Source organism: Candidatus Moraniibacteriota bacterium, assembly GCA_016699385.1.
Classification (GTDB): domain Bacteria; phylum Patescibacteriota; class Minisyncoccia; order Moranbacterales; family UBA1568.
In genome coordinates this window covers 1-57,671 of record CP064974.1, presented here as the reverse complement: position 1 = coordinate 57,671, position 57,671 = coordinate 1, and the positions used below count along the sequence as shown (strand labels likewise).

Sequence of the window (57,671 nt, the reverse complement as noted above, 5' to 3'; positions counted from 1 at the left end):
GAATCTTGAGTTCCGATGAAGCATTGTTGAGTACGATGTCATAGGCACCTGTCTGATTCCAATCACCCGTAAGCGCGCTCAACGCGAGTGTGAGAGAAGAGCCTTCCCCACCACCATCCCCTCCAGAAATGCCATTTCCATTACTGATACTCGCTACATAATTCCCCGTCGTGTTCGTCGTAAGTGCGATAAGATCATTGAGACTCGTTGCTCCCGTTCCTCCATTTGCAACCGGCAGCGTTCCAGAGACACTCGTCCCAAGCGCCACCTTCCCCCAGCTCGGTGCCACGCCTACCCCACCGGAAAGGAGGACATTTCCCGTAGCAATGTCAGCAAGTTTGGCAAGTGTGGTAGCACCGCTTGCGTAGAGAATATCACCAATGGCATACGAACCGATATTTGTTCCTCCTCTTGAGACCGCGAGTTGGTTTTCTCCGGAAATGGTAGAGGTGCCAGACCAATAGGCGACTTGCCCACTCGTTGCACTTCCCGTCACGCCGCCAACACCAGAGACAGAGGCGCACTGCCAGACACTCGTTCCATCATTCCAAGAGAGGACTTCATTGTCAGCACAGCCTTGGATGAGGGAGAGTTCATTGGAGCTCGTGCCTTGGAATTCGAGGCCGGAGTTGGAGGAAGTGCTTCCGGTGCCATCGGCAGAGGTGAGGAGGTTGACGGAGAGGCTAATAGATCCGGCGCCGTTTGTCACTGTGACACCGTTCCCTTCGGAAAGCGCCGCAAGTGTTGGCGCACCGGTGCCATCACCAATGAGCAATTGTCCATTTGTCATCACTCCCAAGACACCAATCGCACTCGTGCCATTCCCATAGAGAATGCCCCCACTTGCGAGTGCCGTTGTTCCAGTCCCTCCAAGCGCCACTCCAAGCGAACTCGCCACACTCCAAGTACCACTATTAATAGTAGGGACACCAGTGGAGGCAGAAGTATTGAGTCCGGTACCGCCATAGGTGGCGCCAATTGCGGTGCCGTTCCAGGTACCGCTTGCTATAGTGCCGGTCGCTGTGATGCCAGTGAGATTGCCCGTTGTAATAATAGTACCCGTTGCGTCTGGCAAGGTATAGGTGCGAACAGCGGAAAGATCAGCGCTGGTCAGTTGACCCCTCCCATCAACATCGTAGAAATACAAGCTGGTTCCTTGGATGCCGCTTGAGGTGAAAGCATCTCCGCTCGTCACATCTCCGATAGCGGTGATATCTCCGATACCTCCCGATCCGGCTGAAGTCCAAGAAAGTACTCCTGATCCATCGGTAATTAAGACCTGCCCACTTGTCCCGTCATCGTTTGGAAGTGTATAGGTGATGTCTTGTGTTTGGGTGCCGGGCTGGAAAGTCGTAGTGTAGTCGGTCGCGCCCTGTTCGGAGTAGAGAATGAAAGAGCCGTCGGTACCGTTTGCGCCGAGTTGGAGGGTGTTGATGTTGACGGAGGAGGCGAGGTCGAGGGTGGTGGCAGTGATGGAGAGGTTGGAAGAAGGAGCGAGCCAGGTCAGTGCACCACCAGAGTTATCCCAGAAGAGAATGCGATCGGCTCCGGGATTGGAGAGTGTGGTACCGGTGCCTCCTCGGGTAAGGGAGAGATATTGTTCGGCAGCAATAGAGTTCGTGCTATCCCAATATGTTGCGTAGCCGCTTGTTCCAGTTCCACTCACTCCGCCAGCACCGGAGACGCTCGACCAAGAAAGTGTGCCACTTCCATCGGTGAGAAGTACCTGCCCACTTGTCCCATCATCATTCGGAAGTGTATAGGTGATGTCTTGTGTTTGGGTGCCGGGCTGGAAAGTCGTAGTGTAGTCGGTCGCGCCCTGTTCGGAGTAAAGAATGAAAGAACCGTCGGTACCGTTTGCGCCGAGTTGGAGGGTGTTGATGTTGACGGAGGAGGCGAGGTCGAGGGTGGTGGCAGTGATGGAGAGGTTGGAAGAAGGAGCGAGCCAGGTCAGTGCACCACCAGAGTTATCCCAGAAGAGAACGCGATCGGCTCCGGGATTGGAGAGTGTGGTACCGGTGCCTCCTCGGGTAAGGGAGAGATATTGTTCGGCAGCAATAGAGTTCGTGCTATCCCAATATGTTGCGTAGCCGCTTGTTCCAGTTCCACTCACTCCGCCAGCACCGGAGACGCTCGACCAAGAAAGTGTGCCACTTCCATCGGTGAGAAGTACCTGCCCACTTGTCCCATCATCGTTTGGAAGTGTATAGGTGATGTTTTGTGTTTGGGTGCCGGGCTGGAAAGTCGTGGTGTAGTCGGTCGCGCCCTGTTCGGAGTAAAGAATGAAAGAACCGTCGGTGCCGTTTGCGCCGAGTTGGAGGGTGTTGATGTTGACGGAGGAGGCGAGGTCGAGGGTGGTGGCAGTGATGGAGAGGTTGGAGGAGAGGGCGAGCCAAGTGCTTGCTCCGGCAGAGTCGTCCCAGAAGAGGATGTTGTCGGCATTGGGGTCAGAGAGAGAGGCGCCGGTGCCGCCATCGGCAAGTGATACATCTGTCCCGCCCACTCGATAGACATAGGCGCCACCGATAGTGACGGCGGTCGGGATATCTGTTGCGAGTGAAGGGACACCCGAACCATTGGTGACAAGTATGGAGCTATTCGCTGTTGCCAGAGACGCGAGTGTATTGGCAGAAGTTGTATAGAGGAGCGTGTTGGTCCCGCCGAAAGTTGCAACACCCGTTCCTCCATGTGCCACCGCAAGCGAAGTTGCGTCGACACTCCACGTGCCGGAGGAAATATATGGTACGCCTGTTGAGCTCGCAGTATTGATACCTGTCCCACCATAAGTTGCGCCAATAGCTGTCGCATTCCAAATGGCATTGGTAAATGTCTGTGCCCCATTGATCGTCGCTATCGTCCCCGAAAGATCCGGGAAGGTAAATGTTCGATCAGCACTTGGATCAGCAAGAGTGATGAATGTCTCGAAAGTATCTGCTGTCGCTCCTTCGAAGATAAGTCCATTTGTTCCGAAAATAGCATTGTTCGCCGAAAGCGCCGGGTCACCCGCAAGCGCCGTAGAATAGTCGAGTGCGAGAGAGAGTGATGCGCCCGCTGATCCGCCTGATCCGCCCGTGAGACCCGTGAGTGTCGAGGTGCTCGCATTGGCGACATAGTTTCCCGTGGTATGCGTCCCAAGCGCCACCTTCCCCCAGCTCGGTGCCACGCCTACCCCACCGGAAAGGAGGACATTTCCCGTAGCAATGTCAGCAAGTTTGGCAAGTGTGGTAGCACCGCTTGCGTAGAGAATATCACCAATGGCATACGAACCGATATTTGTTCCTCCTCTTGAGACCGCGAGTTGGTTTTCTCCGGAAATGGTAGAGGTGCCAGACCAATAGGCGACTTGCCCACTCGTTGCACTTCCCGTCACGCCGCCAACACCAGAGACAGAGGCGCACTGCCAGACACTCGTTCCATCATTCCAAGAGAGGACTTCATTGTCAGCACAGCCTTGGATGAGGGAGAGTTCATTGGAGCTCGTGCCTTGGAATTCGAGGCCGGAGTTGGAGGAAGTGCTTCCGGTGCCATCGGCAGAGGTGAGGAGGTTGACGGAGAGGGTTGGAGTAGCGCCTTCGCTTCCGGCAGATCCAGAGATACCATCTCCGGCAGTGATGGCAGCGACGTAGTTGCCCGTAGTATGCGTCCCAAGAGTGATGAGATTATTCAAACTCGTCGCACCCGTACCGCCATGCGAGACCGCCAGTGCCGTTGTATCGACACTCCACGTACCACCTGTGATATAGGGCACGCCGGTCGAGCCACTCGTATTGATACCGGTACCGCCATAGGTGGCGCCAATCGCGGTGCCATTCCAGACACCACCTGCAATCGTACCAAAAGTTGCGTTACCGCTAAATGTCCAGGCGCCGGTCACGGTCTCATCCTGACCAAGGCGAGCGATTCCGGAATTCGCATAATCGATTGCCACCGTTGCTTCACTCCCGAGCTGAGTGATACTGAAGTCATTGGCATCAAATGTGAGCGTATCAATACCTGTATACGCTGTTGCTCCTTCATTCACGTTGATAATTGATGTTGTAGCACCGAGATCGCTGGAGCATGTCCATACTGAACTCCCACTATCCCACTTGAGTATTTCCCCATCCGAACAACCACCAAGCAACCGGAGTCCAGATGCAACGAGCTCGAGTCCGGAATTCGACTGTGTCGTCGATGTCGTGCCCGTCGTCGTCACATCGAGCGCAAGTGACACCGACCCCGATCCATTCGTCACCGAGAGACCATTCCCAACGGACAATGTTGCCAAAGAGAAATCACTTCCATTTCCGATGAGGAGCTGTCCATTCAAAGGGGTAGACGTGAGTCCGGTACCTCCCTGTGAAACGCCAAGCGAAGAGGCAACGCTCCACGTACCAGAAGCAATCACCGGAATACCCGTCGAGCTCGAGGTGTCGAGTCCGGTCCCACCACGAGATGTCGCTAGGTATGCTTCCGACCCAAGCGTACTTGCTCCCGTCCAGTAGGAAACAAAGCCATTCGTTCCTGTTCCGGTTATGCCACTGCCCGATCCTGCTCCGAGCGATGCAAAGGTCGTACCATCATCCGAGAACTGCCATTCCCCTGCCGACCCGCTATAGCGAAGTGTGGGCGCATTGGTCGCGTTCGAGACCGTCAGGTCGAAATTGTTCGACCCTACAGCTGTTCCAGACCCAATATTAAACGTGAGTGAATCCGTACCGGTATCCGTGTTTTGCGCGTGACTGTCACCCTGAAGATTTGAGACATCGCCGAGAAGTCCGGAGACATCCCCAAGAAGCCCGGATACATCGTTTAGTACGCCCGTAAAATCTTTGTTGTTTGCGAGGAGTAATTTACTTCCGCTCGTCCCAGTCGGGAGCTGCTTTATATCTATCTTCCCGCTCGTGCCATAGGTCACGATATCACCGGCATTCGTGCCAATCGTTTTCCCTCGCAAAAATTGTGAATTAATCGCATTCGTAAATGTGCCAAACTTTTTCCGTGGCACCATTTCCGAATCCGTCCCAACGCGGACCCCGAGGAAATACTCCCCACCCTCAAAGGTGAGCGTCCCCGGAAATGGCGTCGTCACACCGAGGTAGGCATTCATGATGCCGTTCTTCACGGTCACTTGCTGTGTTTCCTCCCACACGCGAAGCGTAGCATCCGTGTCCGACGGGTAGGGATCGCTCGTCGCACGATCGGCGCGATAAATGCTAAACCGGACTTCATATTCGCCATTCGGCACTGGCGACCCTTTGCCGTCAAGCAATATTGCCGAAGCACTCACTTGCTTTTCATTCCCAAGTGTTGGCGTTGTTCCCGGAATCGCCTGCGCAAAAACAGCCGGAGAAGCTACTCCCCAGATACAAACCCCTGCCAGTATACCTACCGAAAGAAGTGCGATGAAATGCTTTTCTGTCTGTATCACATTGCGAAGCATTGTGAGCAGACTCACTTTTTTGTTTTGATTGAAGAAATGCATTCGGGATCGAAGTAATCCGAGAGGATGAAAGCGTATCCTCCTCGTCACTTCAGTCGAGAGCATCGAAATTAAGAAAATACACCCATGTGTCTAGTCATAATAGTACTACAAAATCCACAAAAAAACAAAGCTCTTTCGAACTCTGTCAAGTACATCAATATGCCCGATTATTCAACAAAATACAAAGCTGCACTTCCAAATTTCACATAAAAATTCAAGACACCTTCTCAATCCTCAAATATCTCGGCATTTGAAACTCACTCTCCTGCAAGCACTCTCACAAGATTCGTCATTTTTCATTTGAGATCCACCCTTCGTTCAAGCCGTTATTTCTTCACTGCCCAACCGAAGACCTCTTGCAAAGCATTGGTGATAAGCTCAAAGAGTGACACCACTCGCGTCCCTGTATACACCGCATGCGGATCACTCGTAATTTCGTTGCCATAACGATCACGAACCGTCACGGTGTAGAGATACGTCGAGGAAAGATCGAGATTCGAAAGAACGGCACTATGTGACATTCCAAATCCATCTTCGTCAAGAGACTTTTCGCTCCCTCCTGCAGTTTTGCTATATTTCAGTGTCGATTTTGCCGCTTTGCTCGTTCTCCACGTAATGAGCGCTCGCCCCTCGTTTTGATTCTTACTCCCCAGTGTCTCACCTCGAATATCATCGACAGCAAGCTCGGTCAACTCATCACCCTGCGAGAGCAGTCCGACATCGCCGCCCAAGACGATTTGCCCGACGCGATAGTTTTCACTTGAGAGAACGCCGACACCACCCAAATCATTCTCACCAAGCACTTCGGCTGGTGGAGATGATTTCGTTTCCGCACTTTGTGCCGCACTCGTCGATTGTTCCTGCGCTTTTTCACGTTCGAGTGCCGCGAGCTTTGCCTCTTCCGACCGATTCACAAACCATGCATTTAACCAGACGCCCACAGAACCCACGAGCACCGCAACAGCGAAAAGCTTTGCCATGCCGATTGCGACACGATGAAATATTCCCTTTGATTTCGAGGGAATATCCCGATTATCATTCCACCGCTCGTCTTTCCGGCGCCACGGCGCCTTCAACTTCTCAATCATGTTTGCATTATAGCAAAACCCTTGCAAAAAACAGAAAACGCGCTATGGTGCGAGTACTTGGAAGAAGTTCGAACGGCTCCCCACCTAAAAGATCCTTTGAAAATTTAGCTTCCTTGCACGAAATGAAAAGATTTTTTCCGTCATTCCCATCCATCTAGCAGGAAGAATCCAGGTACCATTCGCTAAAGATAGCCCATCTACGAACGAGTTCACCCTCTGAAAGCTCATGAAACCTAAATGCCTATCTTTGCGAATATGCTGTGTTAGAGGTTTTAACTTGTACTGAGAAAAAATTCATTCCACGCAAGGTAAGGATCTCAAACTTCCAGTTTGTCATTATTTTCTAACATTCAGATTGCGACATTACTTGGTAATTTTTAAACCCCTATGTCCGAAGAATATCTTGTCAAGAATTCAAAGCATTTCTACGCCGTCATCATGGCTGGCGGAAGTGGCACCCGCCTCTGGCCACTTTCGAGGAAGTCTCTGCCGAAGCAGTTCCACAACTTTGTTTCCGAAAGCGGATCAACGCTCCTCGAAGACACGTGGGAACGAGTGCGCCACACCATTCCAAACGTGCAGAATATCTTTGTGGGAACAAGTGACCGCTACCGTAATAAAATTCTCAGTCTCCTCCCGGATATTGATTCTGACCACCTCATCATCGAGCCAGCCCCTCGCGGCACTGCCGCCGCCATCGCTCTCGCGGCACAAGAAATATTCCATCGCGACCCAGAAGCTATCCTCGCGACCATTGCTTCCGACCACGTAATCGCCAATAGCGAAGCGTTTTCATCGGCACTCCTTTCTGCCTTCGAAACAGCGTCAACATTTCCAGACAAAATAGTGACACTCGGTATTAATCCGACCACTCCCGACACCGGTTTTGGGTATATAAAAATGGGTGATGATCTCGGCACGATTCGAGATCATCGTGTTTTCTCGATTGAAGCTTTCAAAGAAAAACCCGATAGAGAAACCGCCGAAGAATATCTCAAGAATTGGGAGTATCTCTGGAATGCCGGCTACTTTATCTTTTCTGTGCAAACGCTCCTCAATCGAGTGAAATCCCTTACGCCCACACTGTTCGAAACCCTCGAACATATGGAAAAAGAACGAGAAAATCCGAAGGCACGACAAGCGCTCTTCGAAAGCCTCCCGAATGACCCGATAGAACCCGCCATTATCGAGAAACTCCCCCCAGAAGAACGCGCCGTCATCCCCGCGCCACTCGAGTGGAGCGATGTTGGCAATTGGTCAGCGATATTCGACCTCCTCGAGAAACAACACGAGGTTTCTATCATCGCGCGCGGCAATCATGTCGATGTCGGAAGCAAGAAATGCCTCATCCTTTCCGACAAAAAACTCATCGCCACTATCGGTCTGGAAAACATCGTCGTCGTCGAAACCAATGACTGCATCCTCGTTGCAAGCAAGGATAAAGTTTCCGATATCAAAGCACTCTTGGAAAAAATAAAACAAGAAAAGGGCGAGGAATATCTCTAGCGCTTGTTAAGAAACTTGCTGCGCGCAGGACAAAATCTATGTCATTCCGAGCGGAGTCAAAGAATCTCAACTTTCCGGAAGCGCTGCACATCTGTATAAACCAAAATCTACCTCGCTTCTCGACTTGGCGGGATTGTTTCGTTTGGGACACGACGAAAGTGACACCTCATTTCTCGCAAGGTGAATTAAAGAATCACTTATCTTTGTATATTTTCTTCGCCTTTGCTGGCGAGTTTCGAGAAGATATTTCTGAATTCCTCATCGGAAAAATAATCGATGCGAATCATGCCTCCGGCATTGGTTTTTGCGATACGCACTTTTGTGCCAAATATTTCTGACAAAGCACTCTCGCGAGCTTCGATTTCCGGGTCTTTCGATGCGGATTTTCTTGGCGGTCGAGTCGAGACGTTTCGCGACTTCATTTCCGCCTCGCGCACCGTGAGACCCTGTTGGACAATCAAATCGAAAAGCGCTCGCTGCTTCTCAGGATTATCGATAGAGAGAAGCGCCTTAGCGTGTCCTTCGGAAATTGTTTCATCGGCAACCGCACGTTGTATATCAATGGGCAATTGCAAGAGTCGCATCGTATTGGCTATAGCGCTCCGACTTCGCCCCATCTTCTTCGCTATCGCTTCCTGAGAGAGCTGAAATTCCTTCGAAAGTCGTTCATACGCGCGAGATTCCTCAATGGGATTGAGATCATGCCGCTGAATATTCTCGATAATAGCAAGCTCGAATTTTTCCTGATCTTCCGCTTCACGTATCATGACAGGCACTTCCGTAAGTCCGACGATTTTCGCTGCCTGCAGTCGACGCTCCCCCGCAATAAGCTCAAAATTACTCCCGACACGCGTCACAATGAGTGGTTGAAGGATACCATGCTCCTTGATTGACTGCGCGAGCTCCATGAGCTTTTCTTCGCTAAATTGGATGCGTGGCTGATGCGGATTTGGTACCACATTCCCTATCGGTACCGAAAGCGCCGCACCTTCCCCTGTAGACACTGCTGGAGCAGTCACTGCAACAGAATCTTTCGTGAGTGGTGGCGCTGTCTCCTGCATAGTCTTCACGGGAATATCAAACACTGGCGAAGAAATCTCCCGAGGTTCACGAGGCGCATCTGAAGATCTTGATTGAACGGATGAGTCGGACTCACCTTCTTTCTTTATGGAAACAGGAGGCGCTGTGGGCATTTTCTGAAGAGGTGCCATTTTCACGCCAAAAGGACTCGTCTTCTGAGTAGAAGCTGAGGATGAAAAAGATTGAGCATTCTCCGGAGGAGTCGCATCTTGCTTTTTCTGGTTCTGAGGAATCAACGAAGACAACCCTCTTCCAAGACCATGTGGCTGCGGCATACACGCATCACAAAAATATATGCCCCCATTGTATCACACTTCTGAATTTCCACATTCTCCATCCACCTACATCCCTCCCCCTTGCACCTGCCAGTTGAAACTCGCACACGCCGTATCCCGACACCCGCACTTCCAACTCCCTCCCTGCACACTGCAGGTCATCCCGACCAGGTAGGTGGGTGAGCCCGTCCCGGAAGTGGAGACATTGGCATCCGTGATCGTCGCGGAGACGGAGCCTTGGCACCACTCGCCATTGAGCGCTCCCGTGCAGGTGCCGGTGTATTGTCGCCAGGCGCTTCCTATTGCATCGTACCAGTAGCCTTTGGTGTAGACGATTCTCGCGGTGTCTCCCGTTACTCCGGTCGTGAGCGTGATGGTATGCGTGTCGGCGCTGGTGCACAGTGCATTCATCAGATTCGTACTCGTTTGAAACGCATCGAAAGGCGCGCCGTAACTGTTGTAAGCGGCATCGGAGAAGTTCGCGGTCGTCACGGTGTTGCAGGCGACCGTACCGCCTCCTCCCGAAGTAAGCGCCGTATTCATATCGGTTTGGATTTCTGATTGCGTGAGCGCCTTGTTGTAGATGCGGACATCGTCTATCGTACCGTCAAAGGAGTTGGAGCCTTCGGGATTTGCTCCGATTGAAATGTTGGCGGTGTTTTGATCGATGGTGCCGGTTTTGGCTTGGCTTCCGACTTCGAGTCCGTCTTTGTAGAGTGTCATCGTGCTTCCGTCATAGACCGCGGCGACATGAGTCCAGACATTTGTTTGGAGAGTGCCGCTCGTTGCAACGAGGGTTGTGGTTGTGCCACCGGTTTTGAGGCGGAAGCGGAGGAGACTATTGGAATCGGAGAGCATCCAGGTATGACCCTGTTCGGTACTGTCGGTTGCTTTGGAGAGGATGCGGACATCGTCCGTCTTCCAGTCGTCCGCCCGTACCCAGGCGCTTAGGGTGATGGCGCTTCCGGGAATGTTCCAGTTTCCAATACCGACAGAGCTGCTCGTTCCGTTAAAGTCGAGAGCGTTTCCGTATTTGCCGCTCGTCGACCAGGTGGTATTGGAGAGAGTACCGGTGTGGTTGTGACCGGAGATGTCTTGGGTGGTGGTGCCGGTGCCTTCGGCAAAGTTGTAGCCCGCCTGGAGATACTGGGAGACGGGAGGTGTCTCGGGGGTCGTGGCGGAAGAAATATTCGAGTAGGGGGAAGTGTTGTTGGCGGCATCGGTTGCGAGGACTCGGTAGCGGTAGGTCGTCGTTCCCGTAAGACCGGCGTCGGAGTAGGAGTTGGTCGTTGGAGTGGCGATTTGGGTGAAGGTGGTGCAGGAAGTTCCGGAGCAGCGTTCGACGGTGTAATTGGTGACGGCGACATTGTCTGTGCTTGCCGTCCAGGCGAGGTTGATGCTGGAGGATGAGACGACGGAGGTTTGGAGATTGCTCGGAGCTGTGGGCGCTTGCGTATCAGGAGCTTGGGTCGTCGCACCGACCACATTGGACCAGCCGGAGAGATTCCCGGCGGCATCGGTCGCGCGGACGTGATAGTTGTAAAAGGTGTTTGGCGTGAGGCCGGAGTCGACGAAGGGAGAGGTGGTCGGAGTGCCGACTTGGGTGAAGGTGGAACAGCCTGTTCCTTGGCAGCGTTCGACGACGTAATTGGAAATACCTGACGTGGTTTGTCCTGCGACTGTCGGATCGGTCGAGGCGGTCCAGGAGACGGTGATGCTGGAGGATGAAGGAGCAGTAGCGGCGAGGTTGGTGGGAGAAGTGGGAGACGTGGTGTCGGGGGTACTAGAGCCGGAGGTGTACTCGTAGGCGCCGATGTCCCAGGTGCCGTCGGCACCGCGGGTGCTGCCCAATAAATCCGCGTTGTAGGGTGAACCCAGAGAATAACCCGCCGCCGTGGTACCGGACAATCGCAAATCGCCACCCGGATAATTAACAAACGGATTGCTAGTAGCTAGGATATTATTGCTAGAAGTATTCGCGGAACAACCACTGGTCTTGGTATCATACCAGAGATTATTGCGACAGACATTGCCTGTGCCACCGTTTAAGTGGATGCTCGAATTATAACCAACCTTAATTCCTGCAATAGTATTGTCGTATGCAACGGAATTATTAGTAATCGGCCCAGGACCAACCGTATCTCCAATCATCACAACAGCGTCTGTATTGAGATAAGTGTCTTGCCCTGTCTTGTAGAAGACATTACCATAGATTTGCCACGCATCCATTGAGTTGGCATTTCCATCCCAAGCAGCAATTTCACCAGTACAAGCATAGCCCTCTTGCGGATTGTGACATGAATCCTCAAAAATATTCCATCGAACAATCGCATCCTTGCAATGCACTTGCCCCCTTATTGCTTCCTTGGACCAACCTTTGTAAAAATAGCTTTTCTCAACAAGAAGCCCTTCGCCGCCAGCGCACTGCAACTCCAGCGTGTTCTGAATAAGTACCCGAGAGATCGACCAATTTTGGCAGGCTAGCGCACCGCCCCCAAACCCGCCTAGATAAAAAGATCTCGACCCGGTGTATGTGGCATAAGTAGTCCCCGTATTGCCGACGTGCAAATAGCTGAACGACAGATTATCCGCCGAGCATTCACCTGATGGGGAATGTCCTCCATCGAGCCGAGACGCCCGAACTTCAGTCGCTCTAATGCCATAAGCCCCGGCGTCCTTCCAGTTACTTTCATTTCGCGTGGCGCCGTCGATGACATAATAAGGACGAGTGAAATACAGACCGCCAAATACCGCCTGCCCGTCGCAATAGTCCGCACTGTATCCCGTCCCCGTCCCGTGATCGCTCGCAATGCATTTCTTGATTGTAATCGGTGTCGTACCGCTCGCGTCGTCGTCGAAGGTGTAGCTGCCGTAACTCCCATCCGCGATATAGTAGGTTGCCCCGCGCACCAGAGTCGACGGAAGCGAATCACAGGCATTCGTCCAGTCGGTACAGGTTGAGGATGTGCCTCCGTCACGGATATAATAATTGACTCCGCCCGACTGCGTGGTGGCACCGACCACATTGGACCAGCCGGAGAGATTCCCGGCGGCATCGGTCGCGCGGACGTGATAGTTGTAAAAGGTGTTTGGCGTGAGGCCGGAGTCGACGAAGGGAGAGGTGGTCGGAGTGCCGACTTGGGTGAAGGTGGAACAACCGGAGCCTTGGCAGCGCTCGACGATGTAATTGGAAATACCTGAGGTGGTCTGTCCCGCGACTATCGGATCGGTCGAGGCGGTCCAGGAGACGGTGATGCTCGATTGGCTCGTGGCGTTTGCGGCGAGGCCGGTGGGAGAAGTGGGGGAAGTGGTGTCGGGGGTACTAGAGCCGGAGGTGTACTCGTAGGCGCCGATGTCCCAGGTGCCGTCGGCACCGCGGGTATTTCCGTTTCCGTCAATTGAGTCAAAGCCTTCGCCAAGCGCCGTTCCAGCATTAATGGGAGATGCGCCAGAAATCGAAGATTTAAGATTAAAATTAAAACCAGTTACATTGACGAAAGGATTGTCGCTTCCTTGCAGCCACGTCCCGGGCGAAGAGGGGCAGAGGGAATAGGGTGTAGAATTGCACCATGAGGTATAAGCTGTTCCATTGGTAACGATACCGATATTTTGACCGGCTTCCCGCGATTTATACCATAGATTATTCGCGACGACATTGCCGCTTCCGTTCCCCAGTTTGACGAGATTTTGTCCTCCTTGAATGTTGTAAAACACATTGTTGTACACTTTCCACCCACTAACACCGTCCGACGGACCGCTCCAATAACTTCCCAATACGACCGCATTGGTGCGCATGATGTTGTTGTACGTGCCACTATCTCCGAAAACATTTCCATAGACTGACCAATTATCATTCGATCCGTTGGTTACACGAGTCCACATATCTGCCGTCGCGCCGTCGCCACCGTGTTGGCAAGCGGTTGGAGGATAGATGAGATTGTCGATGAATTTATTGTGTCGAAGAATCCACCCGCTCGCTTCATTGTTTGAAATGCTTTCTTTTGCCCAACTCGGACCAAGATGGGTATGTTCAATAGTCCAATTATTTACATTAACAGTCCGAATACTGATTTCCACGTTATGTATATGGCTTCGGGAAATGGTCCAGTTGTGCATGCTTCCATACACGGCATATATACCACTTCCTGGCGTACTCCCGGTACATATTTCTCCGTTCGGACCGCCGATATCCACATAGCGTATTATTATGTTCGGAGCATTTGCGCCATCACCTGTGTTTGCGTAAATTTCGGACGTCTTAAAGCCATAGGCTAGCGTCTCTTGCCAATTGTCTTCATTTCGTTTTGCACCATCAAACACATAGTAGGGGCGCTTAAAAGTCAGACCACCAAATACCGCCTGCCCATCGCAATACCCCGCGCCGTACCCAGTCTCCGTCCCATGATCGCTCGCAGTGCATTTCTTAATCGTGATCGGCGTTGTGCCGCTGGCGTTGTCGTCGAAGGTGTAGCTGCCGTAACTCCCATCCGCGATATAGTAGGTATCGCCGCGGGTCAGATCGGCTCGGCAATGTCGCATACGCGTTCGTCCAATCGCTCCCGTTCCCAGAAGCACCCTGGCGCACATATTTGTTTGCCGCTTCGGCGCTTGAAGAAATACCGATGAACAAAAAAAGGGCAGTGACCGAAAAGAAGACTGATCGGAGCATTCTCTTCTTGACCGATATTTTGAGGGGTAGCATAGGATGACGGCTAGAAAATTATTTTTTACAAATGAACGCTTGAATGGATTGAATGAGGTATCTATGCTTCTCGTTCCATCTATCGCCCTACCGCCCGAGAGTATAGAGATTCATTACTTCCGTTGCCGAGAGGACACGATTGTAGAGGCGGACATCGTCGAGTTTCCCATCAAAAGCACGCGCAATGGGCCATCCTGCATCAACTCCAATATGGAAACCCGATCCGGAATCGTCTCTCCGACTTCCGATGCCATTGTCGCCGGATGACTGAGTGACATTTTGTCCGTTCTTGTATATGACGACGCTCGTCGCTGCGGATGATCCGGTCCATGTCACCGCGATATGATTCCAGATACCGAAATCTGAACTCGTCAGAGAATTATCAAGGGACTGCATTGCAAGATCTGTCGCTCCATCATAATCAACACCAAATACGACAAAATTATATATTCCGTCCACTCTCACGAGAAATCCTTCCAAAGGCGTGCAACAATCGGAACCTTTGTTGATAACATTTCCCTGGCTATTCTGGCCAAACGAATCCAAATTCATCCAAAATGAAATCGTGAGAGCGCTCAAATTGGCAAGCGACGACCCCGACCCGGCATACACATAATCCCCATCCCCATCAAAACTCATCCCCTGGCCCAATTTCCCCTTCACCGGTACCGCTCCCGTTATCGTCCCATTGTTCCCGAAGCTACTCCTGTCTATTGCGGTACTCCCCTGAATATCCGGACCATCAAACGTCCAGTGCCCAACCAAGGAGGTGTCGACGGGTTGGGCGGGGCTCGTGGTATTGTAGAGCTTCTTTACTTCGTCAGCAGAGAGAGCGTAGCCATAGACGCGGATATCATCGAGCTTGCCATCAAAAGGAACTCCGGCGTCGGATTCGGCTCCGATACGGAAGGCATTGGCATTCGAGAGGTCTCCTATACTACTGGTAGAGGTTTCTGTGCTTCCATTGAGTCCTCCGTCGATATAGACAGAGGCACCACGACTATCATCCCAGACGGCAGTGAAGTGATGCCAACCGGTTGATGTGAATGTTGTGGTAGAGTCTGCTTCGTAGGTATAGGTACCATCAGAAATTTCGAAGTTGACCGTATCGGTAGAGGCATCTATCCAGACGACATAGCCGGCATTGGTAGCTTGGTCGGTTTTCTTGGCGACGATGGTGTGGTCGGCGGTGAAAGTGTCTCGATTGAACCAGCCTGTGAGGGAGAAGTCGGCTCCATTGGCAAAGTCGAGGACACCGCTTGCGGGATCGGCGACGGAGAGGTATTGTCCGCTTCCGGAGAAGTCGAGGGCAGAGGGACCGATGTTTCCGGTCACCCAACCGGGAGAGCCAGTCATGGCGAGGGTGTTTGCATTTCCACTACTGTCGGTCGCATTGGTGCCGGAGCCGTCATCGAGTTTCCAGTAGCCGCGGAGGGATTGGGAGAGGGGGTCTTCGACAGGAGCATTTACTGTTGCGGTGCCAGCCGTGTAGAGCTGGTAGACTTCGGAAGCGGAGAGGACGCGGTTGTAGACACGGACATCGTCGATGGAGCCAGGGAAGCGAGATGCACTCGACAAGTCATAGTCAACGCCAATGGATATTGTATCAGGAGCTGAGGTGAATGCATCAGTCCGTGAATCATTGAGTATACCATCTACATAGAGCTTCTGACTGCCATTTGTTACTGTGAAGACTCCGTGATGCCATGTATCATCAATAACGGAGGAGCGGGAGTACACAAGATTACTTGAATTATCAATTGTACAAGCGAGGAGTTCATTGGCGTACCCTCGTATTTCGCAACGGTCATAATAAAACTTTGCGATAATCGTATCATAATCATCCACATGCACGTCCCCCGTCTTGAACCAAAAGGCAAAAGAGTAGGAAGTGAGTGTCGTGTTGTAGGGAGTCTCTATCTGATCGCTCGTCCCATTAAACTTGAGCGCCTGCCCCTGCTTGCCAGGGACGACACTTGCCTCTGATAGAGAGCCAACGGCATTGCCATGTTGTGCGCCGGCAGTCGAGTCCTTAATTTCCGTCGTCGTATCGCTCCACACGATATGATTCTGATCGAAAGTCCAGTGTGCCACGAGCCCGCTCGTGAGAGCATTGTCACTGGTCCCTGGCGAACTGACCGTCACGCCCGCCTTCGACTGATACCAAAAATATCCTCCTGTCCCCGCGAGGAGGAAGAGGGAAATGATAATCCATTGAAACAAATACGCGCGTTTCGTTTTCCGATGCATGAGGGCATTATACCATGCTCGAATTCGCATCCAATGGTCCCGAATTCTTGAACGAAAATATGAGAAGTGACTCGTAAAACAACCGGTGAAAAAAATGAGAGAGAAGTGGTATACTGTAGATATTGATACTCGTACCGCAAGCGCCACAGACCCTGCCTACCTTGTGGGGATGACGGGCTCTGTGCAGGGTGGCGGGTGTAAGTGCGGGTGTCGGGATACGGCGTGTGCGAGTTTCAACTGGCAGGTGCAAGGGGGAGGGGTGTAGGGATAGAAAAAATGATTTTACAAAAAAATAACCACGCGTATGGTGGGCATTTTCTTTGTGAGAGTCGTTGGCAAAAACGACTCTCACTCCCGATTCACAACGCCAAGCGCATTCATGACAAGCGTTTGTGAAGCGCCACCCGAGGCAGTGAGGGAAACCGTGAGAGGAGCTGTCGGTATTCCCGAAACGCGAGCAAAGACAGTCTCACTCAAGCCACTTACCGAAACAGACGAAGGTATAGCAACTCGCCGATCGAGCGATATATTCCGAGTCGCAAATGAAGCACCTTGAAAAAGCACGAGGGAACTATTACTAAGAGCCACCCCCCACGGAAGACTCCCCTTCCCTGCAAGTGAATATCCCTGCGCATTTCGAAGTGAGCCAGCAAGACGATCGGCCGTCTCGGCAACAGCATCCTGCGACAAAAATCGACTATAGAAAGCCGGTGCAAATCCAGCGATCACAAAGAAAATTGCCACAACAAGAAGAAGCTCAATAACAGTAAATCCTCGAGAAATCATGGAAGAGCAGGAATAAAAAATGGGAATTACAAACTCTATACCTCTGCTTATCTCTGTAGCGACCCTGTCAGCGAATAAATCGGGGTGATAATAGACAGTGCGATGAAAAGCACGATGCCAGCAATCGCAAAAAGAAGCGTTGGCTCGAGGAGTGTCGAAAATCGTTTCGCAACGGTGTCCACCTCTTCATCAAAAAATCGGCTCAAGAAGAAGAAACTTTCATCGAGCTTCCCCGTTCTCTCACCAACCGCGACCATCTTGGTTGCGAGCGGCGGCACATGCCGGAATCCTGAACGCTCAAGGAGGACAGAAAGTTCTGTACCGGTTGAGACGCCTTCTTTGAGTTCCCGAGTATAGCGCTGAAAGACGCGGTTTGTAAGACTCTGTTCCTCAACGCCAAGAGCATGCACAAGCGGAAGCCCGCTTCGCATCATAATGCCAAGTCCGCGGAAGAGTCGCCCGAGGGAAACTGCCGAGAGGAATGTTCCGATTATTGGAAGTGAAAGAAGAAACATATGCCACCTTGCCTCGACCAGTCGGGTATGCACTGCGAAACGAAGCATAGCAAAAAAACCAATACATGATGTGATAATGAGAAATCCATGCGCCTTCATGAGTGCCGCAAACCACAAGAGCGCACGCGTTGACCACGGAAGTGTCACGTCGAGCGAATCAAAGAGATCGATGAGCTTCGGCAAGATGAATATACTAATGAAACTCCCCATAATTGCCGCAACCACAAGGATAAGCGCCGGATAGAGTAATATACCCTGAATCTTTTTGTGCAAGGCATCTTCTTTTGAAAGTTGTTTCGCAAGAAATTCCAGATTTTCCGAGAGTGTGCCCGACTCTTCACTCACTTCAACAACACTCACGAAAAACGGGTCGAAATCCTTCTGATGAATCCGAAGCGCTTCCGCAAGTTTCTTGCCACGCTCAACATCAGTACATACTGATTGGAGCACTCGCTGAAATATCGGGAGCTTCGTCTCCATTTCGAGCACGCGAAGCGCTTCCGGAAGAGATATCCCGCTCTTCAACATCATAGAAAGATGCTTCGCAAACATCGCCCGATCAGACAGTCGAATGTGAGAGGAAAACATAGGAAAAAATTCAAAATCCAGACCTGAAATGAGAAAACGATTTCAGAAATTTGAGATTTGAAACTTTTTTAAGAGTCAGTTGAAAAGGCATCAAAAAAACCATACATCTCGCACTGTTTTTCGTATATGTCATTCTCTGGCAACCCGAATCACTTCATCGAGTGTTGTTATTCCCTGTCGAACTTTCTCAATGCCATCTTCAATCATCGTGCGCATGCCACTTCGTTTTGCAATAGCTTGAATCTCACTTGCTGTTGCTCGCTCCATGATAGCATGGCGAAGCTCTTCATCCATCGAAAGTACTTCGAAAATACCAACACGACCCATATATCCGCTTCCGTGACAAAGCGGACATCCCTTACCTCGATAGACACGGGTCGTCCCCTTTTGAATTGATGACTTCTTTGGAAAAGTTTTCTGCACAAGCTCCTCGCTCAATTCCTTCCGAAGCAATTCCAAAGAAATCTCCTCACTCACACGACATGGCTCATGAATCTTTCGCACTAATCGTTGTGCGACGATAACCGATACCGTCGAAGCAATCAGAAATGGTTCAACCCCAAGATCAAGAAGGCGAGGAATCGTAGTAGCAGCATCATTGGCATGCAGTGTCGAAAGTACGAGATGTCCCGTCATGGCGAGATTAATCGCAATACCGGAAGTTTCCTCATCGCGAATTTCACCAACGAGAATAATATTCGGATCTTGGCGCAATATACTGCGAAGTCCCGTCGCAAAGGTGAGGTTGGCACGCTGATTCACCTGAATCTGATTGATGCCTGCCATATCATATTCGACTGGATCTTCAATCGTCATGATATTAATATTCGGTTTGTTAAGAATCTTCAGTATCGCATAGAGCGTCGTGGTCTTCCCGCTCCCCGTAGGACCTGTCGAAAGAATCATGCCATGGGGCTTCCGATACGCAATCGCCATTTTCTCAAGATCTTGCGAAGCAAACCCAAGTGTCGAGAGAGAAAACTGTCGCACATGCTCAGCAAGGAGTCGCAAGACAATCTTCTCACCATCCGTCGTTGGCACAACGGAGAGACGCATGTCCACTGGTTTTTCATTCCCTTCGATTGATGCGCGGATTTTCCCATCCTGAGGTACTTGATGCTCATCCGTGCGCAGTCTCGAAAGCACCTTGAGCCGAGCTACCACCTGCTCATGTATTTTCCGCGAGAATGAGAGAATATCGTAGAGAATGCCGTCAATGCGAAAACGAACGATTGCCGCTTCCTCGCGGGGTTCAATGTGGATATCAGATGACTTATTCTGATATCCATAAAGAAAAAGTGCATCCACAATGCGAATGATTGGTGCATCTGATGTTTCTTCACCTTTCTCTGCACGTCGCTCAGCCATCTCGACATGCGATGCCATCATCTCGTCAAATGTTTTGCCAATATCTTTGGTATAGAGACTGAGTCCCAAGTCGATATCAGATGCCGTTGCGAGAAATACCCGAAGTGGCATACCTGTCTTCTTGACAAGGAAATCGCATACTTGGAGATTGGTCGGGTCCTCCATTGCAACTGCAAGTCCACGTTCATCACATGAAATCGCAATGACTCGCTGAGCACGAGCCACCACAAGGGGGATCATTCGAAGCACATAATCGGAAATTGAAATATCTGAAATACGAACAACAGACACTCCGAGGATATCCCCGATAATTTCCGCCGCCTCTCGCTCACTCATATGTCCCTCGGAAACCAAGAGCGGGAGGAGTGGTGTCTTATTTTTCGCTGCAGATTTTTGTGCGCCGCTCAATACTTCATCTGAAACCAAATGCATTTCTGCAATCAGATGAATAAGGGCAGCTTCATCAATAATCATAGAAGACCAAAGAATGCGCGAGAATCCCTCACGCAGAGTTACTCCAATGTTTACCGAGCATGCTCAGCGGCAGAAGTGAGCGCTTCTTCGACGCTTTCTACCATCTGATGAATAGAAACATTGGACTTGACAATGTACTTAAAGACACCAAGTGCCTGAGCGCGATCGATATCTTCCTGCTGACCGAGATTTGACAGGATAATAACCGGCACATCGCGCAGATTCTTTTCTTCTTTGATTTTCTTCAACACTTCAAACCCATCCATTTCCGGCATGACAAGGTCGAGAATAATCAAATTGGGACTATGTTGTTTCAAAAGCTCCAGAGTTTCCTTTCCATTTGCCGCCGTTACCACGCCAAATCCTTCTTTCTCGAGTTTCGTCCGATACAAGTTTGCGTAGAATTGGTCATCTTCTGCCACCAAGAGAAGTGCCGTCCTCTTCGCATCTCCTGCCATACCATTTCCTTGTGGTGCGACTCCTGTCATATCTTCCGTCATACGCGTACGTGTTAAAAAGTTATTTCTTCCCTGGATCCTTCTCCAAGACTTTTGCTGACAATCGGCTTAGGGGGAGTTCGATGAAAAACGTTGTTCCTTTCCCTTCGACGCTTTCGAAAGAAACTTTTCCGCCCCACGATTCAACAAATATCTTTACCACCGCAAGTCCAAGTCCCGATCCTTCAGTCTGGGAGTGAACCGCATTACTCGCACGAAAAAATTTTGCAAATATATTCTGCTGTTCATCTAGAGGAATCCCGATTCCATCATCTTTCACTGAGAGACGGCATGCATCATTCACATTTGTAATTTCCACAATCACGTGTCCGCCGGGCTTGCTGTATTTCACCGCATTTGACACAAGATTGCGCACTACCTCGTAAAATCGCCGCCTAGGAACAAGAAGCTTCGGAATATCCGCGCCAGACTTCAAACCAAATACTACGCGACGTCGCTGAGCATCGAGCTCCAAGAAACGGAAAATACTTTCTACCACTTCAGCCACATCAACTGATACTGATTCTTCGACACCATTCGTTCGATTGAACTTCGCCATGTCGAGGAGGTCGTTTACCAACTCAATCATTTGTTGATTGCTTGCATGGAGACTGATAATCGCCCGTCGCGCCTCATCCGACAGCGTCCCAAGATCACCAGAAAGGAGCATATCCATACACCAGCGAGCGCTTCCAAGCGGCGTCCGCAACTGATGCGCTACGATAGAGAGAAAGTGGTCCTTTGCCTGAATAAGCCGATGCTCAATTGTCGCATCTCCCAAGAGAATGATTGTTCCAAGACGAGTCCCTTCTTTATCGGAAAATGGTACCGCTCGCCCTTTTACGGGACTTCTCGACGAACCATCCTTCTTCACAAGAGATATTCTGCCGGTAAATTCCTGAGGCGAATCCGAAGGCGCGTAGGGCGATGAGGAAAGAACGGTCTGCAAATCATCATCGATGGAAAATTTCACGACCAACCCAACTGGTTGCCCAATTGCCTCTTCAACGCTCCATCCAGAAAGAGCACTTGCTTTCGGATTAATAAAAGATATCGCCCCATGAATATCCGTCACAAAAATTGCATCACTCACCGATGCAAACGCCTCAATCATCCATCGGTCTTTGTTAGAAAAATCACCCGAAATATGATGCAAAGACGAAGTCATGGAAAACGCTTACAAAAAAGACTGTCGCATCCAGTATACCACATAAACACTCTTCATCCGAAACCCACAAAAAACTAACTTTGTCAGAAAAATAGGTCTTTCAAAGATTATCTAAAATAACGTTCCGCGTGATGCCTGAGGAGCTGGCATCTCCACTTCTACTGACTTCCGCCGTCCCAAGAGATTCATCACGGCATCCCAATTGCGGAATTCCGGATGTCGCTCCAATTGTTTTTCGAGCACTTTGACTGTCACAGCGACATCCCCTTCGGCCGTATGCGCACTCGTATGAACCTCGCCACAATACTCTTTGGTCGCCGCCGACAAATCCCGCCGAGACACCATGTCGCGTGGAGCAAACTTATGAAAGATAAACTTCGCATCGAGGATTTTCCGATTCGAATAATCGAAATTCTTCCCTACCGTCGCAAACTCAGCACGTAAGAAGGGTAGATCGTATCCATACACATTGAACCCACCGACATCCACCCCTTCAAAAATACTCCAGAGTTCATAGCAAAGTTTGGCAAAGGAAGGCGAGTTCGCAACGTCCTCATCGGTAATCCCATGCACCGCCGTCGCATCCTTGGGTATCGGTCGCAAGGGATTAATCCGCTGTACCGCCGCAATCACTTGCCCACTCGGCATGATTTTCTGATAGGCAATCTCCACCGTCCTATCCTCCCCCGCTGAGAGTCCCGTTGTTTCAAGGTCAAATACCACAAGCGGTCGTTCAAATGGAATCAGCGTCGGAAGAATAGAATGCATATACCAAAAGTTTCAAAAATATTCCTCCATGATAGCAGACCAAGCAACTCTTGTCATGCTCAAAAAAAGAAGACTGGATTCCTAATAAATAAGATGTCCAGTCTGAAAAACACAAAAGCTTTTCGGCTAGGAAACACAGAACTCTTCCCGATAGGCATTTAGAGGTTCAAAAAAAAGTCGGTACTTCCTGTGATTACGAACAAATTCACACATATCCGACAATGTAGCGATACTTTCAATTCGCACTCCCAACTCCCGACGAAGAACCTGTATGACTGGTTGACCGCCCACCATATCGCGTTCCTGACGATCAAAACCAATCACAGTGCCCACCGGAAAGCCACGGAGACTTCGAATGTATCGCAGTACGTTGCGGATCGTTTCGCCTCCGGATACAACATCCTCCAGAACAACCACGTGACGGTTGTCGATAGGTTGTCCAATACAGATACCTCCCTCCCCATGTTCTTTTTTCTCTTTCCGTAAAGATGAGAAAAGAGCGTTTTCGCCATATTCAGTGAGAGAAATCGCCGTCGCCACAGCAATCAATAGTCCCTTATAGGCAGGACCGAAGAGTATCGGAGCATCCTCTTCCGTAAAGAATTCCTCAGCGCAAAGAACCTGCGCATAGCAATCTCCCATACGCCTGAGAGCGTCCCCGCTCCGAAGCATGCCTACATTGAAGAAGTAGGGGCTTATTCTCCCTGACTTCAATTCAAATTGCCCAAGCTGAAGAGCGTCGTACTCAAACGCTACTTCAAGGAACTTCTTTGCATACTCTTTCATGAGAACAACACCTCTTCTTGAAGAATTTTTTCGACACATCGGTCACATCGTTCACGAACGCTACCAAGAAAATTTCCTCAGTTCCTCATTGACTCAGCAAAAATAACAAAGTCTACTGCCAAGACAAATCTCATGCAAGCGGAAATCGAACGCCCGCAATCCACACAATAACGACTGGCAATTCCCACCGTGCAACCTCTCATCTTGTATTGGTAAAGTTCCACCCCAGAGGTTCCTGGGGTTCGCTTTCATCCTACCGATACCAGGGTACAGATGTCAATATTAGCGATAGAATCCAAAGAAAAAAGCGCTTCCACTAGAAGCGCCTGGCGAAATATTTCAGAGTTCACCCACAAAGTCCCGAAGCTCCTGACACCTGAGTTTCCGAAGTATTCTTCGATACATTTTATCAACCTCAGTAGAAACAAATTTCTTTCTTTTCATTATCCCATTCTTTCCCTTCTTTTCCACAAAGAATCCTTCTCGTTTCACATCACGAATATCAAAATTTTCTTCGAGGAGCATTTTGAGAAGACGACACTCATCACCGGAAAGATTCGCTTCAGCAACACGTTTCCAAATCTTCCTTCGAAGCAAGGAGCAATCATACTCACACTGGATACGGTCCGTTGAGTCTTCTCCTTCCGGAAGGACGTCGATAAGTGTCAAATCTGTGCTGCCATGATCTTTGGGACTGCGAATGGAAATAGCAAGAGACGCTGGTCGACTCACCATATCAGCCCGTAATGCTTCCTGTACTTTTCCCGGTTTCAGCCTTTCTGATCGCCTCGAACTTTTCACCAAGAGGAGCAGGAGCCATATCTGTTCACGCGCAAGACTTTCAAGCCACTCTCGCGCAAAAGCCATCGACTCACGATTTCCTGGCGATTCTTGATCAAGATACGCCGTCAGAACAATACTCAGAATCAATCCAATCAAGCGCTTATTCCGAAGCAACGATTTGAGTTCACTCTTTCTGGGAAGACAATATTTACCGCATTGCTTACTTACTTTAGTTGTCATGCAACATCCTCCAGATCAAATCACAAAGTTCACCAGCCGATTCGGAACGAAAACTACGTTTCGAACAGTTGCGTTTTCGAGGTACTGCTGGACCGTCCTTTCCTCACGAGCCAAACGCTCAACATCTTCTCGCGAAGTACCTGCTGAAATCCGAAGCCTCGCGCGAAGCTTGCCGTTTACCTGCACCACCACCTCAACCGCCTCAGCAACAAGAAAGCGAGGGTCGGCTTTAGGCCAACATCCCAACATAAGCGATTTCTTGTTTCCCAGCAAGTGCCAGAGTTCTTCCGCAATATGCGGCGCAAAAGGCGAGAGGAGAAGCAAAAATGTAGAATAGACATCGAGAGAAACGCTTTCTTGTTTTTCCATCTCATTCGCCAGAATCATCAGCGCCGACACCGCCGTATTGAACCGCATTTCTTCGATATCTTCCGATACTTTCTTAATCGTCTTATGAAGCAAAGCGTTGAGATCTTTATCTTCAACAGGTGCCTTTTTATGATTAACGTTGAATTGCATCTTCCACACCTTCTCCAAGAACCGCCGCGACCCGGCGATACTCTCTTCACTCCACGCAACCGCCTGATCAAACGGTCCCATAAACATTTCATAGGCGCGCAGAGTGTCTGCACCAAAGCGCCGGACAATATCGTCCGGATTTACCACATTCCCCTTGGACTTACTCATCTTGACTCCGCCCTCGGCAAGAATAAGTCCATGTGACGTGCGCTTCATATACGGCTCCGATGTCGGCACAACACCAATATCGTAGAGAAATTTGTGCCAAAATCGTGAGTAGAGCAAATGCAATGTCGTATGTTCCATCCCGCCATTGTACCAATCAACTGGCGTCCAATACGCGAGTGCCTCTTTGCCTGCAAGCGCCTCCACATTCCCCGGATCTGTATAGCGCAAATAGTACCAACTCGATCCCGCCCAATTCGGCATCGTGTCCGTCTCACGCCGCGCGGGACCGCCGCAGATGGGACATGTCGTCTTCACCCAGTCTTCCATTGCCGCCAGAGGCGATTCTCCTGTTTCCGTCGGCACATATGACTTTACTTGTGGCAATTTTAGAGGCAACTCTTCTTCGGGAAGTGGTATCCATCCGGAGTTTTTCTTGCCCGCTGTAGCTTTGGCACAGGCAGGACAAAACACCAGCGGAATCGGCTCCCCCCAATATCGTTGCCGCGAGAACACCCAATCGCGCAATTTGTAATTCACCTGTTTCTTTCCGAGTTTTTCCTTCGTGAGCCACGCCGTCATTTTCTCCCGCGCCTCTTCGGATTTCAGCCCAGAAAATTCACCAGAATTGATAAGGATGCCTTCATCAATAAAACAATCTTTCCCTGTCTTCAAAATCTCCCACATATATTGAAAGTTTCGAAGATTCAAAAATGAATCCATTTCTTTTCGGTCAATCCATATCGCTTCATGATGTATCGTCTCTTCGTCTTTTGGCTTTTCCCATGCATCATTTTCAAGCATAAACAACATGCCAACGCCTTCTGCATATCTATTCACATCCTTATGTGCCGCGTAGAAATTCGTGTGCACTTCCCCTCCGACAAATTTCTCAAATCTCGGATGCTTATATCCTGTCTCCTCAATAATTTCTCGTATCGCCGCCTCAACAGGAGACTCCCCTTCTTCAATGCCACCGATAACCCCCGAATGCCAACCGAATTTCTCCCAATTAAGACAAAGGTACTTATCCTCCTTCCAGTGTCTCACGAAAGAAAATGCTGTTTTTCTCCTCACGGTCGGTTTATCCGATTGTATTGCATCCTTTCCTTCAGTATTCGAAAAGAACGGTGCAACTGACTGTCGAATCGGTAATCCATGCTTCTTTGCAAATTCGAAGTCCCGCTCATCATGCGCTGGCACTGCCATCACCGCACCCGTGCCATAATTCCCGAGGACATAATCCGCGACAAAGACCGGCACGCCTTCACCGGTAAAGGGGTTCACTGCTTCTACTCCCTCAAGCTTCACGCCAGTCTTTTCTTTCGTTGCATCCAGGCGATCTTGTTCGGTTTTCTTCTTCACGGTGTCCGCATATTCCCGAACCTCTGCCAAATTTTCGATTCCGATTTCTTTCTCTTTAAGAAGCGGGTGCTCCGGCGCCACAACCACATACGTGCAACCGAAAATCGTATCCACTCTCGTAGTAAAAACTTCGATACATTTCTCCTGCTCCCCTGCCTGAGGGGAGCTCTCCGGTACTTCAGAGTGAGAGAAGGGAACACCCTTTTCTATATCCCTGATGTAAAATTTCACAATCACTCCCTCGCTCCGTCCAATCCAATTGCGCTGTTGTGTTTTCACGCGGTCAAGATAATCCACCGTATCGAGATCGCGATCGAGTCGGTCGGCATACTTGGTAATCGCCAGCATCCATTGTTCCTTTTCGCGTCTCTCCGTCGATCCACCACACCGCTCGCACACGCCGCCAATCGCCTCTTCATTGGCAAGTCCAATCCGACACGACGGACACCAGTTGATATCCATCTTTGTTTTGTACGCCAAGTCATGTTTAAAAAGCTGAAGGAAAATCCACTGCGTCCATTTGTAGTATGCCGGATCCGTCGTATTGATTTCCCGAAACCAGTCGAAAGATATCCCGATATTTTTAACCTGTCTGCGAAAATTATCCGTATTCCTTTTCGTCACCACCTCCGGATGAATACTGTGTTTTACGGCGTAATTCTCCGTCGGAAGCCCAAAGGCATCCCACCCAAATGGATAAATCACTTCATACCCCTCCATCCGACGCTTCCGTGCTACCGCATCGAGTGCCACATACGGTCGGACATGCCCCACGTGCAACCCCTCGCCCGACGGATACGGAAACTCAACGAGTGCATAGAATTTCTGCTTCTCCGCACCTGTCTTCGCATGGAAAAATTCTTCCTCTTCCCAAAGTTTTTGCCACTTAAACTCAACTTCTTTCGGATCGTATTTTGCATTCATAGACATTTCACAAGAATACCCCCATCCTATCGCGTCAGAGCAAAGTTTTCAATGTTGACAAATATGAAAACAGGGCTCGTATTACTTCACGAGCCCCTCAAACTATGCTCCGAGAGCAGATATCTTATTTGCACAAAAAGAACATCCCAATCGCTTCCCCATGGTAAAACAATTAACCACTTCAATAAAATTCGGGTTGCATTCTAAAGAATGGAGTATTCCGAGATTAAACCATGCCACTGGGAGCAAAAGGTTTCCAGCATCCAAAAAGCCCTGCCGCGCTTTTTTCATGTCACGCTCAACACCCTCTCCTTCAGCATAACAACGAGCCAAGAAATTCAATGCGAAAGGATCATTCCTTTGCTCCAAAAATATCTTGTTGAGATATTCGACCACTAAAGTCCATCGAGAGCCTTTCTCTGGAGCATACGCAGCAGCACAAGCCCCTCCGCCATAAATCTCCTGGATATACGTCCACAACTTCCAGTATTCATCACTATGCTTACCGCAGTCGTCAGATCTCTGTGGAAATGGCACTACCCATACATACCGCTTCATTGCAATCTCCTTCTCTATTCAAAAGAACCACTGTCAACACGGAAATCAAGAACTAATTCGATGTCCTCATCTTCTGGTATACACTCTTCCCGATCCGATACAACACATACACACCGAGAAGGTACAAAAGGAATACTGGCACCACTGAGACTACGAAGTAGATAGCTCCATCGATGAAATTTCGAAACTGCGATATGAGCGCGTTCGTTGCCGCCTTCACCGTCTGCCATGGTCGCCAGGTATTTGTGGTCGTGCCCACTTGCGCATCCTCACTCAAAGAAATAGTGATTGATGCCATGTCGGTTTGCGATGCCATGTACTTTTTCTGCGTTTCGAGCTGTTCAATTTCACCGCGAACACGCGAGAGCTCACGCGTCACTTCAAGCACATCCGACACCTTCCCCGATGTCGTATTGAGAATTTTTGTAAAAGCTTCTTCTTCGGCATACTTATTCTTGATACGCGCTTCGAGATCAGCAAATTGCGCCGTCACATCACTCGCCGACGACGACTCGCTCAGAACGACACTCGCAATGCCTCGAATAGCCGCGTTCGCCTCGGAAAATTTCTCTGATGGAACATTGATAGTCACAAAACCGGTCTGCGCCGAATTCGACGCGCGCTTTGACACGCTATATCCCAAGGACTCATCCTGCATCATCGGCATCGGATACCCTGGCACATCACTGCTCAATGATCGAGAAGCGGTAAATCCACCGAGACGCGTCGCGATACGATCAATCTCATCCGCCGACCACTCAGCGTCTTCGACGCGAATCGAAAGCGCACCACTTCGCACTACTCGTTTCTCTCCATCAAGAGGTGACGGACTCGCAACGTCTAGTGCAACAGTCGATACAGATTGATTCTCCGCCATCATCTTTCCTGATGGCTCCGTTCCAGACAGATTGTCAACCGCCATCATAGGAGCAGTCACTCTGTTAGGAGGAACACTTTCATCAGCAACATCGTCTCTCATCATGTCTCCCATCCCCTGCCAAGACAATGCTCCTTTGGAAACACCTCCACCGGAACCAATGCCTCGCTGATACTGCGCCCCACGAAAACCTCCCCTACCAAAGAAAACGAGAAATATCGCTATCAACAACACTCCGACCGCAGCATATGCTACCCATCGTGTCATTTTTACAAAAAATTCTTGATTCATAGGAATTGTTTACAAATTGTATCTTTAGTATACACCGGAAAATTTATAAAGAAAATTCCAACAAGTATCACGCGAGCAGGAAATCAAGGAGGTTTTCCTAACCCACTGTATATGAAATAACAACAATCCTTCTTTCTTGAGCAACCAAACAAAAAAGCTGTCACTTCAATCAACACCGAGAAATCTCAACGCTGCAAGAAGAATTCCCATTGATTCAACTAAAACTCCTTCATCGGTAGAGCGATTTTCACGTTGCTTTCACTTTGAAAGAGAATGTCTACACGCTCGTTTCTGGATTCACGCTGCGGTGACTACGATGTTTCTTGGCAACATGAAGCCGTGCCCAGGCACGCTCAAGTGCTGCAACTGCCACTTCCTGCTCTTCGGCAGAAACGTCGATTTTCTTCTCGCGAATTTCGCGCGCTCTTTCCTCTGCAACTCGTGCGCGTTCGAGGTCTATCTCATCGGCACGCTCCGCCGCGTCTGCCAAGACGGAGAGCGCATTGTCGTGAAATTCGACAAAGCCACCCAACACAACAAAGTGCTGCGACTCGCCACGCACAGTCTCGACGCGAGCCTCGCCAGACTTGAGCGTCGCGATATACGGAATATGGTCCGGCAATATCGTCACCTCGCCCGCTTCTGTCGGGAGTGTCACTTGGAGCACCTCTTCTTCAAGAAGCTTCCGCTCCGGCGTCACCAATGAAAATTTTATGGATTTCATAGCAATTATAGGCTGAAATCTTTTCCTGCGGTCTCAACAGCTTCCAAGATAGCAGAAATTAAAATGCGTCGATACTATTTTGTACTTGCAAGCACTTCATCAATACTTCCTTTCATATAAAAGTCCTGCTCAGGGATGGCGTCGAGTTCGCCGGAGAGAATTCTTTCAAAGCCAGAAACGGTGTCTTCGAGCTTCACATATTTCCCGGGCTTCCCAGTAAACTGCTCCGCCACGAAGAACGGCTGGGAGAGAAACTTCTGCATCTTGCGCGCGCGCATAACGGTCAGCTTGTCGTCTTCGGTCAATTCTTCCATACCGAGAATCGCGATAATATCCTGCAAATCTTTGTAGCGCTGAAGCACTCGCTGAACGTTGCGCACAACAGTGTAGTGTCGCTCACCGACAATATTGGGATCGAGAATCGTTGAGCTCGAGTCCAACGGATCCACTGCCGGATAGATGCCGAGCTCAGAGAGCGCTCGAGAGAGTACAACGGTCGAGTCGAGATGTCCAAAAGTCGTCGCAGGTGCCGGATCTGTCAGGTCATCTGCTGGCACATAGACCGCCTGCACGGAGGTAATTGAGCCATTCCTCGTCGAAGTAATGCGCTCCTGCAACGTGCCCATTTCTTCTGCAAGTGTCGGCTGATAGCCCACTGCTGATGGAATGCGCCCAAGAAGCGCCGACACCTCAGAACCCGCCTGCGTAAATCGGAAAATATTATCAACAAAGAGAAGTACATCTTTTCGCTCGTCATCACGGAAATACTCTGCCATCGTAAGCGCGGAGAGTGCCACGCGCTGTCGTGCTCCCGGCGGCTCATTCATCTGCCCAAAGACAAGTGCCGTCTTTGCGAGCACACCCGAGTCTTCCATTTCGTGATAGAGATCATTCCCCTCGCGCGTCCGCTCACCGACACCCGCAAAGACTGAGTAGCCACCATGTTCCTGCGCGATATTCCTGATAAGTTCCTGAATCACCACCGTCTTCCCCACGCCCGCCCCGCCGAAGAGCCCCACCTTACCGCCCTTCATAAAAGGACACACGAGATCAATAGACTTGATACCCGTCTCGAACACTTTCGCCTCCGTCTCCTGTTCTGAGAATTTCGGCGCCTTCCGGTGAATCGAACGCAGTTTCGCATTCTTCAATGCTGGCTTTTGATCTATAGGTTTGCCGAGCACGTCGAACATTCGCCCCAGCACTTCCGGTCCGACCGGCACCGCAATGGGCGCGCCCGTCGCGCGCACTTCCATCCCCCGACGCAGCCCATCGGTCGGTCCCATTGCAACCGTCCGCACCCGATTCCCACCCAAGTGCTGATGCACTTCTGCCACCAATTCGCCGCTATCAGGCAAAGCAACTACCACCGCATCCAAAATCTTCGGCAATTCCCCCTCAGGAAATTCCACATCCACCACCGGCCCGATTACTTGAAGAAGAGTTCCATTCATAGTTACATGTATTAAAAATCTCAAGACACTGCTGCCATACCCGCTGAGAGCTCGGCGATCTCTTGCGTCACTTTTGCTTGGCGGAGTTGGTTGTAGAGAAGTGTAAAGCTCTCGGTCATGTCCTTGGCAGCATCGCTCGCATTGCGCATCGCAACCATACGCGCGGCTTCTTGCGACGCATTCGACTCGAGCACTGCGTGAAGCACCTGCATTTCGACAAGACGAAAGAGAAGCGAGCGAAGCACTATTTCCGGCGCCGGCTCTATGGTATATTCCGCCCGCAAGACATCCGTCCCGACCGCAACATTCTCTCCACTCATCTCAGCAATCTGCTCCTCAACGTCGCGCTCAAAAAACGGGAGCACCTGGTGAACGCGAACCTTCTGCACAAGCGCCGAAACGAAATCGGTATACACAATCGAGACGCAATCCCACCGCTCCGATTCAAATCCCTCAAAGAGAAACTGGGCAATTGAACGAACTTCCGAAGCCGTCGGACTCGCAACCACGTCCGGAAAAGATGCGATGATATTTCCTGCCAAGAATTTCAATCCCGTATCGCCTTTGCGTCCCAGCGAGACAAATTCTATCTCTGCATCTGTACGACTCACACGAATCGACGCTATATCTGTCCGAAGTCGGCGAAATATCTGTGTATTAAATGACCCGCACAGCCCGCGATTCGACGTCACTACGACAAAGAGCTGTTTCTTAATCGGGCGCGCTGTAAGAAGTGGCATCGCATCTCGCACATCCCGCGCACGTGAAACCACCGAGAGCACATCCCAAGCGCTCTTGGCATACGGTCGAAGCGCTGCGACCTGTGCCGCCGCCTTCCGCATTTTGACCGACGAGATCATTTCCATCGCGCGAGTGATCTTCCCCGTATTCTTCACGCTCTTGATTCTTCGCCGAATTTCACGAGTTCCTGCCATACATTTCAAACTCTAAACGACAAAACTCTTCTTGAATGTCTCGATATGCTTCTTCAAAACCCCCTCTACTTCTTCATCAAGCGCTTTCTTGTTCCCGAGCACTGTGAAAAAATCTTCACCGTCTGTATCAAGATATTCGAAGAATTTCTCTTCCCACTCATTCACTTTCTCAACCGCCACATCGTCGAGATGTCCGCGTGTGAGCGCATAGAGCACGGCGACTTCCTGTTCGACCGAGAGCGGCGCGTATTGTTTTTGTTTCAAAACTTCAACACCTCGCTTCCCGCGCTCAATCTGCTCTTTCGTCTTCTCGTCGAGATCCGACCCAAACTGCGCAAAGGCTTCGAGTTCGCGGAACTGCGCAAGATCCAAGCGGAGCGTCCCGGCAACCTGCTTCATCGCTTTGATTTGCGCCGAACTCCCCACACGCGAAACAGAAAGCCCTACATTGAGAGCTGGACGAATACCCTTATAGAACAAGTCCGACTCGAGATAAATCTGCCCATCCGTAATAGAGATAACATTCGTTGGAATATATGCCGACACATCGCCTGCCTGTGTCTCGATAATTGGGAGTGCTGTGAGCGACCCACCATCCAAATCCTTAGAAAGCTTCGCACTTCGCTCGAGAAGTCGCGAATGAAGATAGAACACATCGCCCGGATATGCCTCGCGCCCCGGTGGACGACGAAGAATAAGCGATATCTGCCGATAAGCCGTCGCATGCTTCGAGAGATCATCGTACACAATAAGCACATCCTTCCCCTGCTCCATAAAGTACTCCGCCATCGCACACCCCGAATAGGGAGAGAGAAACGAAAGCGCTGCCGGCTCCGACACACCCGCAACAACGACTGTCGTATATTCCATAGCGCCACCCTTCTCGAGCTCGGAAACAATACGAGCCACTTTGGACTCCTTCTGCCCAATGGCAATGTAGAAACAAAGAACATCCTGACCCTTTTGATTCAAAATAGTATCAATCGCTACCGCGGTTTTCCCCGTCTGTCGATCGCCAATAATGAGTTCGCGCTGACCGCGCCCAACAGGGATAAGCGCGTCAATCGCCTTGATACCCGTCTGAAGTGGCTGCTTTACCGATTCGCGAGCCATTACACCGGGCGCCACTCGCTCAACCGATCGAAAGGCATCGGGCACGATCTCCCCTCTGCCATCAATTGGGTTCCCAAGCGCATTCACTACTCGCCCGACAATGTTTTTCCCAACTGGAACCGAGAGGATTTTCCCCGTCGATTTGACACTGCTTCCTTCTCGGAGGTCACCCGCCTCGCCCAAGAGAATGATTCCCGCCATATCTTCTTCGAGATTGAGCGCCATACCCAAGACACCATTCTCAAATTCAACCATCTCTCCCGCCGCCACATTTGCAAGTCCAGAGACACGCGCAACACCATCTCCTACCTCAAGCACCGCGCCCGTCTCCTCGCGCTTCGCCGTCGATTCAAATTGTTCGATCCGTTTCCGAATCTCCTCCACGATTGAATTTTGGGTCATAGGCTCTTCTCGAGAAATTGCTTAAGTTGTCCAAGTCGTCCGCCGATACTTGCATCGAATGTTTCGTTTTCTGTTCGAAGTACTGCGCCACCGAGAAGTGCTCTGCTTATTTTCTGTTGCAGGAGCATTTTCTCTCCACCAAACACTTTCTTTCCCGCCGCTTTCAGAGATGTTTCCGATGTTTCGGAAAGGGGTACCGCAGACACAACCTCGACCCGCTTCACTCCCGTCTCTCGCTCAGCAATCCGCTCGATATGTCGAAGGACAAGCGGTATATCACGCCGACGCCGATCACGCACGAGGAACGCGAGAAATCGATCAATCATACTCGGGCGATTCGCCGACTCGGCGTGCTTCACCGCCTCATACAACCCCTCCGCATATTGTCTCGCCGTTATACGCATAGATCAAAGTTTCTCCACGGCTTTGCGAACCAGCTCATCGTCACTCATGCCTTTGAGCTTTTCATCGAGCACTTTCTCGGTCGCGAGCATCACGAGCCCGGCAAGCTCGCGCTTCATATCCGTGCGCATACTCTCTTGCTCAGCTTCTATCTTTTTGCGCGTCTCAGCAAGAATGCGCTCTGATTCTTTGCGCGATTCAATCATGATTTTGTCAGCTGTTTTCTCTGCGGATTCCCGGGCGTGCGCGACAATCGCCATCGATTCTTTGCGCGCTTCATCGAGTACTTCGCGCTCTTTCGCTTCGATTTCAGAGAGCTTTTCTGCTGCACGTTTTGCATCTCGAAGCCCAGACTCTATTTTCTTCGTTCGCTTCTCGAGAAATTCGAGCATAGGACGATAAGCAAATCGCCGGAGCACCCACAAAAGAATGAGAAAATTTACCGCCTGCGCGATAAGCAATTTCCAGTCAACGCCAAGTTTTGCAAGCACACTCATAGATGCATCAAAAAATTCCACTGTTCCCCTGCTCTCAATTCCCTACTTAAAAAGAATGATGAGAGCAACCACAAGCGAATAAATCGCGATTGCTTCCGTGAAGGCAACGCCCAAAAACATTGGGATCTGCATCTTTGAACTCGCCTCCGGATTTCTTCCCAATGCTTCCATCACCTTGCTAAAGAAAAGCCCCATACCAAGCCCGGTGCCAAGCGCACCCAAACCAATCGCAAGCGCCGCGCCGATATATTTGAGACCATCCGAATTTCCTGCAAGCGTTTCCGCTACCACCTTTGCTTCTTCCATAACATTTATTGATTACCTATTTAAGACAATAAAAGAAAACCCCTGAAAAACTAAAATATTTGAACTGCTCCCATGACTATTCGAAATACAACTGGACAAACCTAATGCGCGTGCTCTGGCTCAAGTGTCGCCATCTTGAGAAATACGAGCGTCAGAATGGAGAACACCGCCGCCTGCACCACACCCACAAAGAGCTCCAGGAAAAGAAACGGAAGCGGCACAAAATACGGCACAAGATTGAGCACAACGATGAGAAGTACTTCCCCGGCAAAAATATTTCCAAAGAGACGAAATGAGAACGAAATAACACGCGTCGCCTCCCCCATCAATTCCAAAAGTCCCATGAAAGTCCCAACACCATAAGGCTTCTGAAAAGGACTCACGAGGAACTTGCTCGCATATTTTGCAACACCAATCGTCGCAATACCGATAAACTGCACCAAGAATACCACTACCAGAGAAAGAGCAAGTGTCATATTAAGATCCGCAGAAGCGCTTCGCAAAAACGGAATCGTCTCGTGTCCCGCGCGAAGTCCCACCGTGCCAAGTCCTGGTACCAACTCAATCCAATTTGAGAACAGCACAAAAAGGAAAATCGTCGCCACAATTGGAAAGAACTTCCGTGCCAAACGATCATTTCCGGCAACATCTACCACAAGACTCCAGAGCATCTCAAACACCGCCTCGACACCTGACTGCAATTTCCCCGGCACAAGCGTGAGTTTCTTAAAGAAAAGCACTGAGAAAATGATGAGCGCACCGCTGATAATGAGTGTCAGTACAATGGTATTGGTCACTGGAAACCCCCAAAGATGGAAGAGCGTTTCCGCTGCAATGGAGATATTCATAACACAAACAAAAACCCTCTGCCAAAAAGCAGATGAAATAAAAACCTTTCCCTTACTCACAGTATCTTCGAAAACAAGAAGAAAGTCAATGTGATATGTGATGTAAGTAATCCATCACCCCTCACTCTACAACCCCGCCCCCTGCACCTGCCAATAGAAGTTTGAACACGTTGTATCCCGACACCCACACTTCCATCCACCACCTTGGATACTGCAGGTCATCCCGACAAAGTAGGCAGGGTCTATGGCACTCGCAGTCGAGATATCGGTATCGGTAATGGAAGCAGTGATACTTCCTTGGCACCATTCTCCATTGAGGGCACCTGTACAGGTGCCGGTAAACTGATGCCAGTCAGCAATACCGGGATCATAGTAGTAGCCTTTGGTGTAGACGATTCGGGTGGTGTCGCCGATACTACTGATCGTTGCTATTCGGGCAACTCCTTCATTTTTTCCGCCGCTTCGGTAAAAGCAGCTTTTACCATTTCTTCCAGCGCGGAGAGGTTGCCGGAATCCGCCGCTTGAAGCGCCTCAACATATGCCTTTCTCCCTGATTTTGTCTCCACCTTAAGTTCGATTGGCGGAAAATCGAGCGAGAGGAGAATGATATTGTTAAGCAATCGACCGATGCGTCCGTTGTAATCCAAGAACGGATGGATCCAGAGAAATCGGTGATGCGCCCACGCGAGAAGGGTGACAAGCTCGTCTATAAAAGTATCGTTCTCAACTTTCAACAAACTCTCCATCCTCACGTGAACATCTTTCAGGAAATCATCCATGAGTCCGGGAACGAGGTAAAATTTCGGGGGCGTATGGTGAGAAACAGAGACATCGATTGTTCGAAATTTGCCACCCATGTCGGGGAATATCCATCCGAAACCTTCGCGGTGCGCTTCTTGTAAGAATTGAAGCGTGAGCATATCCGCTCCCTCCTCGCTTTTCTTCACAACAAAATCCCACGCCCGTTTGATTCCTTCCACTTCGAGGGGAATCAGTTTGGAACGCGGGAGAATGCCAAAGGCCGTTTGCTTGTAGCTGGTTTCACCGAGATGACGCATGCGTTTTGGTTCTCAATTTCCGGAAAACCGCATTGACCGTTTTCATTGAGAGTTCTGGGTTTTCACTCTTCGTAGTTCGATAGACCATTTTCTTTTCAAACGCGCCAAAATAGCTCCGACGGAGTGCACTCTTAGTCGGAGATTTTTGAAAAATCCTGAATGTGGCAAGTATGGATCGTGTGGTCATAAGCGAATCATAACAAAAAACGAGCAAACGGTCAATTTCTTTATTCCCATATTCGTATTGCGAAGAAGACGTGCTTCGTAACAGACAAAAACAAAAACATGGGGCGATTACCCGGAATCGCCCGTACGCAATCCTCTCCATCCTTTAATCAAGCAAATCATGATTCAAGGCCGGCACCCGAATGCAGGCTCGTTTCCGTTCCCGGATGCGTATCTGTTCCCGTTTGGTAGGGGCGATTCTTCGTAATCGCCCCGTACCCGTACCCGTATGCGGGAACGAAAAACGGGAATGGGCGCGGATACAAATGCGCAAATGGGAATACAATACGGGAACAGGGCGATTACCCGGAATCGCCCGTACGCAATTCCCTCAACTTTGAATTTTTCACTTTTAACTTTGAACTCTCACTGTCCCGCCCCTTGAATCTGCCACGAGAAATTCGTACAACTCGTGTCCCGACATCCGCATTTCCACCCACCTCCCTGCACACTGCAGGTCATCCCGACCAGGTAGGTGGGTGAGCCCGTCCCGGAAGTGGAGACATTGGCATCCGTGATCGTCGCGGAGACGGAGCCTTGGCACCACTCGCCATTGAGCGCTCCCGTGCAGGTGCCGGTGTATTGTCGCCAGGCGCTTCCTATTGCATCGTACCAGTAGCCTTTGGTGTAGACGATGCGGGTCGTGTCGCCGGTTATGCCGGTCGTGAGAGTGATCGTGTCGGTATCGGCGCTGTTACAGGTCACATTGACAAGCGGGGTGTTACTCGTGAAGGGATCGAAAGGCGCGCCGTAACTGTTGTAAGCGGCATCGGAAAAGTTCGCGGTCGTCACCGTGTTGCAGGCGACCGTACCGCCTCCTCCCGAAGTAAGCGCCGTATTCATATCGGTTTGGATTTCTGATTGCGTGAGCGCCTTGTTGTAGATGCGGACATCGTCTATCGTACCGTCAAAGGAGTTGGAGCCTTCGGGATTTGCTCCGATTGAAATGTTGGCGGTGTTTTGATCGATGGTGCCGGTTTTGGCTTGGCTTCCGACTTCGAGTCCGTCTTTGTAGAGTGTCATCGTGCTTCCGTCATAGACCGCGGCGACATGAGTCCAGACATTTGTTTGGAGAGTGCCGCTCGTTGCAACGAGGGTTGTGGTTGTGCCACCGGTTTTGAGGCGGAAGCGGAGGAGACTATTGGAATCGGAGAGCATCCAGGTATGACCCTGTTCGGTACTGTCGGTTGCTTTGGAGAGGATGCGGACATCGTCCGTCTTCCAGTCGTCCGCCCGTACCCAGGCGCTTAGGGTGATGGCGCTTCCGGGAATGTTCCAGTTTCCAATACCGACAGAGCTGCTCGTTCCGTTAAAGTCGAGAGCGTTTCCGTATTTGCCGCTCGTCGACCAAGTTGTATTGGAGAGAGTACCGGCGTGGTTGTGACCGGAGATGTCTTGGGTGGTGGTGCCGGTACCTTCGGCAAAGTTGTAGCCCGCCTGGAGATACTGGGAGACGGGAGGCGCAACGGGCGTGGTCGCGGAAGCAATATTCGAATAGGGGGAGAGGTTGTTGGCGGCGTCGGTTGCGAGGACTCGGTAACGGTAGGTCGTCGTTCCCGTAAGACCGGCGTCGGAGTAGGAGTTGGTCGTTGGAGTGGCGATTTGGGTGAAGGTGGTGCAGGAAGTTCCGGAGCAGCGTTCGACGGTGTAATTGGTGACGGCGACATTGTCTGTGCTTGCCGTCCAGGCGAGGTTGATGCTGGAGGATGAGACGACGGAGGTTTGGAGATTACTCGGAGCTGTGGGCGCTTGCGTATCAGGAGCTTGTGTGGTGGCGCCGACCACATTGGACCAGCCGGAGAGATTCCCGGCGGCATCGGTCGCGCGGACGTGATAGTTGTAAAAGGTGTTTGGCGTGAGGCCGGAGTCGACGAAGGGAGAGGTGGTCGGAGTGCCGACTTGGGTGAAGGTGGAACAGCCTGTTCCTTGGCAGCGTTCGACGACGTAATTGGAAATACCTGACGTGGTTTGTCCTGCGACTGTCGGATCGGTCGAGGCGGTCCAGGAGACGGTGATGCTCGATTGGCTCGTGGCGTTTGCGGCGAGGCCGGTGGGAGAAGTGGGAGACGTGGTGTCGGGGGTACTAGAGCCGGAGGTGTACTCGTAGGCGCCGATGTCCCAGGTGCCGTCGGCACCGCGGGTATTGCTCAATAAATCCGCGTTGTAGGGTGAACCCAGAGAATAACCCGCCGCCGTAGCTCCAGACAGGCGGAAATCTCCTCCTGAGTAGTTGACGAACGGAGAAATATTACTGTGAATGTTATTTGACGATGACGAGCAACTATAGGCAACCGATCTGGCAGTATCGTATGACAGATTGTTTCGGCATACGCTACCCGAACCTCGGACCAAGACAGCGAGATTCCCTTCCTTAAAACCCGCCAGGGTATTATTGTAGATTTCCACTCCCGGAACATTGTCGTTTGATCCACCGATAACAATGATAGCATCTTGCATAGATGCACTATTGGTTACCCATAAAACATTTCCGTAGATTTTCGAATTAGCCCAGCATGCCGAGTTTTCGTAACCATCAAAAAGGGCAATTGTCCCAGTACAAGCACCAGCTGTGGGATCAGCAGGATTCCCCTGACAGGAATCCTTGAAGATATTATGCCGAATGGAAAAATTGCTCATACAAATTTGACCGCGGATCGCTTCCTTTGACCATCCATTTACGATATAGCTGTACTCGATCAACCCGCCCCGTACTCCATTCATATGATAGGTTGTGATTGTGTCGTGCACATAGTTGTGAGACATCGTCCAATTCTGACAATATTCATCAAAACCGCCTATATAAAATGCTGCGTCCACGCCGCCTGTCGGCGGGTTTCCCGTGGGCGTGCCCCCTGCGTTCACATACTGCATTGTCAGATTAGATGCGCACACTCCCGGCGAGAATGACGTGTTCGCCGAGAACGTTGATACGCGGAAACCGTACGCACCACCATCAGCCCAATTACTTTCATTCCGCGTTGCACCATCAATAATCCAGTAGTCACTCGCAAAAATAAATGACCCAAATACCGCCTGCCCGTCGCAATAAGCCGAACTGTACCCAGTCTCCGTCCCATGATCGCTCGCAGTGCATTTCTTAATCGTGATCGGCGTTGTGCCGCTGGCGTTGTCGTCGAAGGTGTAGCTGCCGTAACTCCCATCCGCGATATAGTAGGTATCGCCGCGGGTCAGATCGCTCGGCAATGTCGCATACGCGTTCGTCCAATCGCTCCCGTTCCCAGAAGCACCCTGGCGCACATATTTGTTTGCCGCTTCGGCGCTTGAAGAAATACCGATGAACAAAAAAAGGGCAGTGACCGAAAAGAAGACTGATCGGAGCATTCTCTTCTTGACCGATATTTTGAGGGGTAGCATAGGATGACGGCTAGAAAATTATTTTTTACAAATGAACGCTTGAATGGATTGAATGAGGTATCTATGCTTCTCGTTCCATCTATCGCCCTACCGCCCGAGAGTATAGAGATTCATTACTTCCGTTGCCGAGAGGACACGATTGTAGAGGCGGACATCGTCGAGTTTCCCATCAAAAGCACGCGCAATGGGCCATCCTGCATCAACTCCAATATGGAAACCCGATCCGGAATCGTCTCTCCGACTTCCGATGCCATTGTCGCCGGATGACTGAGTGACATTTTGTCCGTTCTTGTATATGACGACGCTCGTCGCTGCGGATGATCCGGTCCATGTCACCGCGATATGATTCCAGATACCGAAATCTGAACTCGTCAGAGAATTATCAAGGGACTGCATTGCAAGATCTGTCGCTCCATCATAATCAACACCAAATACGACAAAATTATATATTCCGTCCACTCTCACGAGAAATCCTTCCAAAGGCGTGCAACAATCGGAACCTTTGTTGATAACATTTCCCTGGCTATTCTGGCCAAACGAATCCAAATTCATCCAAATGAAATCGTGAGAGCGCTCAAATTGGCAAGCGACGACCCCGACCCGGCATACACATAATCCCCATCCCCATCAAAACTCATCCCCTGGCCCAATTTCCCCTTCACCGGTACCGCTCCCGTTATCGTCCCATTGTTCCCGAAGCTACTCCTGTCTATTGCGGTACTCCCTGAATATCCGGACCATCAAACGTCCAGTGCCCAACCAAGGAGGTGTCGACGGGTTGGGCGGGGCTCGTGGTATTGTAGAGCTTCTTTACTTCGTCAGCAGAGAGCGTAGCCATAGACGCGGATATCATCGAGCTTGCCATCAAAAGGAACTCCGGCGTCGGATTCGGCTCCGATACGGAAGGCATTGGCGTTCGAGAGGTCTCCTATACTACTGGTAGAGGTTTCTGTGCTTCCATTGAGTCCTCCGTCGATATAGACAGAGGCACCACGACTATCATCCCAGACGGCAGTGAAGTGATGCCAACCGGTTGATGTGAATGTTGTGGTAGAGTCTGCTTCGTAGGTATAGGTACCATCAGAAATTTCGAAGTTGACCGTATCGGTAGAGGCATCTATCCAGACGACATAGCCGGCATTGGTAGCTTGGTCGGTTTTCTTGGCGACGATGGTGTGGTCGGCGGTGAAAGTGTCTCGATTGAACCAGCCTGTGAGGGAGAAGTCGGCTCCATTGGCAAAGTCGAGGACACCGCTTGCGGGATCGGCGACGGAGAGGTATTGTCCGCTTCCGGAGAAGTCGAGGGCAGAGGGACCGATGTTTCCGGTCACCCAACCGGGAGAGCCAGTCATGGCGAGGGTGTTTGCATTTCCACTACTGTCGGTCGCATTGGTGCCGGAGCCGTCATCGAGTTTCCAGTAGCCGCGGAGGGATTGGGAGAGGGGTCTTCGACAGGAGCGTTCACCGTCGCCACGCCGGCAGTGGAGAGCTGGTAGACTTCCGCTTGGGTGAGCGCGCGGGAGTAGATGCGAACATCGTCAGATCACCCCCTTAACATCAAAGATGGGCGAAGGGGTGCAGTTTCGTGTGCCCATCGAAAAATCCGCACTCGAGACAATGGTAGCGGAAAGCGTATCCATGTCAGTCGTGCCCGTATCATCCGCGCCATCGACGTACAGAGTGACCCCCGAAGCGCTCGAGGAACCGTCATACGTCACAGCGATATGGTGCCATGTTTCATCGGCGATATCGGAAAGTCCATTCACGGTGATGCCATTGGAACCGGAATCGCTGTTTCGAATATTCGCTTTCCATGAAGCGGTCGAAGCATAGATGTCGTATCCTCGCTGATCAGGGGTAGGACCCATCTTTCCGATTATTGAACCGTCTACATCCGAGTCTGTCGCGAGATGAACCCATGCCGAAAGCGAAAATGGGTCGGTACGTTCGAATGCAAGGACATCGCCCATGCAAACATAATCCCCACCCCCATCAAACCCCATCCCCTGACCCAGTTTCCCCAAGGCTGGCACTGCTCCCGTGATCGTCCCGTCATTTCCTCCGGTTCCCCGATCCGTTACCGTCGTCCCGGAGATATCGAGGGCATCAAATGTCCAATGCCCGACGAGTCCGGTCGTGAGCGTATTGATTGTTGTTTCGGGCGCATTCACCGTCGTCCCGGCTTTTGATTCATTCTGCCCTTGGTGTTTCCAGTAGAACCCCGCCCCCACAGCAAGAAAAAGCGCAATGATTGTCCAAGAAAGAGTCGGATAGAAAACATAGGTTGGAAAGATAATTGGGACGCAAAATCTTCGTTTCTACATCCCCGCTCCCTGTATCTGCCACGAAAAATTCGCGCACGTCGTATCTCTACACCCACACTTCCACCCACCTCCCTGCACACTGCAGGTCATCCCGACCAGGTAGGTGGGTGAGCCCGTCCCGGAAGTGGAGACATTGGCATCCGTGATCGTCGCGGAGACGGAGCCTTGGCACCACTCGCCATTGAGCGCTCCCGTGCAGGTGCCGGTGTATTGTCGCCAGGCGCTTCCTATTGCATCGTACCAGTAGCCTTTGGTGTAGACGATTCTCGCGGTGTCTCCGTTACTCCGGTCGTGAACGTGATGGTATGCGTGTCGGCGCTGGTGCACAGTGCATTCATCAGATTCGTACTCGTTTGAAACGCATCGAAAGGCGCGCCGTAACTGTTGTAAGCGGCATCGGAGAAGTTCGCGGTCGTCACGGTGTTGCAAACTTGGGTTCCGCTTCCTCCTTGGGTGAGCGGGGTATTCATATCGGTTTGGATTTCTTGTTGCGTGAGCGCCTTGTTGTAGATGCGGACATCGTCTATCGTACCGTCAAAGGAGTTGGAGCCTTCGGGTTTGCTCCGATTGAAATGTTGGCGGTGTTTTGATCGATGGTGCCGGTTTTGGCTTGGCTTCCGACTTCGAGTCCGTCTTTGTAGAGTGTCATCGTGCTTCCGTCATAGACCGCGGCGACATGAGTCCAGACATTTGTTTGGAGAGTGCCGCTCGTTGCAACGAGGGTTGTGGTTGTGCCACCGGTTTTGAGGCGGAAGCGGAGGAGACTATTGGAATCGGAGAGCATCCAGGTATGTCCCTGTTCGGTACTGTCGGTTGCTTTGGAGAGGATGCGGACATCGTCCGTCTTCCAGTCGTCCGCCCGTACCCAGGCGCTTAGGGTGATGGCGCTTCCGGGAATGTTCCAGTTTCCAATACCGACAGAGCTGCTCGTTCCGTTAAAGTCGAGAGCGTTTCCGTATTTGCCGCTCGTCGACCAGGTGGTATTGGAGAGAGTACCGGTGTGATTGTGACCGGAGATGTCTTGGGTCGTGGTGCCGGTGCCTTCGGCAAAGTTGTAGCCCGCCTGGAGATACTGGGAGACGGGAGGTGTCTCGGGGGTCGTGGCGGAAGCAATATTTGAGTAGGGGGAAGTGTTGTTGGCGGCATCGGTTGCGAGGACTCGGTAGCGGTAGGTCGTCGTTCCCGTAAGACCGGCGTCGGAGTAGGAGTTGGTCGTTGGAGTGGCGATTTGGGTGAAGGTGGTGCAGGAAGTTCCGGAGCAGCGTTCGACGGTGTAATTGGTGACGGCGACATTGTCTGTGCTTGCCGTCCAGGCGAGGTTGATGCTGGAGGATGAGACGACGGAGGTTTGGAGATTACTCGGAGCTGTGGGCGCTTGCGTATCAGGAGCTTGTGTGGTGGCGCCGACCACATTGCTCCAGCCGGAGAGATTCCCGGCGGCATCGGTTGCGCGGACATGATAGTTGTAAAATGGGAGACGTGGGAGAAGTGGTGTCAGGGGTACTAGAGCCGGAGGTGTACTCGTAGGCGCCGATGTCCCAGGTGCCGTCGGCACCGCGGGTGCTGCCCAATAAATCCGCGTTGTAGGGTGAACCCAGAGAATAACCCGCCGCCGTGGTACCGGACAATCGCAAATCGCCGCCCGGATAATTAACAAACGGATTGCTAGTAGCTAGGATATTATTGCTAGAAGTATTCGCGGAACAACCACTGGTCTTGGTATCATACCAGAGATTATTGCGACAGACATTGCCTGTGCCACCGTTTAGTGGATGCTCGAATTATAACCAACCTTAATTCCTGCAATAGTATTGTCGTATGCAACGGAATTATTAATGTCGGCCCAGGACCAACCGTATCTCCAATCATCACAACAGCGTCTGTATTGAGATAAGTGTCTTGCCCTGTCTTGTAGAAGACATTACCATAGATTGCCACGCATCCATTGAGTTGGCATTTCCATCCCAAGCAGCAATTTCACCAGTACAAGCATAGCCCTCTTGCGGATTGTGACATGAATCCTCAAAAATATTCCATCGAACAATCGCATCCTTGCAATGCACTTGCCCCCTATTGCTTCCTTGGACCAACCTTTGTAAAACAGCTTTTCTCAACAAGAAGCCCTTCGCCGCCAGCGCACTGCAACTCCAGCGTGTTCTGAATAAGTACCCGAGAGATCGACCAATTTTTGGCAGGCTAGCGCACCGCCCCAAACCCGCCTAGATAAAAAGATCTCGACCCGGTGTATGTGGCATAAGTAGTCCCGTATTGCCGACGTGCAAATAGCTGAACGACAGATTATCCGCCGAGCATTCACCTGATGGGAAATGTCCTCCATCGAGCCGAGACGCCCGAACTTCAGTCGCTCTAATGCCATAAGCCCCGGCGTCCTTCCAGTTACTTTCATTTTCGCGTGGCGCCGTCGATGACATAGTAAGGGCGAGAGCAAATACAGACCGCCAAATACCGCCTGCCCGTCGCAATAGTCCGCACTGTATCCCGTCCCCGTCCCGTGATCGCTCGCAATGCATTTCTTGATTGTAATCGGTGTCGTACCGCTCGCGTCGTCGTCGAAGGTGTAGCTGCCGTAACTCCCATCCGCGATATAGTAGGTTGCCCCGCGCACCAGAGTCGACGGGAAGCGAATCCACAGGCATTCGTCCAGTCGGTACAGGTTGAGGATGTGCCTCCGTCACGGATGTAATAATTGACTCCGCCCGACTGCGTGGTGGCACCGACCACATTGGACCAGCCGGAGAGATTCCCGGGCATCGGTCAGCGCGGACGTGAGTAGTTGTAAAAGGTGTTTGGCGTGAGGCCGGAGTCGACGAAGGGAGAGGTGGTCGGAGTGCCGACTTGGGTGAAGGTGGAACAACCGGAGCCTTGGCAGCGCTCGACGATGTAATTGGAAATACCTGAGGTGGTCTGTCCCGCGACTATCGGATCGGTCGAGGCGGTCAGGAGACGGTGATGCTCGATTGGCTCGTGGCGTTTGCGGCGAGGCCGGTGGGAGAAGTGGGAGAAGTGGTGTCGGGGTACTAGAGCCGGAGGTGTACTCGTAGGCGCCGATGTCCCAGGTGCCCGTCGGCCCCGCGGGTATTGCTCAATAAATCCGCGTTGTAGGAACCCAGAATAACCCGCCGCCGTAGCTCCAGACAGGCGGAAATCTCCTCCTGAGTAGTTGACGAACGGGGAAATATTACTGTGAATGTTATTTGACGATGACGAGCAACTATAGGCAACCGATGCGGCAGTATCGTATGACAGATTGTTTCGGCATACGCTACCCGAACCTCGGACCAAGCCAGCGAGATTCCCTTCCTTAAAACCCGCCAGGGTATTATTGTAGATTTCCACTCCCGGAACATTGTCGTTTGATCCACCGATAACAATGATAGCATCTTGCATAGATGCACTATTGATTACCCATAAAACATTTCCGTAGATTTTCGAATTAGCCCGTATGCCGAGTTTTCGTAAAACCATCAAAAAGGGCAATTGTCCCAGTACAAGCACCAGCTGTGGGATCGGCAGGATTCCCCTGACAGGAATCCTTGAAGATATTATGCCGAATGGAAAATTGCTCATACAAATTTGACCGCGGATCGCTTCCTTTTGACCATCCATTTACGATATAGCTGTACTCGATCAACCCGCCCCGTACTCCATTCATATGATAGGTTGTGATTGTGTCGTGCACATAGTTGTGAGACATCGTCCAATTCTGACAATATTCATCAAAACCGCCTATATAAAAATGCTGCGTCCACGCCGCCTGTCGGCGGGTTTCCGTGGGCGTGCCCCCTGCGTTCACATACTGCATTGTCAGATTAGATGCGCACACTCCCGGCGAGAATGACGTGTTCGCCGAGAACGTTGATACGCGGAAACCGTACGCACCACCATCAGCCCAATTACTTTCATTCCGCGTTGCACCATCAATAATCCAGTAGTCACTCGCAAAAATAAATGACCCAAATACCGCCTGCCCGTCGCAATAAGCCGAACTGTACCCCGTCTCCGTCCTTGATCGCTCGCAGTGCATTTCTTGATAGTGATCGGCGTTGTACCGCTGGCGTTGTCGTCGAAGGTGTAGCTGCCGTAACTCCCATCCGCGATGTAGTAGGTATCGCCGCGGGTCAGATCGCTCGGCAATGTCGCATACGCGTTCGCCCAATCGCTCCCACTCCCAGAAGCACCTGGCGCACATATTTGTTTGGTTGCTTCGGCGCTTGAAGAAATACCGACGAACAGAAAAAGGGCAGTGACCGAAAAGAAAACTGATGGAAACATTCTCTTCTTGACCGATATTTTGAGGGGCAGTATGGATGACGGCTAGAAAATTATTTTTTACAAATGAACACGCTTGAATGGATTGAATGAGGTATCTAAGCTTCTCGTTCCATCTATCACCCTACCGCCTGGAGAGTATAGAGGTTCACTACTTCCGTCGCCGAGAGGACGCGGGTATAGAGGCGTATATCGTCGAGGGAGCCGTCAATTCCATTTCCCCTTCGTAGTTTGGGGCGGCGCCAATTTGTAACCGGATAGCCGCTATCATCAGCACGGCTCCCCTATTCCGTCATCCCAATTGCTTGTTGTCAAAGCTGACTCCGTTTTTTGTAGAAGGTCATACCCGATGTTGACTGGCTCCTGTCCAAGTGACTGCCACATGCGTCCATACTCCGAAGTCACTGCTAGTGAAACTATTGTCCGGTGTACTCGCGTTCAAATTCGTTCCGCCATCGTATTGTACTTCGAGGGCAAACATTTTGTAGTACGAATGGAATGATGTTATCCATCCGACCGACGCGCCGCAACAATTCAAATCTTTCGAGAGGACATAGTTCTTTAAGGTCGGGAAGGATTCAATGCGCACCCAGAAAGCTATGGTCATGGCAGGCAGATTATCGAGAGAACTCCCCGACCCGGCATCGATTGAGGTAGACGCCGTCCCATCAAACCCCATCCCCTGGCCCAATTTCCCGATCGTCGGTACCGCTCCCGTTATCGTTCCATTATTCCCAAACTTGACCGATCGATCGCGGTCGTCCCCGCAATATCCGGTCCGTCAAAGGTCCAGTGCCCGACGAGCCCTGTGTCGACCGGCTGTGCCGGCGCGGTCGTTTGGTAGAGCTTCAAGACATCGCTTGCGCTCAGGGCGGAGCCATAGACGCGAATATCGTCGGAGCTTCCCGTCAAAGGGAACGCCCGCATCTGATTCCGCGCCGATACGGAAGGCATTGGTATTGGCGAGACTGCCGATACTTGCGGTTGATGTGGTCGTGCTACTGTTGAGACCGCCATCTATATAGAGATACATGCCGTTCGAGTCATCCCAGACGGCGGCAAAGTTGTGCCAACCGGTCGCGCTGAAGTCGGTAGAGGAAGCGACGCTGTAGGTATCGGTTCCATCGGCGATCTCGAAGTTGAGGTAATCGGTTCCTCCATTGTTATCTATCCATAGCACATAGCCGGCATTGGTCGTTAGATCTGTTTTCTTGGCGACGATCGTGATCGGCGGTGAAAAGTCTCGGTTGAACCAGCCGGTGATGGAGAAGTCGGCGCCATCGGCAAAGTCGAGGACACCGCTTGCGGGATCGGCGACGGAGAGGTATTGTCCGGAGCCGGAGAAGTCGAGAGCGTATGGACCGATATTCCCCGTCGTCCAACTCGGGGGAGCCGGTCATGGCGAGGGTGTTCGTGTTTCCGCTACTGTCGGTCGCGTTGGTGCCGGAGCCGTCATCGAGTTTCCAGTAGCCGCGGAGGGATTGGGAGAGCGAGCTCTCGACAGAACCATTGAGCTGCATGCTGGCTTTGGATTCGAAATCGTAGTTTGAGTCCGACGACAACAAGCAGCACGGCGGCGATGCCGCCCCACTGGAGGAAATGTGAGGGAGAGTTTCATAGAGGGGGTTTTGATATCACCATTGTATCATCACACGCGCATCTTCTGAAACAACTCGCCCTCCGCAGAATACGAGAGAAAATACTTTGCTTGAAACGATAGAGCGGAAGCCATAGCCATTTCCGAGCGAAGTTGAGAAATCTCAACTTTCCAAAAGTGCGTCTCTATCGCGCTGAGACCCCTGTCTCTCGGCAAACAGACTTCTGCGTCACCTTATCTTTCGCGAGAACCGAACCGAAATTTTCTCCGACATTTTGATGACAGTCCGTGTTCTCGACAATAGGTAGCGACAACACTGAGGAAGGCTTTGCCATATCGCCGCGTCTTCACTTCTCCGAAGCCAGAGATTCGCAAGCTCGGATATGTCCGATGGAAGAAATGTGGCAAGCTCGAGAAGTGTCGCATCGGAGAAGATAATGTAGGGCGGCACGTTTTCTTTCTGCGCATAGTCCGTACGAAGCGCTTTGAGTTGATCGAGAAGTGTCGCTTCGTGAGCAGGAATGACTACCTCTACTTCCTTTTTGACTTCCACTGAAGCGGTCAGCATTACCCGTGTCTCACCACGAAGTACAGCAGCGCTCTTCTCTGTCAGTGAAAGTGTCGGGTATGGTTCGCCCACTTGCTTCAGGAATCCCAATGCGATGAGATCCTTGGCATAGCGAAACCACGCTTCCCGAGAAGTGTCTGTGCCCGCGCCAAAGTTTTTATGGCACGATGCTCAGGGCAGATCTTCTCGGATTTCGATCCGCGAAGCACGTCCTATAGTATAGCCAAGACCAACTCGCTCATGGAGACGAAAGACTGCCGAAAGCAATTTCTGCGCAATAAGCGTGCCATCAAATGTCGTCCGTTCGGAGAGACACACATCACAGGCATCGCATGATTCTGGAAAAACTTCACCGAAATAGCGCAAGATGAGATGTCGTCGGCACACATTTGCCTCGCAGAGGTCTGCCAGCTGTTTGAGCTTGCGGAGCATAACGACCGATTGCTCTTCATTCCCATCAACGAGTGCAAACCGTGCGAGCTTCTGCACATCTGCCGGCGAATAGAAGAGGAGCGCTTCACTCTGAAGACCATCCCGGCCAGCACGCCCCGTCTCCTGATAGTAGCTCGATATTCTTGGGGAGATCCATATGGACAACAAATCGCACATTGGACTTGTTGATTCCCATACCAAAAGCAATCGTCGCAACAATAATCTTGGTCTCATCGCGGAGAAATCGACCCTGATGTTTGTCTCGTACACTCGCATCGAGCCCTGCATGATAGGATAGCGCCGAGAATCCTGCTTCAGTAAGTCGCCTTGCCACACTGTCAGCAGATTTCCGTGACAGCGTATAGACAATACCGGAATCATTGCGGCGCGTTGCAAGATAGCGAATCAATCGCTCAAAATCTTTGCTTTCGGTTGATAGTATAGTGGATATTTGACGGTCAAAGCTCGATTTGAAAAAGAGCGGTGAGTGGAGCGCGAGTCGTTCGACAATATCCTGACTCGTCAAATCGTCCGCCGTTGCCGTGAGCGCGACCGTCGGCGTCGCAGAGAAGAATTTCTTGAGGTCGGAAAGGAAGCGATACTCCGGACGAAAATCATGTCCCCATGCCGAGATACAGTGCGCCTCATCAACCGCAAAAAGTGACACGCCCACTTCTTGCAAGAACGGAACAAGGGATGACGCGCCAAAAGTCGCTCGGGCGCAATATGCAAGAGCTTCGTCTTCCTGCGCACAAGAGAGGCGAGCACCCGATCCTGCTCTTCGGGCGAGAGCGACGAATTGAGATATTCCGCCGCAACACCAGCCACCCGGAAGTGCATCCACTGATCCTTCATCAGCGCGATGAGTGGCGAAATAACCACAGTGACATTTGGCAAAAGGAGCGCTGGAATCTGATAGCAAAGCGACTTCCCACCGCCCGTCGGCATGAGCACAAAGGCATCTCTCCCAGCGAGCACTGCTTCGATAATCGCCTCCTGATGAGAGCGAAACGGATCAAACCTAAACCTGCGTTTTCAAAATATGAAGCGGGGTGGACATAGAAAGAAAAGAAAAACTGACACTTTGGTCAGCATAACAAAGCGCCAAGCACTGTCAAAGAACGCGCCACAAGAAAATTGCCTCACATCCTCTCTGGCACAGAGACACCAATCAATCGAAGCGTCTCCGCGAGTACACATTCTTGGTCGCACCGACAAGCGCGAGACGTGATCGTGTCACGGGCATATTCCCGGAATCAAGAACCGTACATTCGTTGTAAAACGAGTGGAAAAGATCGGCGAGACGAATCGCATACTGAGGAAGCTGGTGCACAGTAGACGTTTCCAACGGCAGAGCAAAGCACTTCTGAAAATCTCGCCAAGTGTCGCACCAAAAGAATCTCTTTCGAATTCTGAAGGTGTATTTCTTCTTGATTGACAGAGAATTCTTGCATATTCATACCAAGTTCTTCTTCGGCTTTCCGGAAAATACTCGCCATACGCGCATGAGCATACTGTACATAGAAGACCGGGTTCTTCTGACTTCGCTCTTCGGCAAGTCCCATATCGAAATTCATGTGTATCAGGGAATACATGAGAAAGAAGAATCGCACCACATCAACATCAATCCGATTGAGCAATTCATCTACCGTCACGATATTCCCAGCGCGCTTGGACATGCGGACTTCTGACCATTCTTTACCAAGCGGTACCAATTGAACCAGTGTAAACGTCACTCGATCCCGGCAAAGCCAAGTGCCTCCGCCGCCGCGTGAAACCTCGCCACATACCCATGGTGATCAGCACCCCAGACCTCGCTGATTCGGTCAAAGCCACGTTCCTTTTTGTGGAGAAGATACCCACAGTCCGACGCAAAATAGGTCCTTTCTCCATTTGCTTTTATGAGTACTCGGTCTTTATCATCACCATACCGTCGTCCGAAGCCAAAGAGCGCCTTGCTCTTCATGGGTCAGTCCCTCCTCTTTGAGAAACGAGATTGCCCGATCGACATATCCTGCCTCGACGATATCGTTTTTTTCAGAGATAAAATCGTCAAACGATATTCCCATTCGCTCCGAAACGGTTTTCTGAATGTATTCTTCCAGAACAATCCGCCCTGCCCACGCTCCAACAACTCGCGGATCGGTCTACTCGAAGTTCCGACTGTCGCGCCCATCTCTTCCCAAGATCATCGATATACTCACCACCATATACCGCTTCAGTATCTTTAAGGACACTATGCCCAAGCTTCGCAACCTGCTCCCCGGCATCATTCACATAATATTCAGTTGAAACGTCATAGCCGCACTTCTTCAGAATTCGCGAGAGCGTATCACCAAAAGAATCCTCCGCGAGCATTCCCCATATGGAGCGGTCCGGTCGGGTTGGCAGAGATGAATTCCAGAAGAATCTTGCCATGATCATTGAGCTCTTGTGCGCCATATTCATTCTTCTTGGCGCATATTTCCGCTACAATTCCGCAAGCATCTCCGGAGTGGCCGAAAAATTGATATACCCCGAGCAAATAACTTCAATAGTAAATTGTCTCAAGCGATTATCCTTGGACAACTGCTCTTCAAGACGGTGAGCTATATCAAGTGGCGATTGCTTCAAATGCCTCGCAAGCGAAAAGAGCAATGTTCGATGTATAGTCTCCATGCGAGTCATCTTTTGGGAATGTCACATCGAAAGAAGGTTCCCCTTCACACGAAAGAGTCTTCCCTCCTTCATCGAAAAGTGATTGGAATGCGTCTTTGAGTGCTGATTGCAAGAGTTCTTTCATATTTCCATCCTAGCGGAGAGCATGAGAAAAGTGAAGAGCTCTAAGTATTTGACATTAATTCTCTCGACTCCTTCGTAAAAAACAAAAATACTTTAACTATTTCCCATAGAAGGGATTCTGAGATAGAGAATTCAAAAAAAGAGTCTCACTGGAAAACAAAATTATGCCTTCCAAAAGACGCAGGCGAAAACCCGTTTGGGCGCAAATGAAAAATGCTCTAGGCGGAGCGTTCTCAGTCGTCCTTGTTTTTGTTATCTCTCTTGGCGTATTCGTAAATCAAGCCAAGGCCGCCTCTCTTACCGCGCTCTCCGACACTCAGAGTCGCGTCAAAAAGACGAGTTTTCCAATCACCGATCCGGATTCACATCGCCGACCGGCGCCGCGGAAGTGACGGGATACTATTATTGTCACCTTCCCGTCGGATTTTGATGCAACCGGTCTTGATTTTGGCGATGTCGATTCTCTCCTACGGCGCCTCGACCGGCTATGAAAACGAAGCAACACTCGCCGGATCGGCCGGTGCCGCAACCTGGGGCGCCGCCTTTTCTGGCACCGAGAATCGCGTCCTCACCCTCACCTATCCGAGTAGCGGTGGCACCGCGATCACCGCCGGATGGAAAGTTGTCGTCGAAATCGGCACCAACGCCTCCGGGCGGCGATCTCAAATCGACAATCCGACAACCGCCGCAAACTATGTCATTGCCATTACCGGTACTTTCGGCGACACGGGACAAATCGCAACTGCAATCGTCGATGACGATCAGGTGGTGGTTTCAACCACCATTGATCCCTATCTCACCTTCACGCTCTCGCAAAATACCGTCTCTCACCTGTTCCGGTGGTGTCTTGAATCCCGATTCTTCCAACACCGGTTTCAATAACGGCACCGCCAATACCCTTGCCGCCGCCACCAATGCAACAAGCGGCTACACCATCACCTACTACGGCGCCACCTTGACGAGCGGCGCAAATACGATTGACGCCATGGGAACCAAGACCACTTCCTCGACCGGCACCGAGCAGTTCGGGTATCAACCTCAAAGACAACGCAACCCCAATACCGGCGCCGAGCCCTCTGGCGGCACAGGCGCCCCCGCTTCCGATTACAACACTGCCGACGAGTATCGTTTCATCGCTGATACCACCACCAACCTGGCGACAGCAAACGCCGCCACCGCCTCCACCACCTTCACCGTGTCCTATATCGTAAACGTCGCCGCCACCACCCAAGCCGGCGCCTACTCAACCACGATCACGTATATTTGCACGGGAACTTTTAGCCGAATATATTCTCCGCTACTTTCAAAAAGAGGGGCGTAAGCCTTTTTTTAGTATTTGCTCTAAAATAATTTCAAATGAAAAAATCTAAATTACAAAATATGTTTTAATGACAAATTTTGAAATTCAATCATTCAAATTTCTTTTGAAATTTGAAATTTATCATTTAAAAATTCGCCATCATCATATTTTTTGGCAAGCATTTTACTTTTTCGCCAAAATATCACTGGCTCAAACGACTCCGTTTGAGGTGGCGGCTGAAGGACTCACGCTTTCGCCGCCATCATTTGAAATGACATTGAAGCCTGGCGAAGAAACGGCGCATACCATCCAGATTACCAATCCCACCAAGAACCCTGATCGAGCTCTATCCTCCGCGGGAAACTTCACACCTTCTTCCGGTGATGGTGGCGAACCCAAGTATGAAATCGGGACGACGGCGCCGAGAGCAGCTCGCGCTTCTCGATCGCCAACTGGGTCTCCCTTCCTATACCCCAAAGTCGCACTCCCCGAACAGGTCGTCGAATTCCGCTTCCGCATCAAGGTGCCGGACGACGCCGAGCCGGGCGGTCACTACGGCGTCGCTTCCTCGGCACCAAACCTCCCGAAGACAAAGACCAAGAGGCGCAGGTCGCCCTCTCCACCATGGTCAGGGAGCCTCCTCCTTGTGCGCATCCCGGGCGACATTCGCGAGGAAATGCGCGTCGAAGAATTCTCGGCGCCCTGGTTCTTCTGGACGCCGCCCGTCGCCTTCACCCTCTTCCTCCGAAATACCGGCACGGTCCACACTGCGCCCTTCGGGCGATATCGCCATCGCCGATTGGCGCGGACACACCGTTGAACGTCTCGACATAAATCCTAAAAGGAAAGCGTCCTCCCGAGAGCCGGCGGAAATTCGACACAATGGGAAACCCGATATCGCGCTTCTGGAATATCCTAATCGGCAAATTCCACGACCTTCAAAGCAACCTACGGACAGAAGAGCCAAGTAGTCTGCCAACACATCGCCAGCTTCTGGATCAAATCCCCAAATGTCGTCATCACCGTCGGCACCTTCCTCGGTCTTCTATCTCATAATCTCCTTCCTCATTATTCGAAGAAAACGAAAAAGAAACAATCTACTCCTCCCGTTCTCCCCGCTTCAACCCTCGTCCTCTTCCACCTCTTCAGCCAGCAAACACCATTCCCCTATCGACAAACCCCTTTACCCTTCCACTCCCATTTCCCCCATTCCACCCAGTATTCCCCTTCGTCCCCTTCACCCTTCGTCCCATGTCTCCTGTCCATCCGACCCTTCCGTTCCCCCCTTTCGACTCCTTCCACCCCTCCTTCTCATCCAACCTTCAGCAACCCAACTGGATGAATCTAACTCCGAAAGAATGATCATCCAAAACCGCAAAACAAGAATATGCGGTTTTGAGAATTCCAAGCTCAATCAGAAAGCCAGCTCGATGCTATAATCAGTGAAGAGAAGTCTTCCTGATTTTGTTACAGCGAGCAAAACAACTATTCAAACACGCGTTTCACTAGCAAAAAAAATTCATCCTACCCCAAGAAAACTAAAAACGAGACAGAATGTTTGTGTGTGGTTTTTTGTTTTCTTTTTATCATTTCTTCAAGCTCAAAACAGAAACCGCCATCGCCGCCTTCGGAGACATCGTCCAAAACAAACAAAACGGAGCAAACTAGCGTTTCCGTCCACAATCAGTAATGCTTGGAGTTCGGCCGCCACCGCCGGCAATCTCCTTTGTGCACTCTCATTTTACGGGCGACGGAAACTCCACCGCACCATCGGGGCTTCTCGGAAGCAGTAGCGGTAACTCGACGCGACAAACGTCGACCAGGGCGCTATCTACTGCAAAATCGCCACAGGCGGGCAAAAGTATCACTCCCGGATCCGGGACATCCGATGAAAACGCAGCAGTTTGTTATAGAAATTGAAAGGGCCATTTGACGCATCTCCACTTGGTCAACCTCAACTCAAGCGGCGGCGAGTGGTACATCCGCACCGAGCGGAACCACGGGAACCACCAGTCAGGCAGGTGAAGTAGCCGTAGCCGGCATCACATATCGATGAATGGTCCCAATGTATCCGCGTGGTCGAATTGGTATTTACCGAGCAGGAGTGATGTTTGGATCACGTAGCCACCTTAAGGGTGTCGCCATGACAGCAAAACACTCACTTCAACGGGAACACAGTCTACTACCGCAGCTTCAATGACCCAGGAGCGCTACCTATGGGTATGATAAGCTACTTTCAAAGCGGGAAGTTCATCCATCGAACAAGAGCCGGTGGCGCGCGGACGACGGGAGCGAAGCGCCGCTTCTCGTGGCTTCAGCTTCAGGATGTGGGCTGTCCGCTCGACCAGGACCAACACGAGGCTCCCGGACGCTCCTCAATCACGACCACGGCGATCCGTAACCGCCAGTACCAACTCGAATACAAAAATCGACCGACGGTACCTATCCTCAAAGTTCTCACGGCAAATGCCTTTCCAACGGTCGCTTCGAGCAACACCTGGCTGGCACCACGCTTTCTGGAGGCGTCGCGCTCCATCCATGCCTTCCGGCATCACCGCAGGCGGATCTCCTTGTCGCATTTTACTCAAACGACAATACCGGCGGTACCAATATGGGTATAGCGGGTGGACACAACTTTCAGTCAGCAGTATACCGGGAATCTCCTCCCCACGCTGCCTGGGCAAAAATCGCCTTCCACGCGCCAGAAGGCGTGTGTGGAAGCCTCATGTGCACTCCCAGACAGCGAGGCAGTAGTGCGTTTGCAGGGTTTTTGGCGTTGATATTAAGCCAAGTCTATAAGTCATTTTTATACTCCAAAGCACAAGGATGATCTCTGAACCTCAGTGTAGGTTGATAAGAAATGAAGCTCAAACTCAAGGTGCTACCGTGCAGAGAAGTTGAGCATTTCATTACCACTGAAATCATTGATTACGCCAACTATACCGATGTAGCTGGGATGGAATCGGCACGGTCAACTTCTTCCACGATGTGTTCTCTCGCCTATCGTCAAAGCCAGAGACTGAAGCGAAAACCAGGGAACCATGGCAATGGCCGCGTCGGAAGAAGCAGTGGCGCAGACATGATTACCATCCCGCCCTATGACGAAAATTCTTCTTTCTCTTTCTTCCAGCAAAATATCACCACTAGTAGCGAAAATACCACCTCCCAGCTCACAGCTCCGTCCGGAAAATCAACGAGCGATTTCGATTACCCGGCCGCATCCAAAACTGACGAAAACCCTGCAGACGCCGTCGATATTTTTACCGAAACGATTATACCGAAATGGAATGGAGCCTTACCGCGACATCCTCCGCCTCGGCGAAGTGATATCTATCAATTCGCGTCGCCAAATGGGACAGCGCACCCAACGTATTGTTCGGTCACGCCACAGTGGACCATCGGCACGCCCATCACGATTTCCGGATGGAAGTGAATATCGGCGACGGTACGCTCGTCCGTGTTGCCTACGACGGCACGCTCCAGGATCGAATGGCGAGCGTCGCAAGAGTAGCGCCTGGAGCATGGATCGTCCGCTACTCTCCCGGAACCGAACAGCTGGCCCATCCACTATCTTTTTCCACACCGATTCGGACGGCGATATCGCGGACAGCTCAGAATCGACCGGAGTGTCACCAAATATTCCAACTCCAGCAACATCGCCAGCATGGTTTTGAATACCAACTACGCTCTCGATGGCTCAATCAAATCTCCAGGATCGCCGTCGCCAATCTCGGTCGGTGTAATTGCACAAGACACGAGGTACGATGCGCAAGCGCACAAGTTCAACGCTCACTGACCCAAGGCTCGGTTGCGCTGGATCGTCAACCAATTCCTATTCCGGAGGAAACCGTAGGCATTCTGGGGAAGCAATACTCTCACCATCGGCGCTGAGACACTTTTGACCGAAAACCTCTCCATCGAAAGCTCTGAGCGCACTCACCTCGGGTGGCGCGAGTACCTACACTATTTTTCGGCAACTGGGCGAATAGCAGCACTTTCACCT

55 protein-coding genes and 2 pseudogenes (1 of these 57 running past the window's edge) are annotated in these 57,671 nt (G+C 51.0%); 8 read left to right on the top strand and 49 right to left on the bottom strand.

Features of this window, described 5'->3' with window-relative positions; genetic code table 11:
* Together IPJ67_00285 and IPJ67_00280 are read right to left on the bottom strand one after the other, a co-directional pair.
* Positions 1 to 5,437: the 5' portion of a hypothetical protein gene (locus IPJ67_00285; GenBank protein QQR77582.1), read on the bottom strand. Its footprint begins 1,007 nt before the window's first position; only the first 5,437 of its 6,444 coding nucleotides appear in the window; the start codon lies at positions 5,435 to 5,437; its stop codon lies beyond the left edge, outside the window.
* A 353-nt stretch (positions 5,438 to 5,790) separates the two neighbouring features.
* Entirely contained in the window at positions 5,791 to 6,552 is a 762-nt protein-coding gene (locus IPJ67_00280) for a fibronectin type III domain-containing protein (GenBank protein ID QQR77581.1), read from the bottom strand.
* A 387-nt stretch (positions 6,553 to 6,939) separates the two neighbouring features.
* Here IPJ67_00280 and IPJ67_00275 point away from each other — a divergent pair, with 387 nt between their 5' ends.
* The gene (locus IPJ67_00275) at positions 6,940 to 8,058 is read left to right on the top strand and encodes a mannose-1-phosphate guanylyltransferase (protein ID QQR77580.1); all 1,119 of its coding nucleotides are present in this window, start codon (positions 6,940 to 6,942) and stop codon (positions 8,056 to 8,058) included.
* 197 nt (positions 8,059 to 8,255) lie between these two features.
* Here the strand turns inward: IPJ67_00275 and IPJ67_00270 are convergent, their stop codons facing one another.
* From IPJ67_00270 to IPJ67_00255, 4 genes are all read right to left on the bottom strand, one after another.
* On the bottom strand, positions 8,256 to 9,413 hold the full coding sequence (locus IPJ67_00270; protein QQR77579.1) for a ParB/RepB/Spo0J family partition protein: 1,158 nt from the start codon (positions 9,411 to 9,413) through the stop codon (positions 8,256 to 8,258).
* 66 nt (positions 9,414 to 9,479) lie between these two features.
* Positions 9,480 to 13,952: a fibronectin type III domain-containing protein gene (locus IPJ67_00265; GenBank protein QQR77578.1), complete on the bottom strand. Its 4,473-nt coding sequence runs from the start codon at positions 13,950 to 13,952 to the stop codon at positions 9,480 to 9,482.
* On the bottom strand, positions 13,837 to 14,115 hold the full coding sequence (locus tag IPJ67_00260) for a hypothetical protein (GenBank protein ID QQR77577.1): 279 nt from the start codon (positions 14,113 to 14,115) through the stop codon (positions 13,837 to 13,839). Before IPJ67_00260 ends, IPJ67_00265 begins: the two co-directional genes overlap by 116 nt.
* 87 nt (positions 14,116 to 14,202) lie before the next feature.
* Entirely contained in the window at positions 14,203 to 16,395 is a 2,193-nt protein-coding gene (locus IPJ67_00255; protein ID QQR77576.1) for a LamG domain-containing protein, read from the bottom strand.
* A gap of 64 nt (positions 16,396 to 16,459) precedes the next feature.
* On the opposite strand from IPJ67_00255, the gene IPJ67_00250 reads away from it, so the two are divergent.
* Positions 16,460 to 16,630, top strand: coding sequence for a hypothetical protein (locus tag IPJ67_00250; GenBank protein ID QQR77575.1), 171 nt, complete (start codon positions 16,460 to 16,462; stop codon positions 16,628 to 16,630).
* Positions 16,631 to 16,713: 83 nt separating this feature from the next.
* Here the strand turns inward: IPJ67_00250 and IPJ67_00245 are convergent, their stop codons facing one another.
* The 42 genes and pseudogenes from IPJ67_00245 to IPJ67_00040 form a co-directional block, all read right to left on the bottom strand.
* Entirely contained in the window at positions 16,714 to 17,151 is a 438-nt protein-coding gene (locus IPJ67_00245; GenBank protein ID QQR77574.1) for a prepilin-type N-terminal cleavage/methylation domain-containing protein, read from the bottom strand.
* A gap of 47 nt (positions 17,152 to 17,198) precedes the next feature.
* Positions 17,199 to 18,254: a type II secretion system F family protein gene (locus IPJ67_00240; GenBank protein ID QQR77573.1), complete on the bottom strand. Its 1,056-nt coding sequence runs from the start codon at positions 18,252 to 18,254 to the stop codon at positions 17,199 to 17,201.
* Between the two features lie 129 nt (positions 18,255 to 18,383).
* Positions 18,384 to 20,096 (bottom strand): type II/IV secretion system protein, encoded by a 1,713-nt coding sequence (locus IPJ67_00235; GenBank protein ID QQR77572.1) that lies wholly within the window; start codon positions 20,094 to 20,096, stop codon positions 18,384 to 18,386.
* A 50-nt stretch (positions 20,097 to 20,146) separates the two neighbouring features.
* Positions 20,147 to 20,596, bottom strand: a complete 450-nt coding sequence (locus IPJ67_00230; GenBank protein QQR77571.1) for a response regulator — start codon at positions 20,594 to 20,596, stop codon at positions 20,147 to 20,149.
* A gap of 19 nt (positions 20,597 to 20,615) precedes the next feature.
* Positions 20,616 to 21,761 (bottom strand): PAS domain-containing protein, encoded by a 1,146-nt coding sequence (locus IPJ67_00225; GenBank protein ID QQR77570.1) that lies wholly within the window; start codon positions 21,759 to 21,761, stop codon positions 20,616 to 20,618.
* Positions 21,762 to 21,872: 111 nt separating this feature from the next.
* Positions 21,873 to 22,529 carry a 3'-5' exonuclease gene (locus IPJ67_00220; protein ID QQR77569.1) on the bottom strand — a complete coding sequence of 219 codons (657 nt, stop codon included), beginning with the start codon at positions 22,527 to 22,529 and terminating at the stop codon, positions 21,873 to 21,875.
* A gap of 126 nt (positions 22,530 to 22,655) precedes the next feature.
* Positions 22,656 to 23,315, bottom strand: coding sequence for an orotate phosphoribosyltransferase (gene pyrE, locus IPJ67_00215; GenBank protein QQR77568.1), 660 nt, complete (start codon positions 23,313 to 23,315; stop codon positions 22,656 to 22,658).
* Positions 23,316 to 23,654: 339 nt separating this feature from the next.
* Positions 23,655 to 24,338, bottom strand: a complete 684-nt coding sequence (locus IPJ67_00210) for a hypothetical protein (protein ID QQR77567.1) — start codon at positions 24,336 to 24,338, stop codon at positions 23,655 to 23,657.
* 15 nt (positions 24,339 to 24,353) lie between these two features.
* Positions 24,354 to 27,311 carry a class I tRNA ligase family protein gene (locus tag IPJ67_00205; protein QQR77566.1) on the bottom strand — a complete coding sequence of 986 codons (2,958 nt, stop codon included), beginning with the start codon at positions 27,309 to 27,311 and terminating at the stop codon, positions 24,354 to 24,356.
* A gap of 102 nt (positions 27,312 to 27,413) precedes the next feature.
* Complete coding sequence (locus tag IPJ67_00200; GenBank protein QQR77565.1) at positions 27,414 to 27,869, bottom strand: sel1 repeat family protein; 456 nt, start codon at positions 27,867 to 27,869, stop codon at positions 27,414 to 27,416.
* Between the two features lie 52 nt (positions 27,870 to 27,921).
* Entirely contained in the window at positions 27,922 to 29,037 is a 1,116-nt protein-coding gene (locus IPJ67_00195) for a DUF4349 domain-containing protein (GenBank protein QQR77564.1), read from the bottom strand.
* Positions 29,038 to 29,314: 277 nt separating this feature from the next.
* On the bottom strand, positions 29,315 to 29,761 hold the full coding sequence (gene atpC, locus IPJ67_00190) for an ATP synthase F1 subunit epsilon (protein QQR77563.1): 447 nt from the start codon (positions 29,759 to 29,761) through the stop codon (positions 29,315 to 29,317).
* Positions 29,762 to 29,835: 74 nt separating this feature from the next.
* Complete coding sequence (gene atpD / locus IPJ67_00185; protein QQR77562.1) at positions 29,836 to 31,215, bottom strand: F0F1 ATP synthase subunit beta; 1,380 nt, start codon at positions 31,213 to 31,215, stop codon at positions 29,836 to 29,838.
* A gap of 20 nt (positions 31,216 to 31,235) precedes the next feature.
* Positions 31,236 to 32,150: an ATP synthase F1 subunit gamma gene (atpG, locus tag IPJ67_00180; GenBank protein ID QQR77561.1), complete on the bottom strand. Its 915-nt coding sequence runs from the start codon at positions 32,148 to 32,150 to the stop codon at positions 31,236 to 31,238.
* Between the two features lie 12 nt (positions 32,151 to 32,162).
* Positions 32,163 to 33,665: a F0F1 ATP synthase subunit alpha gene (locus IPJ67_00175; GenBank protein QQR77560.1), complete on the bottom strand. Its 1,503-nt coding sequence runs from the start codon at positions 33,663 to 33,665 to the stop codon at positions 32,163 to 32,165.
* Positions 33,662 to 34,069: a F0F1 ATP synthase subunit delta gene (locus tag IPJ67_00170; protein ID QQR77559.1), complete on the bottom strand. Its 408-nt coding sequence runs from the start codon at positions 34,067 to 34,069 to the stop codon at positions 33,662 to 33,664. Before IPJ67_00170 ends, IPJ67_00175 begins: the two co-directional genes overlap by 4 nt.
* 3 nt (positions 34,070 to 34,072) lie before the next feature.
* Positions 34,073 to 34,564 (bottom strand): F0F1 ATP synthase subunit B, encoded by a 492-nt coding sequence (gene atpF / locus IPJ67_00165; protein ID QQR77558.1) that lies wholly within the window; start codon positions 34,562 to 34,564, stop codon positions 34,073 to 34,075.
* A gap of 42 nt (positions 34,565 to 34,606) precedes the next feature.
* Positions 34,607 to 34,870 (bottom strand): ATP synthase F0 subunit C, encoded by a 264-nt coding sequence (atpE, locus tag IPJ67_00160; GenBank protein ID QQR77557.1) that lies wholly within the window; start codon positions 34,868 to 34,870, stop codon positions 34,607 to 34,609.
* Between the two features lie 101 nt (positions 34,871 to 34,971).
* The gene (atpB, locus tag IPJ67_00155) at positions 34,972 to 35,718 is read right to left on the bottom strand and encodes a F0F1 ATP synthase subunit A (GenBank protein ID QQR77556.1); all 747 of its coding nucleotides are present in this window, start codon (positions 35,716 to 35,718) and stop codon (positions 34,972 to 34,974) included.
* A 428-nt stretch (positions 35,719 to 36,146) separates the two neighbouring features.
* Positions 36,147 to 36,776, bottom strand: a complete 630-nt coding sequence (locus tag IPJ67_00150; GenBank protein ID QQR77555.1) for a Fic family protein — start codon at positions 36,774 to 36,776, stop codon at positions 36,147 to 36,149.
* A 591-nt stretch (positions 36,777 to 37,367) separates the two neighbouring features.
* The gene (locus IPJ67_00145; GenBank protein QQR77554.1) at positions 37,368 to 40,376 is read right to left on the bottom strand and encodes a fibronectin type III domain-containing protein; all 3,009 of its coding nucleotides are present in this window, start codon (positions 40,374 to 40,376) and stop codon (positions 37,368 to 37,370) included.
* An 87-nt stretch (positions 40,377 to 40,463) separates the two neighbouring features.
* The gene (locus IPJ67_00140; protein ID QQR77553.1) at positions 40,464 to 40,928 is read right to left on the bottom strand and encodes a LamG domain-containing protein; all 465 of its coding nucleotides are present in this window, start codon (positions 40,926 to 40,928) and stop codon (positions 40,464 to 40,466) included.
* A 266-nt stretch (positions 40,929 to 41,194) separates the two neighbouring features.
* A complete protein-coding gene (locus tag IPJ67_00135) occupies positions 41,195 to 41,728 on the bottom strand; it encodes a LamG domain-containing protein (GenBank protein QQR77552.1) in 534 nt (177 codons plus the stop codon).
* Between the two features lie 186 nt (positions 41,729 to 41,914).
* Positions 41,915 to 42,607: a hypothetical protein gene (locus IPJ67_00130; GenBank protein QQR77551.1), complete on the bottom strand. Its 693-nt coding sequence runs from the start codon at positions 42,605 to 42,607 to the stop codon at positions 41,915 to 41,917.
* Positions 42,608 to 42,694: 87 nt separating this feature from the next.
* Complete coding sequence (locus IPJ67_00125; protein QQR77550.1) at positions 42,695 to 43,027, bottom strand: hypothetical protein; 333 nt, start codon at positions 43,025 to 43,027, stop codon at positions 42,695 to 42,697.
* Positions 42,928 to 43,266 (bottom strand): annotated as a pseudogene (locus IPJ67_00120) (hypothetical protein). Before IPJ67_00120 ends, IPJ67_00125 begins: the two are co-directional and overlap by 100 nt.
* The gene (locus IPJ67_00115) at positions 43,224 to 44,357 is read right to left on the bottom strand and encodes a fibronectin type III domain-containing protein (GenBank protein ID QQR77549.1); all 1,134 of its coding nucleotides are present in this window, start codon (positions 44,355 to 44,357) and stop codon (positions 43,224 to 43,226) included. Before IPJ67_00115 ends, IPJ67_00120 begins: the two are co-directional and overlap by 43 nt.
* A 211-nt stretch (positions 44,358 to 44,568) precedes the next feature.
* Entirely contained in the window at positions 44,569 to 44,790 is a 222-nt protein-coding gene (locus tag IPJ67_00110; GenBank protein QQR77548.1) for a hypothetical protein, read from the bottom strand.
* A gap of 129 nt (positions 44,791 to 44,919) precedes the next feature.
* On the bottom strand, positions 44,920 to 45,444 hold the full coding sequence (locus IPJ67_00105; protein QQR77547.1) for a hypothetical protein: 525 nt from the start codon (positions 45,442 to 45,444) through the stop codon (positions 44,920 to 44,922).
* Positions 45,445 to 45,475: 31 nt separating this feature from the next.
* Positions 45,476 to 46,108 (bottom strand): hypothetical protein, encoded by a 633-nt coding sequence (locus IPJ67_00100; GenBank protein ID QQR77546.1) that lies wholly within the window; start codon positions 46,106 to 46,108, stop codon positions 45,476 to 45,478.
* A 46-nt stretch (positions 46,109 to 46,154) separates the two neighbouring features.
* On the bottom strand, positions 46,155 to 46,910 hold the full coding sequence (locus tag IPJ67_00095) for a hypothetical protein (GenBank protein QQR77545.1): 756 nt from the start codon (positions 46,908 to 46,910) through the stop codon (positions 46,155 to 46,157).
* 420 nt (positions 46,911 to 47,330) lie between these two features.
* Complete coding sequence (locus IPJ67_00090) at positions 47,331 to 47,681, bottom strand: hypothetical protein (protein ID QQR77544.1); 351 nt, start codon at positions 47,679 to 47,681, stop codon at positions 47,331 to 47,333.
* A 90-nt stretch (positions 47,682 to 47,771) separates the two neighbouring features.
* Positions 47,772 to 48,356 carry a LamG domain-containing protein gene (locus IPJ67_00085; GenBank protein ID QQR78015.1) on the bottom strand — a complete coding sequence of 195 codons (585 nt, stop codon included), beginning with the start codon at positions 48,354 to 48,356 and terminating at the stop codon, positions 47,772 to 47,774.
* Positions 48,357 to 48,816: 460 nt separating this feature from the next.
* Positions 48,817 to 49,311, bottom strand: a pseudogene (locus IPJ67_00080) (HRDC domain-containing protein).
* A gap of 15 nt (positions 49,312 to 49,326) precedes the next feature.
* The gene (locus IPJ67_00075) at positions 49,327 to 49,644 is read right to left on the bottom strand and encodes a RecQ family zinc-binding domain-containing protein (protein ID QQR77543.1); all 318 of its coding nucleotides are present in this window, start codon (positions 49,642 to 49,644) and stop codon (positions 49,327 to 49,329) included.
* A 28-nt stretch (positions 49,645 to 49,672) separates the two neighbouring features.
* Positions 49,673 to 50,509: a RecQ family ATP-dependent DNA helicase gene (locus IPJ67_00070; GenBank protein ID QQR77542.1), complete on the bottom strand. Its 837-nt coding sequence runs from the start codon at positions 50,507 to 50,509 to the stop codon at positions 49,673 to 49,675.
* A gap of 334 nt (positions 50,510 to 50,843) precedes the next feature.
* Entirely contained in the window at positions 50,844 to 51,266 is a 423-nt protein-coding gene (locus IPJ67_00065; GenBank protein ID QQR77541.1) for a hypothetical protein, read from the bottom strand.
* 53 nt (positions 51,267 to 51,319) lie between these two features.
* A complete protein-coding gene (locus tag IPJ67_00060) occupies positions 51,320 to 51,553 on the bottom strand; it encodes a hypothetical protein (protein QQR77540.1) in 234 nt (77 codons plus the stop codon).
* Positions 51,510 to 51,656 (bottom strand): hypothetical protein, encoded by a 147-nt coding sequence (locus tag IPJ67_00055; protein ID QQR77539.1) that lies wholly within the window; start codon positions 51,654 to 51,656, stop codon positions 51,510 to 51,512. Before IPJ67_00055 ends, IPJ67_00060 begins: the two co-directional genes overlap by 44 nt.
* Positions 51,640 to 52,029, bottom strand: a complete 390-nt coding sequence (locus IPJ67_00050) for a hypothetical protein (protein ID QQR77538.1) — start codon at positions 52,027 to 52,029, stop codon at positions 51,640 to 51,642. The genes IPJ67_00055 and IPJ67_00050 overlap by 17 nt, the downstream gene beginning before the upstream one ends.
* A 27-nt stretch (positions 52,030 to 52,056) precedes the next feature.
* Positions 52,057 to 52,200, bottom strand: coding sequence for a hypothetical protein (locus tag IPJ67_00045; GenBank protein ID QQR77537.1), 144 nt, complete (start codon positions 52,198 to 52,200; stop codon positions 52,057 to 52,059).
* A complete protein-coding gene (locus tag IPJ67_00040) occupies positions 52,181 to 52,369 on the bottom strand; it encodes a hypothetical protein (GenBank protein ID QQR77536.1) in 189 nt (62 codons plus the stop codon). Before IPJ67_00040 ends, IPJ67_00045 begins: the two co-directional genes overlap by 20 nt.
* A 205-nt stretch (positions 52,370 to 52,574) precedes the next feature.
* Here IPJ67_00040 and IPJ67_00035 point away from each other — a divergent pair, with 205 nt between their 5' ends.
* The 4 genes from IPJ67_00035 (at position 52,575) to IPJ67_00020 (ending at position 54,488) form a co-directional block, all read left to right on the top strand.
* Positions 52,575 to 52,760, top strand: coding sequence for a hypothetical protein (locus IPJ67_00035; GenBank protein ID QQR77535.1), 186 nt, complete (start codon positions 52,575 to 52,577; stop codon positions 52,758 to 52,760).
* Between the two features lie 37 nt (positions 52,761 to 52,797).
* A complete protein-coding gene (locus tag IPJ67_00030) occupies positions 52,798 to 53,250 on the top strand; it encodes a hypothetical protein (protein QQR77534.1) in 453 nt (150 codons plus the stop codon).
* Positions 53,153 to 53,689 (top strand): hypothetical protein, encoded by a 537-nt coding sequence (locus IPJ67_00025; GenBank protein ID QQR77533.1) that lies wholly within the window; start codon positions 53,153 to 53,155, stop codon positions 53,687 to 53,689. Before IPJ67_00030 ends, IPJ67_00025 begins: the two co-directional genes overlap by 98 nt.
* A 67-nt stretch (positions 53,690 to 53,756) precedes the next feature.
* Entirely contained in the window at positions 53,757 to 54,488 is a 732-nt protein-coding gene (locus IPJ67_00020) for a hypothetical protein (protein QQR77532.1), read from the top strand.
* Positions 54,489 to 56,043: 1,555 nt separating this feature from the next.
* Here the strand turns inward: IPJ67_00020 and IPJ67_00015 are convergent.
* Entirely contained in the window at positions 56,044 to 56,220 is a 177-nt protein-coding gene (locus IPJ67_00015; GenBank protein QQR77531.1) for a hypothetical protein, read from the bottom strand.
* Positions 56,221 to 56,528: 308 nt separating this feature from the next.
* Between IPJ67_00015 and IPJ67_00010 the strand changes: the two genes are divergently transcribed.
* Both IPJ67_00010 and IPJ67_00005 read left to right on the top strand, forming a co-directional pair.
* Positions 56,529 to 57,101 (top strand): hypothetical protein, encoded by a 573-nt coding sequence (locus IPJ67_00010; protein QQR77530.1) that lies wholly within the window; start codon positions 56,529 to 56,531, stop codon positions 57,099 to 57,101.
* Positions 57,092 to 57,559 (top strand): hypothetical protein, encoded by a 468-nt coding sequence (locus IPJ67_00005; GenBank protein QQR77529.1) that lies wholly within the window; start codon positions 57,092 to 57,094, stop codon positions 57,557 to 57,559. The genes IPJ67_00010 and IPJ67_00005 overlap by 10 nt, the downstream gene beginning before the upstream one ends.
* The last annotated feature ends 112 nt before the right edge of the window (positions 57,560 to 57,671 follow it).

Excerpts from the sequence above, each read along its gene's own strand:
- IPJ67_00280 (QQR77581.1), bottom strand. The coding sequence starts at position 6,552 with ATGATTGAGAAGTTGAAGGCGCCGTGGCGCCGGAAAGACGAGCGGTGG.
- IPJ67_00275 (QQR77580.1), top strand. The coding sequence starts at position 6,940 with ATGTCCGAAGAATATCTTGTCAAGAATTCAAAGCATTTCTACGCCGTC.
- IPJ67_00270 (QQR77579.1), bottom strand. The coding sequence starts at position 9,413 with ATGCCGCAGCCACATGGTCTTGGAAGAGGGTTGTCTTCGTTGATTCCT.
- IPJ67_00265 (QQR77578.1), bottom strand. The coding sequence starts at position 13,952 with ATGCGACATTGCCGAGCCGATCTGACCCGCGGCGATACCTACTATATC.
- IPJ67_00260 (QQR77577.1), bottom strand. The coding sequence starts at position 14,115 with ATGCTACCCCTCAAAATATCGGTCAAGAAGAGAATGCTCCGATCAGTC.
- IPJ67_00255 (QQR77576.1), bottom strand. The coding sequence starts at position 16,395 with ATGCGAATTCGAGCATGGTATAATGCCCTCATGCATCGGAAAACGAAA.
- IPJ67_00250 (QQR77575.1), top strand. The coding sequence starts at position 16,460 with ATGAGAGAGAAGTGGTATACTGTAGATATTGATACTCGTACCGCAAGC.
- IPJ67_00245 (QQR77574.1), bottom strand. The coding sequence starts at position 17,151 with ATGATTTCTCGAGGATTTACTGTTATTGAGCTTCTTCTTGTTGTGGCA.
- IPJ67_00240 (QQR77573.1), bottom strand. The coding sequence starts at position 18,254 with ATGTTTTCCTCTCACATTCGACTGTCTGATCGGGCGATGTTTGCGAAG.
- IPJ67_00235 (QQR77572.1), bottom strand. The coding sequence starts at position 20,096 with ATGATTATTGATGAAGCTGCCCTTATTCATCTGATTGCAGAAATGCAT.
- IPJ67_00230 (QQR77571.1), bottom strand. The coding sequence starts at position 20,596 with ATGACGGAAGATATGACAGGAGTCGCACCACAAGGAAATGGTATGGCA.
- IPJ67_00225 (QQR77570.1), bottom strand. The coding sequence starts at position 21,761 with ATGACTTCGTCTTTGCATCATATTTCGGGTGATTTTTCTAACAAAGAC.
- IPJ67_00220 (QQR77569.1), bottom strand. The coding sequence starts at position 22,529 with ATGCATTCTATTCTTCCGACGCTGATTCCATTTGAACGACCGCTTGTG.
- pyrE (QQR77568.1), bottom strand. The coding sequence starts at position 23,315 with ATGAAAGAGTATGCAAAGAAGTTCCTTGAAGTAGCGTTTGAGTACGAC.
- IPJ67_00210 (QQR77567.1), bottom strand. The coding sequence starts at position 24,338 with ATGACAACTAAAGTAAGTAAGCAATGCGGTAAATATTGTCTTCCCAGA.
- IPJ67_00205 (QQR77566.1), bottom strand. The coding sequence starts at position 27,311 with ATGAATGCAAAATACGATCCGAAAGAAGTTGAGTTTAAGTGGCAAAAA.
- IPJ67_00200 (QQR77565.1), bottom strand. The coding sequence starts at position 27,869 with ATGAAGCGGTATGTATGGGTAGTGCCATTTCCACAGAGATCTGACGAC.
- IPJ67_00195 (QQR77564.1), bottom strand. The coding sequence starts at position 29,037 with ATGAATCAAGAATTTTTTGTAAAAATGACACGATGGGTAGCATATGCT.
- atpC (QQR77563.1), bottom strand. The coding sequence starts at position 29,761 with ATGAAATCCATAAAATTTTCATTGGTGACGCCGGAGCGGAAGCTTCTT.
- atpD (QQR77562.1), bottom strand. The coding sequence starts at position 31,215 with ATGAATGGAACTCTTCTTCAAGTAATCGGGCCGGTGGTGGATGTGGAA.
- atpG (QQR77561.1), bottom strand. The coding sequence starts at position 32,150 with ATGGCAGGAACTCGTGAAATTCGGCGAAGAATCAAGAGCGTGAAGAAT.
- IPJ67_00175 (QQR77560.1), bottom strand. The coding sequence starts at position 33,665 with ATGACCCAAAATTCAATCGTGGAGGAGATTCGGAAACGGATCGAACAA.
- IPJ67_00170 (QQR77559.1), bottom strand. The coding sequence starts at position 34,069 with ATGCGTATAACGGCGAGACAATATGCGGAGGGGTTGTATGAGGCGGTG.
- atpF (QQR77558.1), bottom strand. The coding sequence starts at position 34,564 with ATGAGTGTGCTTGCAAAACTTGGCGTTGACTGGAAATTGCTTATCGCG.
- atpE (QQR77557.1), bottom strand. The coding sequence starts at position 34,870 with ATGGAAGAAGCAAAGGTGGTAGCGGAAACGCTTGCAGGAAATTCGGAT.
- atpB (QQR77556.1), bottom strand. The coding sequence starts at position 35,718 with ATGAATATCTCCATTGCAGCGGAAACGCTCTTCCATCTTTGGGGGTTT.
- IPJ67_00150 (QQR77555.1), bottom strand. The coding sequence starts at position 36,776 with ATGCGTCATCTCGGTGAAACCAGCTACAAGCAAACGGCCTTTGGCATT.
- IPJ67_00145 (QQR77554.1), bottom strand. The coding sequence starts at position 40,376 with ATGCTACCCCTCAAAATATCGGTCAAGAAGAGAATGCTCCGATCAGTC.
- IPJ67_00140 (QQR77553.1), bottom strand. The coding sequence starts at position 40,928 with ATGAATTTGGATTCGTTTGGCCAGAATAGCCAGGGAAATGTTATCAAC.
- IPJ67_00135 (QQR77552.1), bottom strand. The coding sequence starts at position 41,728 with ATGACTGGCTCTCCCGGTTGGGTGACCGGAAACATCGGTCCCTCTGCC.
- IPJ67_00105 (QQR77547.1), bottom strand. The coding sequence starts at position 45,444 with ATGTGGTCGGTGCCACCACGCAGTCGGGCGGAGTCAATTATTACATCC.
- IPJ67_00100 (QQR77546.1), bottom strand. The coding sequence starts at position 46,108 with ATGCAAGATGCTATCATTGTTATCGGTGGATCAAACGACAATGTTCCG.
- IPJ67_00095 (QQR77545.1), bottom strand. The coding sequence starts at position 46,910 with ATGTGCGCCAGGTGCTTCTGGGAGTGGGAGCGATTGGGCGAACGCGTA.
- IPJ67_00065 (QQR77541.1), bottom strand. The coding sequence starts at position 51,266 with ATGTCCAAGCGCGCTGGGAATATCGTGACGGTAGATGAATTGCTCAAT.
- IPJ67_00060 (QQR77540.1), bottom strand. The coding sequence starts at position 51,553 with ATGAAGAGCAAGGCGCTCTTTGGCTTCGGACGACGGTATGGTGATGAT.
- IPJ67_00055 (QQR77539.1), bottom strand. The coding sequence starts at position 51,656 with ATGGGAATATCGTTTGACGATTTTATCTCTGAAAAAAACGATATCGTC.
- IPJ67_00050 (QQR77538.1), bottom strand. The coding sequence starts at position 52,029 with ATGGCGCACAAGAGCTCAATGATCATGGCAAGATTCTTCTGGAATTCA.
- IPJ67_00040 (QQR77536.1), bottom strand. The coding sequence starts at position 52,369 with ATGAAAGAACTCTTGCAATCAGCACTCAAAGACGCATTCCAATCACTT.
- IPJ67_00035 (QQR77535.1), top strand. The coding sequence starts at position 52,575 with ATGAAAAATGCTCTAGGCGGAGCGTTCTCAGTCGTCCTTGTTTTTGTT.
- IPJ67_00030 (QQR77534.1), top strand. The coding sequence starts at position 52,798 with ATGCAACCGGTCTTGATTTTGGCGATGTCGATTCTCTCCTACGGCGCC.
- IPJ67_00020 (QQR77532.1), top strand. The coding sequence starts at position 53,757 with ATGACAAATTTTGAAATTCAATCATTCAAATTTCTTTTGAAATTTGAA.
- IPJ67_00015 (QQR77531.1), bottom strand. The coding sequence starts at position 56,220 with ATGCCGGAAGGCATGGATGGAGCGCGACGCCTCCAGAAAGCGTGGTGC.
- IPJ67_00010 (QQR77530.1), top strand. The coding sequence starts at position 56,529 with ATGAAGCTCAAACTCAAGGTGCTACCGTGCAGAGAAGTTGAGCATTTC.
- IPJ67_00005 (QQR77529.1), top strand. The coding sequence starts at position 57,092 with ATGGAAGTGAATATCGGCGACGGTACGCTCGTCCGTGTTGCCTACGAC.